General features: G+C 72.0%; 50 protein-coding genes (2 of these 50 running past the window's edge). 31 read left to right on the forward strand and 19 right to left on the reverse strand.

Translation table 11 applies throughout. The annotated features are described in order from the left end of the window. A protein-coding gene (locus ADL29_RS15070; RefSeq protein ID WP_053924171.1) for an SUKH-4 family immunity protein crosses the window boundary here: on the forward strand, positions 1 to 211 show its 3' end. 1,076 nt of this gene lie to the left of the window's left edge; 211 of the gene's 1,287 nt are visible here — the last part of the coding sequence; its start codon lies beyond the left edge, outside the window; it ends in the stop codon at positions 209 to 211. 117 nt (positions 212 to 328) lie between these two features. Here the strand turns inward: ADL29_RS15070 and ADL29_RS15075 are convergent, their stop codons facing one another. Beyond that, positions 329 to 1,330, reverse strand: coding sequence for an RNA polymerase sigma factor SigF (locus ADL29_RS15075; protein ID WP_053924172.1), 1,002 nt, complete (start codon positions 1,328 to 1,330; stop codon positions 329 to 331). Between the two features lie 260 nt (positions 1,331 to 1,590). Between ADL29_RS15075 and ADL29_RS15080 the strand changes: the two genes are divergently transcribed. From ADL29_RS15080 to ADL29_RS15105, 6 genes are all read left to right on the forward strand, one after another. Next, on the forward strand, positions 1,591 to 1,959 hold the full coding sequence (locus tag ADL29_RS15080; protein ID WP_046927713.1) for an STAS domain-containing protein: 369 nt from the start codon (positions 1,591 to 1,593) through the stop codon (positions 1,957 to 1,959). 172 nt (positions 1,960 to 2,131) lie between these two features. After that, entirely contained in the window at positions 2,132 to 2,626 is a 495-nt protein-coding gene (locus tag ADL29_RS15085; protein WP_053924173.1) for an ATP-binding protein, read from the forward strand. A 269-nt stretch (positions 2,627 to 2,895) separates the two neighbouring features. Next, entirely contained in the window at positions 2,896 to 3,603 is a 708-nt protein-coding gene (locus ADL29_RS15090; RefSeq protein ID WP_053924174.1) for an LPXTG cell wall anchor domain-containing protein, read from the forward strand. A 178-nt stretch (positions 3,604 to 3,781) separates the two neighbouring features. Continuing rightward, entirely contained in the window at positions 3,782 to 4,804 is a 1,023-nt protein-coding gene (locus ADL29_RS15095; protein WP_053924175.1) for a COG1470 family protein, read from the forward strand. After that, a complete protein-coding gene (locus tag ADL29_RS15100) occupies positions 4,801 to 5,934 on the forward strand; it encodes a hypothetical protein (protein ID WP_425424243.1) in 1,134 nt (377 codons plus the stop codon). The genes ADL29_RS15095 and ADL29_RS15100 overlap by 4 nt, the downstream gene beginning before the upstream one ends. Then, positions 5,934 to 7,379 carry a hypothetical protein gene (locus tag ADL29_RS15105; RefSeq protein WP_053924176.1) on the forward strand — a complete coding sequence of 482 codons (1,446 nt, stop codon included), beginning with the start codon at positions 5,934 to 5,936 and terminating at the stop codon, positions 7,377 to 7,379. Before ADL29_RS15100 ends, ADL29_RS15105 begins: the two co-directional genes overlap by 1 nt. Before the next feature lie 87 nt (positions 7,380 to 7,466). Here the strand turns inward: ADL29_RS15105 and ADL29_RS15110 are convergent, their stop codons facing one another. Beyond that, a complete protein-coding gene (locus tag ADL29_RS15110; protein ID WP_053924177.1) occupies positions 7,467 to 8,996 on the reverse strand; it encodes a peptide MFS transporter in 1,530 nt (509 codons plus the stop codon). Between the two features lie 485 nt (positions 8,997 to 9,481). Here ADL29_RS15110 and ADL29_RS15115 point away from each other — a divergent pair, with 485 nt between their 5' ends. Together ADL29_RS15115 and ADL29_RS15120 are read left to right on the forward strand one after the other, a co-directional pair. Then, complete coding sequence (locus ADL29_RS15115; RefSeq protein WP_046927718.1) at positions 9,482 to 10,162, forward strand: response regulator transcription factor; 681 nt, start codon at positions 9,482 to 9,484, stop codon at positions 10,160 to 10,162. Between the two features lie 16 nt (positions 10,163 to 10,178). Then, complete coding sequence (locus tag ADL29_RS15120; RefSeq protein WP_046927719.1) at positions 10,179 to 11,429, forward strand: ATP-binding protein; 1,251 nt, start codon at positions 10,179 to 10,181, stop codon at positions 11,427 to 11,429. Between the two features lie 16 nt (positions 11,430 to 11,445). Here the strand turns inward: ADL29_RS15120 and ADL29_RS15125 are convergent, their stop codons facing one another. Together ADL29_RS15125 and ADL29_RS15130 are read right to left on the reverse strand one after the other, a co-directional pair. After that, on the reverse strand, positions 11,446 to 11,973 hold the full coding sequence (locus tag ADL29_RS15125) for a GtrA family protein (protein WP_053924178.1): 528 nt from the start codon (positions 11,971 to 11,973) through the stop codon (positions 11,446 to 11,448). A 153-nt stretch (positions 11,974 to 12,126) separates the two neighbouring features. After that, positions 12,127 to 12,558 carry a protease inhibitor I42 family protein gene (locus tag ADL29_RS15130; RefSeq protein ID WP_245689418.1) on the reverse strand — a complete coding sequence of 144 codons (432 nt, stop codon included), beginning with the start codon at positions 12,556 to 12,558 and terminating at the stop codon, positions 12,127 to 12,129. A gap of 122 nt (positions 12,559 to 12,680) precedes the next feature. On the opposite strand from ADL29_RS15130, the gene ADL29_RS15135 reads away from it, so the two are divergent. The 4 genes from ADL29_RS15135 (at position 12,681) to ADL29_RS15150 (ending at position 17,043) form a co-directional block, all read left to right on the forward strand. Continuing rightward, complete coding sequence (locus ADL29_RS15135; RefSeq protein ID WP_046927722.1) at positions 12,681 to 13,832, forward strand: 5-(carboxyamino)imidazole ribonucleotide synthase; 1,152 nt, start codon at positions 12,681 to 12,683, stop codon at positions 13,830 to 13,832. Beyond that, positions 13,829 to 14,422 carry a 5-(carboxyamino)imidazole ribonucleotide mutase gene (gene purE, locus ADL29_RS15140; RefSeq protein WP_053924180.1) on the forward strand — a complete coding sequence of 198 codons (594 nt, stop codon included), beginning with the start codon at positions 13,829 to 13,831 and terminating at the stop codon, positions 14,420 to 14,422. Before ADL29_RS15135 ends, purE begins: the two co-directional genes overlap by 4 nt. Positions 14,423 to 14,495: 73 nt before the next feature. Beyond that, positions 14,496 to 15,683 carry a dipeptidase gene (locus tag ADL29_RS15145; RefSeq protein WP_053924181.1) on the forward strand — a complete coding sequence of 396 codons (1,188 nt, stop codon included), beginning with the start codon at positions 14,496 to 14,498 and terminating at the stop codon, positions 15,681 to 15,683. Between the two features lie 163 nt (positions 15,684 to 15,846). Next, positions 15,847 to 17,043, forward strand: coding sequence for a dipeptidase (locus tag ADL29_RS15150; protein WP_078971016.1), 1,197 nt, complete (start codon positions 15,847 to 15,849; stop codon positions 17,041 to 17,043). Positions 17,044 to 17,085: 42 nt separating this feature from the next. Here ADL29_RS15150 and ADL29_RS15155 read toward each other — a convergent pair whose 3' ends face one another. Beyond that, complete coding sequence (locus tag ADL29_RS15155; protein WP_053924182.1) at positions 17,086 to 17,469, reverse strand: VOC family protein; 384 nt, start codon at positions 17,467 to 17,469, stop codon at positions 17,086 to 17,088. Between the two features lie 95 nt (positions 17,470 to 17,564). Further along, complete coding sequence (locus ADL29_RS15160; protein WP_053924183.1) at positions 17,565 to 18,905, reverse strand: UDP-glucose dehydrogenase family protein; 1,341 nt, start codon at positions 18,903 to 18,905, stop codon at positions 17,565 to 17,567. A 224-nt stretch (positions 18,906 to 19,129) separates the two neighbouring features. Between ADL29_RS15160 and ADL29_RS15165 the strand changes: the two genes are divergently transcribed. After that, positions 19,130 to 20,305 carry an acyl-CoA dehydrogenase family protein gene (locus tag ADL29_RS15165; RefSeq protein WP_046927727.1) on the forward strand — a complete coding sequence of 392 codons (1,176 nt, stop codon included), beginning with the start codon at positions 19,130 to 19,132 and terminating at the stop codon, positions 20,303 to 20,305. A 128-nt stretch (positions 20,306 to 20,433) separates the two neighbouring features. Here ADL29_RS15165 and ADL29_RS15170 read toward each other — a convergent pair whose 3' ends face one another. After that, the gene (locus ADL29_RS15170; protein ID WP_053924184.1) at positions 20,434 to 21,711 is read right to left on the reverse strand and encodes an LCP family protein; all 1,278 of its coding nucleotides are present in this window, start codon (positions 21,709 to 21,711) and stop codon (positions 20,434 to 20,436) included. A 273-nt stretch (positions 21,712 to 21,984) separates the two neighbouring features. Here ADL29_RS15170 and ADL29_RS15175 point away from each other — a divergent pair, with 273 nt between their 5' ends. From ADL29_RS15175 to ADL29_RS15185, 3 genes are all read left to right on the forward strand, one after another. Further along, the gene (locus ADL29_RS15175; protein ID WP_046927729.1) at positions 21,985 to 22,539 is read left to right on the forward strand and encodes an acyl-CoA thioesterase; all 555 of its coding nucleotides are present in this window, start codon (positions 21,985 to 21,987) and stop codon (positions 22,537 to 22,539) included. A gap of 84 nt (positions 22,540 to 22,623) precedes the next feature. Next, entirely contained in the window at positions 22,624 to 23,409 is a 786-nt protein-coding gene (locus ADL29_RS15180; protein WP_053924185.1) for an alpha/beta fold hydrolase, read from the forward strand. Next, positions 23,406 to 24,716, forward strand: a complete 1,311-nt coding sequence (locus ADL29_RS15185; protein WP_053924186.1) for a cytochrome P450 — start codon at positions 23,406 to 23,408, stop codon at positions 24,714 to 24,716. Before ADL29_RS15180 ends, ADL29_RS15185 begins: the two co-directional genes overlap by 4 nt. On the opposite strand, the gene ADL29_RS15190 is transcribed toward ADL29_RS15185, so the two are convergent. From ADL29_RS15190 to ADL29_RS15200, 3 genes are all read right to left on the reverse strand, one after another. Next, the gene (locus ADL29_RS15190; protein ID WP_053924187.1) at positions 24,649 to 25,275 is read right to left on the reverse strand and encodes a VanZ family protein; all 627 of its coding nucleotides are present in this window, start codon (positions 25,273 to 25,275) and stop codon (positions 24,649 to 24,651) included. The genes ADL29_RS15185 and ADL29_RS15190 overlap by 68 nt on opposite strands. A gap of 66 nt (positions 25,276 to 25,341) precedes the next feature. Further along, positions 25,342 to 25,806 carry a hypothetical protein gene (locus ADL29_RS15195; RefSeq protein WP_053924215.1) on the reverse strand — a complete coding sequence of 155 codons (465 nt, stop codon included), beginning with the start codon at positions 25,804 to 25,806 and terminating at the stop codon, positions 25,342 to 25,344. Next, positions 25,803 to 27,278, reverse strand: coding sequence for an LCP family protein (locus tag ADL29_RS15200; RefSeq protein WP_053924188.1), 1,476 nt, complete (start codon positions 27,276 to 27,278; stop codon positions 25,803 to 25,805). Before ADL29_RS15200 ends, ADL29_RS15195 begins: the two co-directional genes overlap by 4 nt. A 270-nt stretch (positions 27,279 to 27,548) precedes the next feature. Between ADL29_RS15200 and ADL29_RS15205 the strand changes: the two genes are divergently transcribed. Then, a complete protein-coding gene (locus tag ADL29_RS15205) occupies positions 27,549 to 28,574 on the forward strand; it encodes a glycosyltransferase family 2 protein (protein WP_053924189.1) in 1,026 nt (341 codons plus the stop codon). A 281-nt stretch (positions 28,575 to 28,855) separates the two neighbouring features. On the opposite strand, the gene ADL29_RS15210 is transcribed toward ADL29_RS15205, so the two are convergent. The 4 genes from ADL29_RS15210 to ADL29_RS15225 form a co-directional block, all read right to left on the reverse strand. Then, a complete protein-coding gene (locus ADL29_RS15210) occupies positions 28,856 to 30,559 on the reverse strand; it encodes an LCP family protein (protein WP_053924190.1) in 1,704 nt (567 codons plus the stop codon). Between the two features lie 70 nt (positions 30,560 to 30,629). Further along, a complete protein-coding gene (locus tag ADL29_RS15215; protein WP_053924191.1) occupies positions 30,630 to 32,393 on the reverse strand; it encodes an LCP family protein in 1,764 nt (587 codons plus the stop codon). Between the two features lie 241 nt (positions 32,394 to 32,634). Then, a complete protein-coding gene (locus ADL29_RS15220; protein WP_053924192.1) occupies positions 32,635 to 33,930 on the reverse strand; it encodes an LCP family protein in 1,296 nt (431 codons plus the stop codon). Positions 33,931 to 34,121: 191 nt separating this feature from the next. Continuing rightward, positions 34,122 to 34,886: a TIGR03089 family protein gene (locus ADL29_RS15225; protein ID WP_053924193.1), complete on the reverse strand. Its 765-nt coding sequence runs from the start codon at positions 34,884 to 34,886 to the stop codon at positions 34,122 to 34,124. 151 nt (positions 34,887 to 35,037) lie between these two features. Between ADL29_RS15225 and ADL29_RS15230 the strand changes: the two genes are divergently transcribed. From ADL29_RS15230 to ADL29_RS15240, 3 genes are all read left to right on the forward strand, one after another. Beyond that, positions 35,038 to 36,300 (forward strand): peptidoglycan recognition protein family protein, encoded by a 1,263-nt coding sequence (locus tag ADL29_RS15230; RefSeq protein ID WP_046931167.1) that lies wholly within the window; start codon positions 35,038 to 35,040, stop codon positions 36,298 to 36,300. 207 nt (positions 36,301 to 36,507) lie between these two features. Next, a complete protein-coding gene (manB, locus tag ADL29_RS15235; protein ID WP_053924194.1) occupies positions 36,508 to 37,590 on the forward strand; it encodes a mannose-1-phosphate guanylyltransferase in 1,083 nt (360 codons plus the stop codon). 74 nt (positions 37,591 to 37,664) lie between these two features. Then, the gene (locus ADL29_RS15240) at positions 37,665 to 38,570 is read left to right on the forward strand and encodes a DNA-3-methyladenine glycosylase family protein (protein ID WP_046927739.1); all 906 of its coding nucleotides are present in this window, start codon (positions 37,665 to 37,667) and stop codon (positions 38,568 to 38,570) included. A gap of 28 nt (positions 38,571 to 38,598) precedes the next feature. Here ADL29_RS15240 and ADL29_RS15245 read toward each other — a convergent pair whose 3' ends face one another. From ADL29_RS15245 to ADL29_RS15255, 3 genes are read right to left on the reverse strand one after another with little or no spacing between them, the layout of a single operon-like run. Further along, positions 38,599 to 39,924, reverse strand: coding sequence for a coenzyme F420-0:L-glutamate ligase (locus ADL29_RS15245; RefSeq protein WP_053924195.1), 1,326 nt, complete (start codon positions 39,922 to 39,924; stop codon positions 38,599 to 38,601). Continuing rightward, positions 39,921 to 40,901 (reverse strand): 2-phospho-L-lactate transferase, encoded by a 981-nt coding sequence (gene cofD, locus ADL29_RS15250; RefSeq protein WP_053924196.1) that lies wholly within the window; start codon positions 40,899 to 40,901, stop codon positions 39,921 to 39,923. The genes ADL29_RS15245 and cofD overlap by 4 nt, the downstream gene beginning before the upstream one ends. 26 nt (positions 40,902 to 40,927) lie before the next feature. Beyond that, positions 40,928 to 41,470 (reverse strand): cysteine dioxygenase, encoded by a 543-nt coding sequence (locus ADL29_RS15255; protein WP_053924197.1) that lies wholly within the window; start codon positions 41,468 to 41,470, stop codon positions 40,928 to 40,930. 692 nt (positions 41,471 to 42,162) lie between these two features. Here ADL29_RS15255 and ADL29_RS15260 point away from each other — a divergent pair. The 3 genes from ADL29_RS15260 (at position 42,163) to ADL29_RS15270 (ending at position 48,112) form a co-directional block, all read left to right on the forward strand. Then, positions 42,163 to 42,426: a WhiB family transcriptional regulator gene (locus ADL29_RS15260; protein WP_003983763.1), complete on the forward strand. Its 264-nt coding sequence runs from the start codon at positions 42,163 to 42,165 to the stop codon at positions 42,424 to 42,426. Positions 42,427 to 42,752: 326 nt separating this feature from the next. After that, on the forward strand, positions 42,753 to 46,514 hold the full coding sequence (locus ADL29_RS15265) for a glycosyltransferase family 2 protein (RefSeq protein ID WP_053924198.1): 3,762 nt from the start codon (positions 42,753 to 42,755) through the stop codon (positions 46,512 to 46,514). Further along, entirely contained in the window at positions 46,511 to 48,112 is a 1,602-nt protein-coding gene (locus ADL29_RS15270) for a DUF5719 family protein (RefSeq protein WP_053924199.1), read from the forward strand. The genes ADL29_RS15265 and ADL29_RS15270 overlap by 4 nt, the downstream gene beginning before the upstream one ends. A gap of 36 nt (positions 48,113 to 48,148) precedes the next feature. Here ADL29_RS15270 and ADL29_RS15275 read toward each other — a convergent pair whose 3' ends face one another. Then, the gene (locus ADL29_RS15275) at positions 48,149 to 48,607 is read right to left on the reverse strand and encodes a metallopeptidase family protein (protein WP_211274322.1); all 459 of its coding nucleotides are present in this window, start codon (positions 48,605 to 48,607) and stop codon (positions 48,149 to 48,151) included. 305 nt (positions 48,608 to 48,912) lie between these two features. On the opposite strand from ADL29_RS15275, the gene ADL29_RS15280 reads away from it, so the two are divergent. The 7 genes from ADL29_RS15280 to ADL29_RS15305 all read left to right on the forward strand — a co-directional run bounded on the left by ADL29_RS15280 (position 48,913) and on the right by ADL29_RS15305 (position 55,238). Further along, on the forward strand, positions 48,913 to 49,356 hold the full coding sequence (locus tag ADL29_RS15280) for a DUF3499 domain-containing protein (RefSeq protein ID WP_078971017.1): 444 nt from the start codon (positions 48,913 to 48,915) through the stop codon (positions 49,354 to 49,356). Between the two features lie 28 nt (positions 49,357 to 49,384). Next, on the forward strand, positions 49,385 to 49,777 hold the full coding sequence (locus ADL29_RS46590) for a helix-turn-helix domain-containing protein (RefSeq protein ID WP_107094981.1): 393 nt from the start codon (positions 49,385 to 49,387) through the stop codon (positions 49,775 to 49,777). 44 nt (positions 49,778 to 49,821) lie between these two features. After that, entirely contained in the window at positions 49,822 to 51,180 is a 1,359-nt protein-coding gene (locus ADL29_RS15285) for a phosphomannomutase/phosphoglucomutase (protein WP_053924200.1), read from the forward strand. A gap of 163 nt (positions 51,181 to 51,343) precedes the next feature. Next, positions 51,344 to 51,526: a Trm112 family protein gene (locus tag ADL29_RS15290; protein ID WP_046927747.1), complete on the forward strand. Its 183-nt coding sequence runs from the start codon at positions 51,344 to 51,346 to the stop codon at positions 51,524 to 51,526. Positions 51,527 to 51,602: 76 nt separating this feature from the next. After that, positions 51,603 to 52,742 carry an SIS domain-containing protein gene (locus ADL29_RS15295; protein WP_053924201.1) on the forward strand — a complete coding sequence of 380 codons (1,140 nt, stop codon included), beginning with the start codon at positions 51,603 to 51,605 and terminating at the stop codon, positions 52,740 to 52,742. A gap of 169 nt (positions 52,743 to 52,911) precedes the next feature. After that, on the forward strand, positions 52,912 to 54,108 hold the full coding sequence (gene manA / locus ADL29_RS15300) for a mannose-6-phosphate isomerase, class I (protein WP_053924202.1): 1,197 nt from the start codon (positions 52,912 to 52,914) through the stop codon (positions 54,106 to 54,108). A 170-nt stretch (positions 54,109 to 54,278) separates the two neighbouring features. Continuing rightward, complete coding sequence (locus ADL29_RS15305) at positions 54,279 to 55,238, forward strand: cation diffusion facilitator family transporter (RefSeq protein WP_053924203.1); 960 nt, start codon at positions 54,279 to 54,281, stop codon at positions 55,236 to 55,238. A 328-nt stretch (positions 55,239 to 55,566) separates the two neighbouring features. Here the strand turns inward: ADL29_RS15305 and ADL29_RS15310 are convergent, their stop codons facing one another. Then, positions 55,567 to 57,021, reverse strand: partial view of a fructose-specific PTS transporter subunit EIIC gene (locus tag ADL29_RS15310; protein WP_245689424.1) — the 3' portion only. 612 nt of this gene lie beyond the right edge of the window; the window shows 1,455 of its 2,067 coding nt (coding positions 613-2,067); its start codon lies off the right edge, out of view; it ends in the stop codon at positions 55,567 to 55,569.

The following is a 57,021-nucleotide window of genomic DNA, read 5'->3' on the forward strand; positions in this document are numbered from 1 at the left end:
GGACCTCGACCACTTCACCCGGGTCCTTGAGGGTGTACGTCGCTATATGAGCGCCTGTTGGTACCCGTATCCGGACGAGGACGCGTCGGGAAACTTCTTCACGGAGATGGATGCCCTCGCGCCGGGCACGGTCGATTCCGACGGACCCAGCGGGCAGGTGTGGCTGCAGTTCGTCGTCGGCATCACCGGCCTGAACGAGGACGGCTACTAGCCCCGCAAAGAGGAACAGGCCCAGCAGAGGAGGGCCCGTCCCGAGAAACCCTCGGGGCAGGCCCTCCTCTGCGCGGGCGGCTGCCGGCCGTGACGACCGGCGGCGTGACCGCGGCGGTCACTCCTCTACCATCAGCCCCTTGCGGAGCCTGCCGAGCGTGCGCGAGAGCAGCCGGGAGACATGCATCTGAGAGATGTTCAGCTCCTCGCCGATCTCGGACTGCGTCATATTGGCGACGAAACGCAGCGAGAGGATCTTGCGGTCGCGCGGCGGGAGTTCGGCGATCAGCGGCTTGAGCGATTCGACGTACTCGATGCCTTCGAGGCCGTTGTCCTCGTAGCCGATGCGGTCCGCCAGCGCGCCTTCGCTGTCGTCCTCCTCGGGCTGGGCGTCCAGCGAGCTCGCGGTGTAGGCGTTGCTCGCGGCCATCCCTTCGACGACCTCGTCCTTGGTGATGCCGAGGCGTTCGGCGAGCTCGCTCACCGTGGGGGCGCGGTCGAGCTTCTGGGCCAGTTCATCGCCTGCCTTGGCGAGATCCAGCCGCAGTTCCTGCAGACGCCTCGGTACCCGTACCGACCAGCTGGTGTCGCGGAAGAAGCGCTTGATCTCGCCGACGATGGTCGGCATCGCGAACGTCGGGAACTCCACGCCGCGGCTCAGCTCGAAGCGGTCTATCGCCTTGATCAGGCCGATCGTGCCGACCTGGACGATGTCCTCCATGGGTTCGCTGCGGGAGCGGAACCGGGAGGCCGCGAACTTCACCAGGGCGAGGTTGAGCTCGACCAGGGTGTTACGGACGTAGGCGAATTCATGCGTGCCTTCCTCGAGCGTTTCCAGCCGCTCGAAGAGGGTCTTGGACAGGGCCCGCGCGTCCACCGGGCCCACCTCGTCGAAGGGCGGGATCTCGGGCAGACCGTCGATCTCGGGCATCTCCGGCATTTCTGCGAGATCCGATGCCGCGGAGTCTGCATGGCCGGAAAGGGACTGGGCAGACGGCGACGGGGAAGGGGTCGCCTGGGAAGGGATGTGACCCGTCGCGTCGGGCAGGGGTGACGGGGGTGTCGACGAGGTGTGCTGCCGGGTGTCGTCGGTGCGCATTTCGTCGAGCCGGGGTGACATGTGTCCTCCATCGTTCTCGGCATATGGCTGCCGAAGCCTCTACGTGAAGCTGCGGTGTGCGGCGCCTCCAAAGCCGGCCGTTGCGGATGTGTCTCCATCTACGCCTACCTGGCTTTGCATGAAGATGGCAAGTACGTGTTGTCCATATCTCGGGCTATATGCCGATTGTTCGGCTACCCTCGCGCGAGGTTACGGCGTAGTGTTCGACAAGCGCAGTCATAAGCAATCAGACGCCGAGACAGCAAGAGGGGTGCGCGCGCATGGACCGCGGGACGGTCGGCAGTGCAAGCCGGGGCCGGCTGCATGTCGCGATCCGGCATCACGGCGCCAGCGCGGTGGTGACCGCGGCCGGTGAGCTCGATCACCACACAGCGGATCTGTTGCGTGAGTCACTGGAGGGGTGCGTGGATGACGGATATGCACGCCTGGTGGTGGACTGCTCACCCCTTGAATTCATGGATTCCACCGGACTCAATGTGCTGCTCGGCGCCCGCCTGAAGGCCGAGGCCGCGGGGGGCGGGGTCCATCTGGCCGGGATGCAGCCGGTGGTGGCCCGGGTCTTCGAGATCACCGGCGCGGAAGCGGTTTTCACCGTGCATGACTCGCTTGACGCGGCGCTGGCCGACTGACGTGACGACGGCGCCCGGATGCAGGCAATCCGGGCACGTAGTACGAGTCACAACTTCCGTACCCAAGAAGTGGGTGTTCTCACGGCCCGGTCGGGCAGGAGACATCTGAATCCGTTGCAATCAGTCAGTTATCTGTTTCCGTGAACAGGCGAATCGGTGAGGTGAAGCGCTGATGAGCACCACCCGGCCGTACCCGCCGGGCGTTGGCCCGGAGTCGGGTGGCCCGGGTGCTTCCGCCCCCCAGGCCGCCGTTCCGGCGGGCCAGGTCCGCCGGCTGCGCCTGGCGGGCACCCGGGGCGCCGTGGCACGCGGCCGTGACTTCGCCCGGCAGGCTCTGCACGACTGGGGCTGGCTGCCGGCCGCCAATGCCGATCAGCGCGCCGCGGCCGAGGATGTGCTGCTGGTCGTCTCCGAGCTGGTCACCAACGCCTGTCTGCACGCCGAGGGGCCGGAGGAGCTGCGGCTGCGGTGCACCGCCAAGGTGCTGCACCTGGAGGTCAGCGACCTGGGCGCCGGGTCGCCCGCGCCGCGCACCCCGCACCGTCCGGGCCGCCCCGGTGGCCACGGCATGTTCATCGTGCAGCGCCTGTGCCTGGACTGGGGAGTGGTACGCAACTCCGACGGTGCGGGCAAGACCGTCTGGGCGGAGCTCGCCGCGCCGTCCTGAAGGCCGGGCGGACGGAAGGTGATCAGCGCGGGCCCGCGGGGCCCGCGCTTTGTCGTCTCCGCCGTCTCCGCACACTCCGGTGGCCCTCTCGGGCGGCCTCTCCGGCGGTCTTTTCGGCCGTCTCTCGTTGTCCACGGCCCCGCGCCCGCTGCGATTCGGGGCTGTGATGTGTCTTCCTTCGGCAAGGCCCCGGGCGTACCTTGACGGCGAATCTGATGTGCCGTCAGTAATACCCGGCGGTGCGCTACCCGGGAGAAGGGGAGATCGAGGTGGCCCGCTTCTGTGAACCACACGGCAGCCGCCCGCGCCGTACGGCCGCGCTGGCCGCGGCCGTGGCAATGACGGCGGGATCCGCGGTGCTGCTCACCGCGCCGGCCGCACACGCCGAGGTCGTCGACGTCAATTACCAGTGCAAGACGCCGATCGGCAACAAGGGCGCGGTATCGCCCATCGACATCAAGTCCACCCCCGGCGGCGGTGCGTACAAGCTCGTCATGTCCTTCCAGAAGGGCGTCTCCTCCAGCCCCGTCGAACTGGGCAAGGGCGCCATGAAACCCAGTGCGCTGATCAAGCTGGGCGGCGCGGACAGCGGTACGGTGCCGGTCGCCGGGCCGCCCAACGACAAGGCGATACCGGCCAATACGCCCATCAAGATCAGTGACCTCAGCGGTACATACACCCCCAAGGCGAGCGGCAAGGTCACCTTCACCGCCTCCACCCTCACCATCAAGGCCCTGGGCACCACGACCACCTGCACTCCCAGCAACAACCCCGGGCCCTCGCTCACTCTGGACGTCAAGGGCTCGGGCGGCTCGGGCGGCTCCGGCGGGTCGGCCGCGGGCGGTTCCTCCGGCGGGCAGCTGCCGCAGACCGGGCCCGCGGACTCCGCGATCGCGCTCGGCACCCTCGGCGGCACGGTCCTGCTGGCCGGGGCGGCCGGCGGGCTCTGGCTGACCCGCCGCAGCCGGCACGCCTGACGCGGGGCGCGCCCGCCGCGTCCGTACGAGCACGACAGACGCTACGAGCGCGGCAACACACGCAACCAGCCCGGCAGCAGAGGCAACCGGCGCGGCAACAGACGCAACGAGCGCGCAACAGGCACGACGAGCGCACAGCAGGCACGACGAGCACGAGTCCGAGCACCAGGAGCCGCCGATGCCGTTCCGTACTCGCGCAGCGGTCAGTGGTGCGGTCCTTGCGGCCGCCGCCGTACTGCTGTGCCCCGCCCCCGCCGGGGCCCGGCCCGCCGCACCGGGCTGGTCCGCCGCGCCCGCGCCCGGCGGCGGCGCCCGCCCCAGCCCGCAGGACCGCCCGTACTTCTATCTGGAGGGCGCGCCCGGAACCGTGCTGCGCGACCGGCTGTTCCTGAGCAACCCCTCCGGCCGGGCCGTCACCCTGCGGCTGCGCGGCTCCGGCACCGGCTCGTGGCTCGCGCTCGCCGCGAAGGAGGTGACGGTCCCGCCGCGCACGCGGGCCGGGGTGCCGTTCACGGTGACCGTGCCGCGGAACGTCACCCCCGGCAACCACCCCGGCGCCCTCATCGCGACCGGCCGGGGCGGGCAGGCCCGGGTGCCGGTGTATCTCCGGGTGACCGGGCCGGCGCTGTCGGCGCTGACCGTCGAGGACGTGTCCGTGGGCGGGGGAGGGGGCGGCGCCGCGGGCGGGGGCGGTCCGGCGGTGATCCGGTATGCCCTGGTCAACAGAGGAAACACCGCGCTGCGGCCGAAGGTTGCACTGCGCGCCGAGGGGATCTTCGGCGAGGTGCTGCGGCGGGCCGCCCGCGCCCTGCCGGGTGAACTGCGGCCCGGTCAGCGCATGGAGCGCACCGAGAAATGGCCGGATCCGCCCGGCCTGGACGCGGTGGAGATACGGGTGACCGCGACGGCGGAGGGCGGGGCCCGCGGTGCCGCCTCGGCGACGTATACGGCGGTCCCGTGGGGCGGGGCCGCGGGCGTGGCGGCCGTCCTGGCGGCGGGGGCGGGCGGCTGGACCGTCGTACGGAGGCGGCGTACGGCACGGGAGACGGGCCCGACGGTTCCGCGTGACGGGAGTGGTACCGCTCAAGTGGCTCCCGGTGGAAGGGAATTGGCGATTACGGGATCGAGGGCGGGCGCGGGGCGGCGGGCGGAAACGGCCACGGGATCGGGATCGGTACCGGGATCAGGAGCGCGATCGTGAACGGCGAGACGGCTACGACGACGGCCCCCACCACAACCACCCTCACCACAGCCACAGCCACTAGACCCACCACACCCACCACACCCACCACACCCACCTCCGCGAGATGGGCCGCCGCCCTCGCGCTCTGTCTCGCCGCCCTCGTACCGGCCCTGCTCCCCGCCGCCTCCGCGTACGCCACCGCCGGCGGCCGCCCCTCCGTACAGGTCTCCGAGAAGGAGGCCGGCAAGGGCGGCACCATCACCGTGACCGGCCGCGGCTGGCGGGCCGGAGCCCTGCTCACGCTGCTGATCTGCGGACAGAACATGATCGGCGGCACCAATGCCTGCGCCAACGGTGACGGACGCGCCGTCACCACCGACGCGCACGGCGCCTTCCGCAAGCGCCTCCCGGTCGCCGAACCGCCCAAGCCCTGCCCCTGTGTGGTGCATGTGGCGACGGTGACTGGTGCGCCGAAAGCCGCCGATGCCGCGTTCAAGGTGGCGGGCCACCCCGTGGCACCGCTGCCCAAGGAGAGCACCGGCGGACGGCTGACCGTCCTCGCGGCGCCCCGGCTGGCGGGCAGCAGCGGACTGCTGACCTGGTTCGGCGCGCCGCCGCAGCGCGAGCTGACCCTCACCGTCGGCAACGTCGGCGCGGCGCCGGCCCGGAACCCGGTCTTCCGGGTGGGCACCTCGCATGGGGTCTTCGCACCCGAGTGGGAGGACCAGCAGTGGCGCGGAACCCTTCCCGCCGGACAGAAAGCCGAGGTCAGGCTGCCGGTGGAGCTGGCCGCCGGGGCACACGGGGACTATCTGGTCTCGCTCGAGTACGGCGGCAAGATCCTGGTCGAGCAGCCGTGGGGGGTGGGCCGCCCGTGGGGCGTGACGCTGTTCTGGGTGCTGCTGTGCCTGGTGGTCCCGACGGCGGTGTTCCGTATCGGGATGGCGATCGTGGACCGGATCCGCCCGCGCCGCCCGGCCCCCGCCCCCGGCCGCCGACACGCCGCCCGGCCCGGCACACGACGTACCGCAGCACCAAGCGTGACCAGGAGCGCCGGCGACAGCGCCGGGCTGCCGTGGTTCACCCCGGACACCGCACCGTCCACCACCACATCAACCGAACGACCCACGTCGAAAGGTTCCGCGTGATGACGCTGATGAGGCTGAGGAGACAACGCAGGAGGGCGGGTGTGGCCTCGGCGGCCGCGCTGGCGCTCGCGGGTGCGGGTGTCCTGGCCGTGGCCGGGTCCGCCCAGGCGGCGGACGTGTCGTACAAGACGGAGTGTCTGCCGCCGCCGATATCCGGGCTGCCGCCGATCGAGGGCACCACGAAGGTGGCGGTCAGCGCGCCCGCGACCGCGAAGGTCGGGGACGAGATCACGGTGGTCTGGAAGACGGTCGAGGCGGCCTCCAAGAACCCCGACGTCCTCGATCTGGGGGAGAACACCGTCCAGCCGACCGGCACGGTCAAGGTGGCCGGGGCACAGACCGGCGAGCTGCCCGTGGAGGGGCCGCGGCAGAATCCGCCGATCCCCAAGGGCGCTCCGATGAAGCTGTCCGACATGACGGGCAAGCTGAAGCTGGAGAAGCCGGGGGAGGTCACGCTGACGCCGGGCTTCTACAACATCAACGTCAACAAGCCGATCTCCACGGACACCAAGTGCTCGCCCAAGGAGACGGTGCAGCCCGCGGTCACCATCAAGGTGACGGACGGCGGGGGCGACTCCGGCGGCACCACGAGCGGCGGTACGACCAGTGGCGGGACAACCGGCGGCGGTACGACGAGTAGCGGTACGACCGGAGGTGATTCCACCAGCGGCGGCACGACCAGCGGCGGCACGACCTCCGGTACGGACACCGGCGGCACCACCGGCGGCGGCTCGACCGGCGGTAGCGGCGGCGACCCCGACGGCACCGCGTACCAGGGCAAGGAGATCAAGGTCCCGTACGCCTGCAAGACCCCCATCGGGGACAAGAAGGCGACCTCGCCGGTGCAGATCGACGCCGTGAAGAAGGGCGGCAGCTACGACCTGACGGTGCAGTTCAAGAAGTCCGTCATGGACAGCCCGGCGGACATCCCCAAGGACTCGGTCAAGCCGTCGATGGACGTCAAGGTGGGCGGCGCGGACAAGGGAACGGTCAAGGTGGAGGGCCCGACCAACGCCGAACCCATCAAGTCGGGTGACCCGATCGAGATCCCCGATCTCAAGGGCACGTACAAGCCGGGCGCCACGGGCAGGACGACGCTGACGCCGGGCGTGCTCACCGTCAACGCGCTGGGGACGACCACGACCTGCACCCCGGAGAAGGACCCCGGCCCCTCGCTCACGCTGGACACCTCGGCGCAGCCGGGCGGCACGTCGGGCGGTACGTCCGGTGGGGCGTCGGGTGGGTCGTCGGCCGGTTCGACGGGCGGCGCATCCGGGGGAACGGCCGGTGGCGCCGCCGGCAGCACCGGTGGCACCGGCGGCCTCGCCGACACCGGCGCCGGTGACCGCGGCGCCCTGACCGCCCTCGGGCTCCTCGCCGGCACCGCCGTCCTGCTCGGCGGGGCGGTCTTCAGCTTCACGCCGCGGCGGCACCTGCGCCGCTGACCTCCGCCACGACGAAGGCCCCGCCGCACCAACCCGGTGCGGCGGGGCCCTGTGCCTCGGCGGAGACGCCTCAGCTGCGCAGATGTGTCAGTGCACATCCCCCATGAGCGCCTCGATCTTCTTGCGGGACGTGTACACCGCGATTCCGGCGAGCAGCGCGATGGCGGCCTCGGCCGCCACCACAGGCGGACCGCTGAGGTCCGCGCCCGCGGTGGAGAGCAGCGAGGTGACACAGTCGCCGGCCGTGACGGCCAGGAACCAGACGCCGAGCATCTGGCTGGCGTACTTCTGCGGTGCCATCTTCGTGGTGAGCGACAGGCCGACCGGGGAGAGGCAGAGCTCACCCATCGTCTGGACCATGTAGATGCCGATCAGCCAGGCCGGGCTGGCCTTGCTGCCGTCCGCGGTCAGGTTCATCGCGTAGGCGAAGACGATGAACGAGAAGCCGATCAGGACCATCGCCATGGCGAACTTGACCGTGGTGCTCGGCTCGCGGTGACGTCGGGCCAGCTTCAGCCACAGCGTGGCGAAGACCGGGGCGAGGGCCATGACCCACAGCGGGTTCACCGACTGGAAGAAGGAGGACGGGAAGCCCATCCCGAAGACATGGTCCGTGGTCTTCTTCTCGGCGAAGGTGGACATCGTCGAACCGGCCTGGTCGAAGATCATCCAGAACACGGCGGCGGCGACGAAGAACCAGATGTAGCCACTGACCTTGGTCTGTTCCGGTTCAGTGAGCTCCTTGTCGCGCTTGATGCGGACCAGCACGGTGATCGGGATGGCCAGGCCCAGCAACGTCAGCGGGAGGACCACCCAGTTCATGGTGAAGCTGCCGGTGCCGAGGACGATGCCGTAGAAGACCACCGCGACGGCCAGCCAGATCAGGCCCTTGCGCAGCAGAGCGCCGCGCTCCTCGGCTGCCAGCGGGGACGGCACCGTGCTGCTGACCGGCGACAGGTTGCGGCTGCCCAGGAGGAAGAACGCCAGGCCGATGCCCATGCCGGCGGCGGCCATCGCGAAGCCGAGGTGCCAGTTGACGTTCTGGCCGACATAGCCGATGGCCAGCGGGGCGGCGAAGGCGCCGATGTTGACGCCCATGTAGAAGATCGTGAAGCCGCCGTCCCGGCGCGGGTCCTGCGGCCCGTCGTAGAGATGGCCCACCATCGTGGAGATGTTGGACTTCAGCAGTCCGGAGCCGATCGCGACCAGGGCGAGACCGGCGAAGAAGGTCGCCTGGCCCGGCATGGCCAGCACCAGGTGGCCGGCCATGATCACGCCACCGGCGATGGCGACGGTCTTGCGCGGGCCCCAGATACGGTCGCCGATCCAACCACCGGGCATGGCGAGCAGGTACACCATCGCCACGTACACGGAGTAGATGGCCACCGCGTTGGCCTCGGGGAAGGCGAGGCCGCCGCCCTGGCTGCCGGGCTTCGCGTCGGGGCCGCCGGCGATCAGGTACAGGACGAGCAGGGCGCGCATGCCGTAATAGCTGAAGCGCTCCCACATCTCGGTCATGAAGAGAGGGGCCAGTCCGCGGGGGTGGCCGAAGAAGGTTTTGCCGCCGTTGGCAGGGTTCCCCTGCTGGGCTGCGCCCTTCGTCAGGCTGGACGCCATGGTGAGTCCTTGGTCTGCTCGGGACGCGTTCGATGAGTCGTTACGCGCCCGGGTGGGGGATGACCGGCACCGGCGTGGACATGCCCGCCCCCACGTCCGGGGGGTCGACACCGCACGAGACGGCGCCGGCAGGCGGTCCAACACCGGGATCCACGCCCCCCGTGCTGCTCGCGCGGCGGACCCGGTCGACAGGTCAGTCACTGTGTACCGGGACTGGTGGTTCCAGCCCCGCACACAACAGGGACCGATGACACCAGTTGAGCGTCAGCGGTCCGCGGGTTGTGCGATGGACGTCCCGACACCATACGTCTGCTTCCACCACCAATGGCCACCATGAGACAACGCTCACACTGTTGCCGGGAACCGTTTACTCCGCCCTGCCGAGCGTGTGCAGTCCGGGCCGTGCCCCGGGCCGGCGCATCCGCTCGTAGCCGGCCCCCGCCGGTCCGCCCCTCTGCCCCGCCGCCTCGGACTACCATCGGCGCATGACCCGTGTACTGCTCGCCGAGGATGACGCGTCCATCTCGGAGCCGCTCGCCCGCGCACTGCGCCGCGAGGGTTACGAAGTCGAGGTGCGCGAGGACGGCCCCACGGCGCTCGACGCCGGTCTCCAGGGCAATATCGACCTGCTCGTGCTCGACCTGGGGCTGCCGGGCATGGACGGCCTGGAGGTCGCCCGCCGGCTGCGCAACGAAGGCCACTCCTTCCCGATCCTGGTGCTCACCGCCCGCGCCGACGAGGTGGACACCGTCGTCGGCCTGGACGCCGGCGCCGACGACTACGTCACCAAGCCCTTCCGGCTCGCCGAACTCCTGGCCCGGGTACGGGCCCTGCTGCGCCGCGGTTCCACCGCCGAGCCCCAGCAGCCGCCCGCCACCCATGGCGTACGGATCGACGTCGAGTCGCACCGGGCATGGATGGGCGATGACGAACTCCAGCTGACCGCAAAGGAGTTCGACCTGCTGCGCGTGCTGGTACGGGACGCCGGCCGGGTCGTCACCCGCGACCAGCTGATGCGCGAGGTCTGGGACACCACCTGGTGGTCGTCCACCAAGACGCTCGACATGCACATCTCCTGGCTGCGCAAGAAGCTCGGTGACGACGCCGCCAACCCCCGCTACATCGCCACCGTCCGCGGTGTCGGCTTCCGCTTCGAAAAAAGCTGAAAAGAGCCAGTAGCCCGTGCGCCGCCGCCTGATCAACTCCACGCTCGCCGTGGTGCTCGTCGTCATCGCCGTCTTCGGCATCTCCCTGGTCATCGTCGAAACCCGCACGATCGAGGCGGGTGCGCAGGAGAGCGTGGCGTCCGAGGCGGTGCGGCTGGTGGGGATCGTGGAGAGCCGGCTGGGCAGCGGCGAGAAGATCACTCCGGAGATCCTCTCCGAGCAGATCACCGCCAAGCGGTACGCCCAGATCCGGGTGCCGGGCAGGCCCGGCACGATCGAGATCGGGCGGCGTCCGGCGGGGGACGTCATGGAAAAGCGGGTCCGCGGAGACCGGGGCGAATCCGTCGTGGTCCAGGAGTCCCGCTCCACGGTCAGCGCGGAGATCGGCCGGACGCTGCTGGTCATCCTGGCCGTCGCACTGCTCGCGATCGTCGCCGCCGTCATCCTTGCGGTACGCCAGGCCCGTCGGCTGACCGCACCGCTCACCGACCTCGCCGAGACCGCCGAACGGCTGGGCTCCGGCGACCCCCGCCCGCGCCACCGCCGCTACGGCGTCCAGGAACTCGACCGGGTCGCGGATGTGCTCGACGCCAGCGCCGAACGGATCGCCCGGATGCTGACCGCCGAGCGCCGGCTCGCCGCCGACGCCTCCCACCAGCTGCGCACCCCGCTGACCGCGCTGTCGATGCGGCTGGAGGAGATCACCGTCACCGACGACCCGGACACCGTCAAGGAAGAGGCCACCATCGCGCTGGCCCAGGTGGAGCGGCTGACCGATGTCGTGCAGCGGTTGCTGACCAACTCGCGCGATCCGCGCACCGGCTCGGCGGTCGCCTTCGATCTGGACGAGGTGGTCAAGCAGCAGGTCGAGGAGTGGCGCCCGGCCTACCGCAGCGCCGGACGGGCCATCGTCCGCTCCGGGAAGAAGGGGCTGCGGGCCGTGGGCACCCCGGGCGCGGTTGCCCAGGTGCTGGCCACGCTGATCGAGAACTCCCTGATGCACGGCGCCGGAACGGTCGCCCTGCGCACCCGCGTCACCGGCAACCAGGCCGTTGTCGAGGTCACGGACGCAGGCCCCGGCGTCCCGCCGGACCTCGGCTCACGGGTCTTCGAACGGACCGTCTCCGGCCGCAACTCCACCGGGCTGGGGCTGGCCGTCGCCCGCGACCTGGCCGAGGCGGACGGCGGCCGTCTGGAGCTGCTGCAGCAGCATCCGCCGGTGTTCGCGCTGTTCCTGGCGCGCGAAGCCGAGTCCGTCGAGGAGTGAGCCCGCTGCCGGCCCGCTACTTCCGGGAGCCGCTGCGGGCCCGCGCCGGGCCCGGCACGCCCTCGGGGCGGTCGGTCAGGAAGGACTCGGCGGTCTCCACGGCCTCCCGGGCGGGCAGCGCCCGGAACACCCAGGTGCGGTACGACCAGAAGCGGAAGAGCGTCGCGATGCCGATGCCGACGAACTTGAAGACATTGCTCTGCAGCCGGCCGTCCCAGCCGAACCCGTACGTCGCGGTGTAGAGCACGCCGTTCTCGATGATCAGGCCGATCACGCTGAACAGCAGGAAGAGCGTGAGCTCCTTGGTGCGGCCCTGCTTGTCCCGGTCGCGGTAGGCGAAGTAGCGGTAGCCGATGTAGTTGGTGCCGGTGGCCACGACCGTCGCCACGATGCTGGCCCGGACGACGGGAATCTCGGTCAGCTGCCGTACGAGGTTGAACACCGCGAAGTTCACGACGACGCCCGCGCCGCCGACCGCGCCGAACTTCACCACTTCCCGGGTGAGCGCCTCCAGCCTCGACCGCAGCGCGCTCCGTTCACTCATGGTGATCGTTCAGCTCCCGTCGTGGGCAGATGTCGCGGGCGAACGCCCTGAGCGGATGTCGTGGGGTGGTCATCGCGGCCGTCAACCGTGGTCCGCTCTCTCATGCTAACCACCGGTATCAGCCGGTGCCCGTCCCCTGTCGAGTTCGGCTCCTCATCCCACGGTGACGCGGAATTCGAGGCTCTGCGTGCCCTCTGCGACGCCCGCACCGTCCGTACACCGCCGGCAGCGCAGCAGCCGCAGGTCCGTACGGCCCGCGCCGACCGCCACGAAGTCCAGGTAGCGGGAGCCGCCCGCACCGGAGGACGGCGGCTCGTCGGGGTCCACATGGCTTCCGGACGCCCTCAGAACGGCCGGATCCGGACGCGGGGCGGCGATGATCCAGCGGAATCCGTCGGCGCGGCCGTCGGCCACCTGTATCTCGAAGTGCTCGCCCGGTCCGACCGCTATCTCGGTGCTGTCCGCGTCGTACACCGCCGGCTCCGACAGCCGGCTGATGACGGTATGCACCGCGATCAGCAGCGCGGCGATCGCCACGGCGATCACCAGAAGCCGGGATTTCCTCGCTATGCCACCGGTCCCCATCCGGTCTCTCCTTCGCTTGCCGCTCGTCACCGGCGATCCTCTGACATCTGCGGACGCCCGTATTCAGAGGATCATCCAAGCAGGGGTCGGGGCAGCGCTGCGGTGCGGATACCCTGGGGAGCGTGACGTTCCCGGTAGTCGGCATGGTCGGCGGCGGTCAGCTCGCCCGTATGACCCACGAGGCGGGTATCCCCCTCGGCATCAAGTTCAAGCTCCTCAGCGACACCCCGCAGGACTCGGCGGCCCAGGTGGTCAGCGAGGTCGTCATCGGCGACTACCGCGACCTGGAGACGCTGCGCGCCTTCGCCCGTGGCTGCGATGTGCTCACCTTCGATCATGAGCACGTCCCCACCGAGCACTTGCGGGCGCTGGAGGCGGACGGCATCCCCATCAGGCCCGGCCCCGAGGCCCTGATGCACGCCCAGGACAAGGGGGTGATGCGCGCGAAGCTGGACGCGATCGGCGTGCCCTGTCCGCGGCACCGCATCGTCTCCGATCCGGCCGATGTGGAGCGGTTCGCGGCCGAGGGGGAAGGTTTCCCCGTCGTCCTCAAGACCGTCCGCGGGGGCTATGACGGCAAGGGAGTCTGGGTCGTGCGATCCTCCGAAGAGGCCGCCGAACCGTTCCGCGCCGGAGTGCCGGTTCTGGCCGAGGAGAAGGTCGAATTCGTCCGAGAACTGGCGGCCAACATCGTCCGCTCCCCGCACGGCCAGGCCGTCGCCTACCCGGTCGTGGAGTCGATACAGGTCGACGGCGTCTGCGACACGGTGATCGCCCCGGCACCCGGCCTCGACCCGCAGCTCGCGGGCCACGCCCAGGAGCTGGCGCTGCGCATCGGCAAGGAGCTGGACGTCGTGGGCCACCTCGCGGTCGAGCTCTTCGAGACGGCCGGACCCGACGGGAAACCCGGCATCCTGGTCAACGAGCTCGCCATGCGCCCGCACAACTCCGGCCACTGGACCCAGGACGGCGCGATCACCTCGCAGTTCGCCAACCACGTCCGTGCCGTGCTCGACCTCCCGCTCGGTGACCCGCGCCCTCGCGCCACCTGGACGGTGATGGCCAATGTCCTCGGCGGCGACTACCCCGACATGTATGCGGCGTATCTGCATTGCATGGCGCGGGACCCGCAGCTGAAGATCCATATGTACGGAAAGGACGTGAAGCCCGGCCGCAAGGTCGGCCACGTCAACACCTACGGCGACGATCTGGCCGACGTGCGCGAGCGCGCCGCGCACGCCGCCGGCTATCTGCGAGGAACAATCACCGAATGACCGCCCACCCGTCGCCCGGCCACCGCCCCTCAACGAGCGCTGACGCGCGCCCCTCCGATGCCTCCGCCCCCCTCGTCGGCGTCGTCATGGGCTCCGACTCCGACTGGCCCGTCATGGAGGCCGCCGCGCAGGTGCTCGCCGAGTTCGAGATCCCCTACGAGGTCGATGTCGTCTCGGCGCACCGGATGCCGCGCGAAATGATCGCCTACGGCGAGGACGCCGCCGGGCGCGGCCTCAAGGCGATCATCGCGGGCGCCGGGGGAGCCGCGCACCTTCCCGGGATGCTCGCCTCGGTCACCCCGCTCCCCGTCATCGGCGTGCCGGTGCCGCTGAAGTACCTGGACGGCATGGACTCCCTCCTGTCCATCGTGCAGATGCCCGCCGGGGTGCCGGTCGCCACCGTCTCGGTGGGCGGCGCCCGTAACGCCGGGCTGCTCGCCGCCCGGATCCTCGCCGCGTACGATCCCGAACTCCTCTCCCGTATGCGGGAGTTCCAGCAGGAGCTGAACGACCAGGCCACCGAGAAGGGCAAGCGGCTGCGCAACAAGGTCGCCGCCCCCAGCGGCTTCGGCTTCGGCGGCGGCAAGTGAGCGAGCGCAGCGAGCGAACAGTCGAGAGGTGCGCGCCGCGCGAATGCAAGGCCGAGCGCAGCGAGGTGTCGGCATGAGTGCCTCTCTGGACGCCGCGAAGGAGCTGCTCGCCCGCTGGCCCGTCGTCGACGGCCACAACGACCTGCCCTGGGCGCTGCGCGAGCAGGTCCGCTACGACCTCGACCGGCGCGATATCGCCGGCGACCAGTCCGCGCATCTGCACACCGACCTCCCCCGGCTGCGGGCCGGCGGCGTCGGCGCGCAGTTCTGGTCCGTCTATGTACGGGCCGAATACGCGGGCGACCACGCGGTCAGCGCCACCCTCGAACAGATCGACGTGGTGCGGCAGTTGGTCGGCCGCTACCCCGGAGATCTGCGCCTGGCGCTCACCTCCGGCGATATGGAGGCCGCCCGCGCGGAGCGCCGTATCGCCTCTCTGATGGGTGCCGAGGGCGGCCACTCCATCAACAACTCCCTCGCCACCCTGCGCGCACTGCACCGGCTCGGCGTCCGCTATATGACGCTGACCCACAACAACTCGCTCGACTGGGCCGACTCGGCGACCGACGAGCCGAAGGCGGGCGGGCTGTCGCGGTTCGGCGAGGAGGTCGTCCGCGAGATGAACCGCCTCGGCATGCTCGTCGATCTCTCGCATGTCGCCGCGGAAACGATGCGCGACGCGCTCCGCGTCACCCGCGCCCCGGTGATCTTCTCCCACTCCTCCGCCCGCGCCGTCTGCGACCATCCGCGCAACATCCCCGACGACGTCCTGGAGCGGCTGCCCGCCAACGGCGGCATCGCGATGGCCACCTTCGTGCCGAAGTTCGTGCTGCCCGCCGCGGTGGAATGGACGCAGCGTGCCGACGAGAACATGCGCGCGCACGGCCTGCACCACCTCGACACCAGCGAGGGCGGGATGACCGTCCAGCGGGCCTTCGAAGCCGCCCACCCGCGCCCGGTGGCCACCGCGGCCACCGTCGCCGACCACCTCGACCATATGCGTGACGTCGCGGGCATCGACCACCTCGGCATCGGCGGCGACTTCGACGGCACCGCCTTCACCCCGTCGGACCTGGCCGATGTGGCGGGCTACCCGCAGCTGATCGCCGAGCTGCTGGACCGCAAGTGGTCCACGGCCGACCTCGCCAAGCTCACCTGGCAGAACGCGGTCCGTACGCTGCGCATCGCCGAGGACGTGGCACGCGAGGAACAGGCCCGGCGCGGCCCGTCCAACGCCACCCTCGAGGAGCTGGACGGCTGAGGCACCGTACGACGGGACGGCGTCAGGGCCGGTCCGGCGGATCATGGCCGGGCCCGCCCCCTGATCCGCCGGACCGGCCCTAACCCGTACGCATCGCTCACCGCGAACCGTACGGATCCGCGTGCGACGGTGGCGTCACCTGTAGTCGACCGGGGAGTGCGCCATGGCCGATCTCGCCCCCGCAGAGCTGACCGACCCCGCCGGTGCCTCGGAGATATCCGGCGCCGCCCCCGGCGACGGATCCGCAGGCCCGCTGCCGCTCGGTCTCCGCGGCCCGCTGGCCCGCGCCCGCGCCCTGCTCGCCACGCACCCCGTCGTCGACGGCTGCAACGGCCTGCCCTGGTCGCTGCGCCGGCGCACCGGCCACGATCCGACCCCCGGCCACCGCTTCGACCTCGACCACGGCGAGACGGGCGTGCGCACCGACATCCCGCGGCTGCGGGCCGGCGGTATCGGCGGCCAGTTCTGGTCCCTCCAGGTGCCGGCCGAGCTGACCGGCGAGGCGGCCGTCACCGCGACGCTCGAGCAGATCGACTTCGTCCATGCGCTGATCCGCACCTACCCCGGGGCGCTGCATCTCGCCCTCTCCGCCGACGACCTGACCGAGGCCCGCGACCACGGCCGGATAGCCTCCCTCCTCGGCTCCGCCGCCGGCCACGCCATCGACAGCTCGCTCGGCGTACTGCGCTCCTTCTACCGGCTGGGAGTGCGTTCCCTCTCCCTCACCGCCGGCCGCAGCACCCCGTGGGCCGACTCCGCCACCGACGAGCCCAGGGCGGGCGGGCTGACGGTGTTCGGCGAGGAGGTGGTCCGCGAGATGAACCGCCTCGGCATGCTCATCGATCTGACCTGGTGCTCCGCCGACACCATGCGGCACACCCTCGAGATCACCAGGTCCCCGGTGCTCTGGTGCCACACGGCGGCCCGGGCGGTCTGTGCCCACCCCCGCAACGTCCCCGACGAGGTGCTCTCGCTGCTGCCCCGCAACGGCGGGGTCTGCATGGTCACCTTCACCCCGGAACACCTCACCCGCGGCAGCGGCCCTGCCTCCGTACAGGACATCGCCGACCACCTCGACCACATCCGCGCGGTGGCAGGCCCCGACCACGTCGGCCTCGGCGCCGGCTTCGACACCGACCCGGCCACCGCGCACCGCAGCCCCGTGCCGGATGTGGCGGGCTATCCGCTGCTGCTCGCCGAACTCATCGACCGCGGCTGGTCATTCCGCGATCTGGCCGGTCTGACCTGGGGCAATGCGCTACGGGCAGTCCGCGGCGCGGAGTGTGCCGCCCGCGCCGCCCGGGGCCGCCGGGCACCGTCCACGGCGACGATCGAGCGGCTGGACGGAGAGCGGGCGTAACCGGCCGACCGCACCCTTCGGGCCCGAGCTTCGGGCCCGGGCTCACTTCATGCACAGGCAGAACGGATGCCCCGCCGGATCCAGATAGACCCGGAAGTCACGCTTGCCGTCATCGGGCTGGACCAGCGTCGCGCCCAGCCTGATGACCTTGGCCTCGGCCTCGTCGATATCGGCGGTGCGTACGTCGAAGTCGAGATGCAGCTGCTGCGGCTGGTCCTGGCCGGGCCAGTCCGGCCGCCGGTAGTCGCCGGCCACCTGCTGGAAGGCGAGCGTCCGGCCGCCCGGCCCCACGACCTCGACCCAGTCGTCGTCGCTCGCGTCGTCCCCGCCCTCAACGTGCCACCCGAGCATCTCGGCATAGAAGCCGGCGAGCGCCCACGGGTCGGGACAGTCCAGCACCGTGACGCCGAGCTCGATCAGTGCCATGGCATTACCTCCGCATCGCAGGAACCGGTCACTTCGCGTCGCATGTGCATGATGGCGGGTACGGGCCGGCCGGCGGCCGAGGCGGATCCGGCGGGTTACGCCTGCGGGCGGCCCAGCGCCCGGTAGCTCCAGCCGGCCTTGCGCCACAGCTCCGGGTCGAGGGCGTTGCGCCCGTCCAGGATCCGCCGCTCGGCGACCACCTCACCCAGCGCCGCCGGATCCAGCTCCCGGAATTCGCTCCACTCCGTCAGATGCAGCACCACGTCCGCGCCCCGCACCGCCTCCGGAGCGCTGTCCGCGTACGCCAGGGTGGGGAACAGCCGTCGTGCGTTCTCCATCCCCTTCGGGTCGTAGACCGTCACCTGCCCGCCCTGGAGGTGAATCTGTCCCGCGACGTTGAGCGCCGGCGAATCGCGTACGTCGTCCGAGTCCGGCTTGAAGGTCGCGCCCAGTACGGCGACCCGCTTGCCCAGGAAGCCGCCGCCCACCGCGTCGCGGGCCAGCTCGACCATGTGGCCGCGGCGCCGCATGTTGATGGAGTCGACCTCGCGCAGGAACGTCAGCGCCTGGTCCGCGCCCAGCTCACCGGCGCGCGCCATGAACGCCCGGATGTCCTTGGGCAGGCAGCCGCCCCCGAAGCCGATCCCGGCCCGCAGGAACTTCTTGCCGATCCGCTCGTCGTGGCCGATGGCCTCGGCCAGCTTCACCACATCGCCGTCGGCGGCCTCGCACACCTCCGCCATGGCGTTGATGAACGAGATCTTCGTCGCCAGGAACGAATTCGCGGAGGTCTTCACCAGCTCGGCGGTCGGGTAGTCCATCACCACGAACGGCGACCCCTCCTTGAGGGGCGTGGCGTACACCTCCCGCAGCATCTCCTCGGCCCGCTCGCTCGCCACACCCGCCACGATCCGGTCGGGGTGCAGGGTGTCCTGTACGGCGAAGCCCTCGCGCAGGAACTCCGGGTTCCAGGCGAGCTCGGCGGCCCTGCCGGCCGGGGCGGTGGCCGCCAGCCGCTCGGCGAGCCGGGCCGCGCTGCCCACCGGCACCGTCGACTTGCCGACGACGAGCGCGGGCCGGTCCAGATGCGGCGCCAGCGCGTCGAAGGCGGTCTCCACGTACGACATGTCGCAGGCGTACTCGCCGTGCTTCTGCGGCGTGTTCACACACACGAAGTGCACATCGCCGAAGGCCGCGACCTCTTCGTACGAGGTGGTGAAGCGCAGCCGCCCGCTGGAGCCCTCGATCCCGGCGACATGGCGGCGCAGCAGCTCCTCCAGCCCCGGCTCGTACATCGGGACCTCGCCGCGCTGCAGCATCTCGATCTTCTCGGGCACCACGTCCAGGCCCAGCACCTCGAAACCCAGCTCGGCCATGGCGGCGGCGTGGGTGGCACCGAGGTAGCCGGTGCCGATCACGGTGATCTTGAGGGCCATGGACGCTGCTCCAGACGCTTCCGGGGAAAATGGTGCTGACCGAGCATAGTCGCGCGCCGTACGGCAGTCCCCGGCCGTGCGCCCGCTCTCCGCCGCCTGTCGGCAACCTCACGTATCCGTAACCGGCCCAGCGGCCTAGAATCCGAAGTCGTAGTTTGGTTACTTAACAGTAGTTAGCAGTAGTAGGCAGCAGTGAGCATCAGCTCATAGGGGAGTGAGAAACCTTGGCGGGAACCGCTGATTTCGATCTGTACCGGCCGTCGGAGGAGCACGACATGCTCCGCGAGTCGGTGCGTGCGCTCGCCGAGGCGAAGATCGCGCCGTTCGCCGCCGCGGTGGACGAGGAGGCGCGTTTCCCGCAGGAGGCGCTGGACGCGCTGGTCGCCAACGACCTGCACGCCGTCCACGTACCGGAGGCCTACGGCGGCGCCGGTGCCGACGCGCTGGCCACCGTCATCGTGATCGAGGAGGTCGCACGGGCCTGTGCCTCCTCCTCCCTCATCCCGGCCGTCAACAAGCTCGGCTCGCTCCCGGTGATCCTCTCCGGTTCCGAGGAGCTGAAGAAGAAGTACCTGGGCCCGCTCGCCAAGGGCGACGCGATGTTCTCGTACTGCCTGTCCGAGCCGGATGCCGGCTCCGACGCCGCCGGCATGAAGACCAAGGCCGTACGCGACGGCGACTACTGGGTGCTCAACGGCGTCAAGCGCTGGATCACCAACGCCGGCGTCTCCGAGTACTACACGGTGATGGCGGTCACCGACCCCGAGAAGCGCTCGAAGGGCATCTCCGCCTTCGTCGTCGAGAAGTCCGACGAGGGCGTCTCGTTCGGCGCCCCGGAGAAGAAGCTCGGCATCAAGGGCTCCCCGACCCGCGAGGTCTACCTCGACAACGTCCGCATCCCCGCCGACCGCATGATCGGCGCCGAGGGCACCGGCTTCGCCACCGCCATGAAGACCCTGGACCACACCCGCATCACCATCGCGGCCCAGGCCCTCGGCATCGCCCAGGGCGCCCTGGACTACGCCAAGGGCTACGTCCAGGAGCGCAAGCAGTTCGGCAAGCCGATCGGCGACTTCCAGGGCGTGCAGTTCATGCTCGCCGACATGGCCATGAAGGTGGAGGCGGCCCGCCAGCTGACCTACGCCGCCGCCGCCCGCTCCGAGCGCATCTCGGCCGGCGGCAAGGGCGAGGACCTCACCTTCTTCGGCGCCGCCGCCAAGTGCTACGCCTCGGACGCCGCCATGGAGATCACCACCGACGCCGTCCAGCTCCTGGGCGGCTACGGCTACACCCGTGACTACCCGGTCGAGCGGATGATGCGCGACGCCAAGATCACGCAGATCTACGAGGGCACGAACCAGGTGCAGCGGATCGTGATGGCGCGGAACCTGCCGCAGTAGGCGCACACGCACCCTCCGCGCAGCTTCACCACGGGCCCCCGGCGCTCCGCCGGGGGCCGTTCTTCGGGAAGTGAGTGAGGCCCCGCCGTTTCCGGCGGGGCCTCACTGGTGACGGTGACGGCGTCGGGTCAGTTCCCGCTGACCGTGACCTTCTCGTCGTTGTTCAGCTGCTGCACCAGCTGCTGCACCTTGGCCTTGTCCCAGACCAGGTTGCCGCCGGTGGAGCCGTTGATCGGCATGTTCATCGACTTGCCGTCGCCGCCCATGACGCCCTTCATCGCGAAGAACATCTGGCCCAGGTCCCACAGGCTCATGTCCTTGTCGACGATGAGGGTGTCCAGGCCGGCGCTCATCGTCGGGTAGAGCTTGAAGGGGTTGAGGACCGTACCCGGGGTGGCGACCTGACCGGCCAGCGTGCCCAGGAACTTCTGCTGGTTCTTCGTACGGTCCAGGTCGCTGCCCGCGAAGGCGTGCCGGGTGCGGACGAAGGCGAGGGCCTGCTGGCCGTTGAGGGTCTGCTTGCCCGCGGGGAAGTCGGCGCCCGACCACTTGTCCTTGAACGCCTTGGGGATGTCCATCTCGACGCCGCCGATGGCGTCCACGATGCCCGCGAAGCCGGCGAAGCCGATCTCGACGTAGTGGTCGATGTGCAGCTTGGTGTTGAACTCGACGGTGCGGACCAGGAGTTCCGGGCCGTCCTCGGCGTAGGCCGCGTTCAGCTTGGTGTGGCGGCCGGTGCCCGGGTACTTCTTGCCGGAGTCCGAGCCGACGAAGGTGGGTATCTCCACGTCCGAGTCACGGGGCAGCGAGATCAGCGTCGGGCCGTTGGAGCCGTCGTGCAGGATCATCATGGAGTCGGTGCGCTTGCCCTCGGCGGAGCCGGTGTGCAGCTTCTTCTTCTGCGCGTCCGTCATGCCCTCGCGGCTGTCCGAGCCCACGATCAGGTAGTTGGTGCCGTCCCCGGCCTCCGGCCGGTCGATGACCTTGCTCAGGTCCACCTTGCGGCGGAGCTTGCCGTCGGCCCAGAAGTACGTGGCGACGGAGGTGACGGCCAGCACCACGACCAGGGTCAGCACGGTCCACTTGATGCGGCGGCCCCAGTTGGGGCGCGGCCGGGCACCGCGCGGACCGTAGTCGTCATAGCCGTCGTCGCCGCCGCGGCCACCGCCGCCGCCGTAGACCTGACCGGTGTTGTAGCCGCTGTCGTAGTCGTCGTAGCCCTGCGACTGCTGCGGCGGTACGGAGCCGCGGCGCGGGGACATCTGCGGGGGCAGCGGGGGCTCGCTGCGGGGGTACCCCGCGTCGCGCCGCACCTGCGGCATGGCGCGCGCACCCTCCGGATCGACGCCGCCGCTGCCGCGTCCATACCGGTAGCCGTTCTGGTCCCCGGACTCCCACTCATTCATGGAAGGCAGTGTGCATGCCGCAAGGGGCCGCCCCATAGGGCAGGTACATGATCGGACCAGGGCTGTTGCAGACCTGATGCAAAGCGACGGAGGCCTTCCCGCCCATACCGCAAGGGGCCGTGACCATTCCGGCGGGGCTTTCGGAAGCAGTCATTCCGGATAGTTTCCGGCGAGGGCGGGGAGACGAGCGTCACGCGGGGAGAGAGTTGTCACGAGACGGGGGTCACAGGGCGGCCGGGGCGGCTCCGGGAACGCCCCGCTTAGGCTGGCCCCATGACCGAACTCGTCACCAACAGCCAGGAGGGCGAGCTCGCGGGCAAGCCGACCTCCGTCTCCCGTACGACGCTGTCGCACATCATGACCGCGGCCGACACCAATCTCCTCGGGACGGTGCACGGTGGCGTGATCATGAAACTGGTCGACGATGCGGCGGGCGCGGTGGCCGGCCGGCACTCCGGCGGCCCGGCGGTGACGGCCTCGATGGACGAGATGGCCTTCCTGGAGCCGGTCCGGGTCGGCGACCTGGTCCATGTGAAGGCCCAGGTGAACTGGACCGGCCGCTCCTCCATGGAGGTCGGCGTACGGGTCCTGGCCGAGCGCTGGAACGAATCCACCCCGGCCCAGCAGGTCGGCTCCGCCTACCTCGTCTTCGCGGCCGTGGACGAACACGGCAAACCGCGCCGGGTGCCGCCGGTCCTCCCCGAGACGGAGCGCGACAAGCGCCGCTACCAGGAGGCGCAGATCCGCCGCACCCACCGTCTCGCCCGACGCCGCGCGATCATGGAACTGCGGGAGCGGCGGGCGGCGGAGGGGCTCGACGAGGTGTAGCAGCACCGGGCGGTGCCCTTGCGTGGCGAAGTCGTCACGGTCAGTGTGGGTCGGACGACGTCTCCCGACGCACCTGGAGTGAGCGTGGCTTCCTTCGTACTGCCCCATGGCCTGCACGGCAGCGGACCGCACAAGGTCATCGCCGTCCACGGCTGGCTCGCCGACCGGTCCGCCTACGCCCCCGTCCTGTCCGACCTCGACCGGGACGCGTTCCAGTACGCCCTGGTCGACCTGCGCGGCTACGGCGAGGCGAAGGGCGCGGACGGCACGTACACCACGGCCGAGGCGGCGGCAGATGTGCTGGCGCTCGCCGACCGGCTGGGCTGGGAGCGGTTCTCGGTGATCGGCCATTCGATGGGCGGCAGCGTCGCCCAGCGGGTGCTGGCCGCGGCGCCGCACCGCCTCCGCAGGATCGTCGGCGTCTCGCCGGTCCCCGCCGACGGGCTGCCCATGCCGCCCGAACAGTGGGAGCTGTTCTCCGCCGCGGACCGCACCCCGGAGAACCGGCGGATCATCATCGACCTCACCACCGGCGGGCAGCGCCCGGCCGCCTGGCTGGACCGGATGGTGCGCCGGTCGCTGGAGTGCAGCGATCCCAAGGCGTTCCGGGCGTGGCTGGACTCCTGGGCGGGGGAGGGGTTCGCCGCCGAGGTCGACGGGGCCGCGGTGCCGGCGCTGGCGGTGGCCGGGGCGCTGGATCCCGCGCTGGGCGCCGAGCTGATGCGCCGGACATGGCTGCAGTGGTACGTCAACGCCGAGCTGGTCGAGCTGCCAGGGGCCGGGCACTACGCGATGGACGAGACGCCGCTGGCGCTGATCCGGGTGGTGGAGGACTTCCTGCGGGCGGACGGCGACGGCGAAGCCGGATGACCGTGCCGGACGTCTTCGACCCCCGCCGCTACACCGACGGCCTCCCGCACGACGCGTACCGGCTGTTGCGCGACCGGTATCCGGTGGCCTGGCAGGAGGAGCCCGAAGTCCTCGGCTGGCCCGCCGGCCCCGGCTTCTGGGCGGTCACCCGGCATGCCGACGTCGTACGGGTCCTGAAGGACGCGCGTACCTTCTCCTCCCATTTGGGCGCCACCCAGATCCGCGACCCCGACCCGGCCGACCTGCCGTTCATCCGGCGCATGATGCTCAATCAGGATCCTTCCCCAAGCTCTCAACTCCGTTCGAGCAGGGGGGACCCCACTGATCACGGACGCCTGCGCCGCCTCGTCAGCCGGGCCTTCACCCCGCGCCGGGTCGACCGTTTCGAGGCCGTCGTGCGGCAACGGGCCCGTGACCTGCTGGCGGCGGCGGTCGGGACGGCGCGCACCGGGGACGGCGCCTGCGACATCGTCACCGCCGTCACGGACGACTACGCGCTGCTCAATCTCGCCGATCTGCTCGGGGTGCCGCCCGGCGAGCGCGGGCTGCTGCTGGACTGGACCCGGCGGGTGATCGGCTACCAGGACCCGGACGAAGCGGGTCCGGCCGCAACCGGGCCGGACGGGCGGCCCGCCGACCCCCGCTCCCCGGCCATGCTCCAGGACATGTTCGCCTTCGCCCGGGAGCTGGCCGCCCACAAACGCAGGCATCCGGCCGACGACGTCATGACCGTGCTCGCCTCGGACCCCGAACTGGCCACGCCCGAGCTGGAGATGTCCTTCTTCCTGCTGACCATCGCGGGCAACGACACCGTCCGCAGCGCGGCCCCCGGCGGCCTGCTGGTACTCGCCGAGCACCCGGAGGCGTACCGCGCGCTGCGCACCGGCGCGGTGGGGACGGCGTCCTGCGCGGAGGAGCTGCTGCGGTGGCACCCGCCGGTGCTCAGCTTCCGCCGGACCGCGGCGTACGACACGGAACTCGCCGGCCGCCCGATCCGCGCCGGTGACAAGGTGGTCGTCTTCCACGGTTCGGCCAACCACGACGAGCGGGTCTTCGCGGACCCGCACCGGCTGGACCCGGCCCGTACCCCCAATCCCCATGTCTCGTTCGGCGACGGCCCGCATGTCTGCCTGGGCGCGCATCTCGCCCGGCTGCAGCTGCGGGTGCTGTACGAGGAGACGCGCGGCCTGCTGCCCGCACTGGCGGTCGCCGCTCCGCCGCGGCGGCTGGTGTCGAACTTCAACCACGGTCTGAAGTCGCTGCGTCTGCGGCTGGTGGATGTCCCGGCGGACGGGCCGGCCGGGTAGCGGCGGTGCCCGGCACGGCCGCCCGGGTCACTGCCAGCCGCGCCAGCAGCGCCAGCCCCGCCCCGGTCACCGTCCCGGCCGCCGCGCACAGGACGTCGTCGATATCGGCGATCCGCCCGGCCCGCATCAGCAGCTGAGCGGTTTCGACGGCCACGCACAGGCCGACGCCCAGGAGGAAGGCCCCGGCGGCCGACCAGCGGGGGGCCGCGCAGCGCAGCAGCACCGGGCCGGGGACGTACAGGGCGGCAAGGGCGGCCATCTGCCGGATCAGCATCGACCGCTCCTGGGGCTGGAGCGGGGCACCAGGAGCGAAGAGGCTCTCGCCCGGCCGCCACCACAAGGTGGCGTCGGCCGAGCCGACCGGCTGGGTGGGGACCAGCGTCACGAGGACGAGCAGCAGGAGCCACCCGGCCAGGAGGGCGGCGGCGGTGGTGCGGGGAACGGGGCTCACGGGCGTGCGGGCGGTCCAGGCGGCGAGGGACAGGGCCAGGGCCACCATGGCGGTGAGGAAGAGCGCCACGGCGGTGGGGGAGAGGGCCGGTACTGCTGCCTGCCACATGGTGTCCTCCTGCGCTCCTGTGCTCCTGAGGAGCTGTGGACCTGGGCGTGGGTATCAGGTGCGGGATCAGGCGCAGCTCCACTTGGTGACGAAGACGGTCATGTCGCGCTCCATGACGCCTCGGATGCATTCGTCCGGCAGCATGTTCACCCGGCTGCCGAGGGTGACGGAGCCGTACCGCAGGCGGCGGGTGCCGAACCAGCCGGGGAACGCGGTGATCCTCGCGTTCTTGCGCTGATAGCCCAGGCGCACGGAGAAATGGGCAGCGGGCCCGGCCTCCCGGCGGCGGTAGGTCGTGGTGTACCGGCCGGCCGCGCCCACCGGGCCGTGCAGGCACAGCCGGCCGTTGGCCAGATCGCCGCAGCCGGTCGGCGCGGCGGGGGCGCGCGGGGCCGCACCGGCGGTGGCGGCGACCAGACACAGGGCGGCGAGGGTGACACCGGCGCGGGGGACACAGTGGTACCCGGCCGGGCGGTCGCCGGTGGGCGGGCGGGGCGGCCCCGTACGGCGCCGGGGGGCGGGAACGGTCACGGGCACACCGCCTCGTCGCCGGTGATCGCCCCGACGCTCCCGGGGGTCTGCGGCGGCTGCTCCGCCCGGACCGGCGTCACCGCCTTGAAGTCCGCGCCGACCGTCACCTGGAGCACCGGCCCGCGCCCGGCCACCGGCCGCAGCTGCGCCCCCGGCAGCGCGGCGGCCAGCGAGCGGGCCGAGCGGTCCCAGCGCGGGTCGTAGTCGATGACCGTACGGGCCGCCGCACCGCGCGCCGTGTTGCCGGGGACGCCGGCGGTCACGAAGCCGGTGGCGTGCAGGGCGTCGGCGACCGTGTCACCGAGGCCGGGCCGGGCGGTGCCGTTGTCGACATGCACTCTGACCTCCGACGGCGGTACGTCCACGACCGTCGCATGCGGCGGCTTCGCGCCCTTGGCGGGGTGTTCGGCGATGGGCCGGTCGTCGCGGACCGCCTGGAAGAGCTGCTGGGAGGCCACCGGGTCCCAGCGCACGGCCTGGCCGCCGCCCGGCAGCCGCAGATTCTCCTTGGTGAGGGGTACGGAGACGAACTCCGACGAGGACGGGGTGAAGCCGCGCATGGCCTGGCCCAGGTCGACCAGGTCGTTGGCGGCGAAGCCGGAGTCGGCGCGGACGGACTCGAGCATGGTCTCTGCAACGTCCTTGAACCGGATGGGGTTCATCAGAACACCGGAGGAGGTGATTTTGTGGATCAGCGAGGCGAGGAAGCGCTGCTGGCGGTGCATCCGGCCGAGGTCGGCGGAGGCGTCGATATGGCGGGAGCGGACGTACTGGAGGGCCTGGCCGCCGCCGAGCAGGGAACGGCCGGGCGGGAGATCGAGTCCGGTGAAGCTGTCCCTGAGCGGGCGCGGGGTGCAGATCTCCACCCCGCCGACCGCATCCACGCTGCGCATGAAGCTGGTGAAGTCGACCTCCAGATAGTGGTCGATATGCACCCCCGTCATGTGCTCGACGGTCCGGACGGTGAGGTTGGGGCCGCCCTCCGCATACGCCGAGTTCAGCTTGACCGGGTGCCTGGGGTGCCGCCGGCCGGTCGCGGCGTCCTGGTGGGCGGGGACCTCGGCGTACGAGTCACGCGGCAGGCTGATGATGCTGGCCCGGTCCCGTTCCGCGGAGAGGTGCACCAGCATCAGGGTGTCGGTGCAGTGACAGGGGGCGCCGCCCAGGTGATACGTCCGCTTCTCCTCCTTGGTGAGCTTGTCGCGGCCGTCCGTGCCGACGACCAGGAAGTTCAGGCCGCTGCCGCCGCCGGGCCGCTCGTCCGTCGGCATGCCCAGGAACGGGTCCACCCGGCCGATCCGGGTCTCCACACCCGTGACCATGGCGTGCCCCACCCCGCCCGCGGCCAGCAGCAGCCCGGCGGCCACTGCGCTGGTCCGCAGCCCCCAGCGGGTGCGCGGCGGGCGCCGCCGGCCCGCCGGCCGGGTGGTCCGGCGCTGCGCGGGGCCAGAGGAGCGGGACGGGGCGGTCACGGGGGACACCTCCGCGGCGGGACGGACGGCGGGCGTGGTCGGCAGCGGTACGGGTGGTGATTCGCCATGGAACGGGAGGAAACCAGCGGGAACACCGTAGGCCCATATGATCGACTGCAAAGCGTCACACGCCGGGCAGCGGCCGCCCGGCCACCCGTCCGACGTCCGACCCTGTCCCCCGTTCGCGGTAACGTGAGTCGCGATACCGCAGTCTCCCGGCGGGCGCTGCCGCCCATGGCGGCTCGCCGCGGGCCGTACCCCCGAGGAATCATGCCGCAGCAGCAGCCCCCGGCCGTCTCCGTGATCATGCCGGTGCTCAATGAGGAACGTCACCTGCGCAATTCCGTCCGGCACATCCTGGAGCAGGAGTACGCCGGCGAGATGGAGGTGGTGATCGCCCTCGGCCCGTCCACGGACCGTACGGACGAGATCGCCGCCGAGCTGGTCAAGGAGGACGCACGGGTACACACCGTGCCGAACCCGACGGGCCGTACCCCCGCCGCGCTCAACGCCGCGATCAAGGCGTCCCGGCACCCGGTCGTCGTCCGGGTCGACGGCCACGGCATGCTCTCGCCCGGCTACATCGCCACCGCCGTCCGCCTCCTGGAGGAGACCGGCGCGCAGAACGTCGGCGGCATCATGCACGCCGAGGGCGAGAACGCCTGGGAGGACGCGGTGGCCGCCGCGATGACCTCCAAGATCGGCGTGGGCAACGCGGCCTTCCACACGGGCGGCGAGGCCGGGCCCGCCGAGACCGTCTTCCTCGGGGTGTTCCGGCGCGAGGCGCTGGAGCAACAGGGCGGCTACAACGAGGAGTTCATCCGCGCACAGGACTGGGAGCTGAACTTCCGCATCCGCGAGGCGGGCGGGCAGATCTGGTTCTCACCGGAGCTGAAGGTCCGCTACCGGCCGCGGCCGAACCTCAAGGCGCTGGCCAAGCAGTACAAGGACTACGGCAAGTGGCGGCACGTCGTCGCGCGCTACCACGCGGGTTCGATCAACCTGCGCTACCTCGCCCCGCCGACCGCGGTGTGCGCCATCGCGGCCGGCCTCGTGGTCGGCGCCGCCGTCACCCCCTGGGGCTTCGTCGTCCCCGCCGGCTACCTGGCGGCCATCACGGCGGGCTCCCTCCCGGCCGGCAAGGGCCTCTCCCTCAAGGCCCGCGCCCAGATCCCCCTCGCGCTCGCCACGATGCACATGTCGTGGGGCTACGGCTTCCTCACGAGCCCGCGGTCGCTGGCGCGCCGGGTGATCGCCAGCCGGATTCCCCCCACGCTGCCGGGTGCCGCGTCGTAGTCGGTTCCGTTGTTCCGGCCCCGCCTTCGGCGGGATCGGGGGAGGCTGTGGGGCCGGTCGCGGGCGTGTGCCGGTGAAGGGAGGGTAAGCGGGCGTCCCGTTTGTACCTCCCCTCCCCCCCGGCCGCAGGCCGACCACGGACGGGAGGGGGCGCTCCGCACGGACGGAGTACCGGAGGAGAGCCCCCGCACCCCACCCCTACGCAAAGCCCGACCACAACGGCCAACCCCCACCCCGCCGGAGGCGAAACGGCGCCGCGGACAACAACGTGCGGAGAGACCTCAGAACGTGTAAGAGGGATTCACCTTCATGCACGCCTTCTTGTCCTCGCCATTGAGTGCATCCGCACTGTCCGGTGCCTTGTCCGCCGGCTTGTCTGCGGACCCCGGCTCCTTCGGGAACTCCGTCCCGGTACGCCAGTCGTTGCCGACCACCAGCCGCATCTCCGTGGCCGTGCTGGACTCCTTCACCGCGCTCTTGGACAGTCCGAGCGCCTTCGCCAGCGCCAGGGCGTCGCCGCGCTGGGCCTTGTCCTTGTACGTGATGGTGGTGTCGGCCTGGGTGGTGAGCGCGGAGTCGGTGCCGGCGGCGGTGTAGCCGAGCTGGGCGAGCCGCTGCTGGATGTCGGAGGCGCGGCCGGAGACCGGGCCCGTCACCGTGCTGTTGGTGCCGTTCTGGACGACAACTTTCAGCCGGCCCTTGGGAGTTGACGGCTTGGGGTCGGGAGCCGGCTTCTTCTTGGCACCCTTGCCGTCCAGCGCGGTGTCATTGCGCATCATCGCGAAGGTCTGCTCCGCATCGCCAGGCTTGGGCAGCACATACGCCTCGCCGGGGCCGTACACCCAGGGCATGGTGACCATCGTGATGCGCTTGGTGGGCACCCGGTTGAGGTCCCCGCCGAGGTCGTAGAGCTTCTTGACGGTGTCGAGCCCGTCGTCGACGGTCAGCGCCTTGGTCGCGGCCTCGGCCAGGTCGGTCAGCTCGCCGGGGTTGGTGAGCTTGGCGCCCTTCTTCAGCTGGCGGACCATCGAATTCATGTACATGTGCTGGGCCTTGGCCCGGCCGATGTCGGTGTTGTCCTCGAAGCCGTAGCGGGTGCGCAGCCACTGCAGCGCCTGGACGCCCTTGACGGGGTGGGTGCCCTTGGTGAGCTTCAGGCCGCTGCCGTGGCCCCTGCTGTCGTGCGAGTAGACGTTGTTGTCGACGCAGACCGGGACACCCCCGATGGCGTCCGCCATGTCCACCACGCCGGAGAAGTCGACCATCATGAAGTGGTCGATGTAGATGCCGGTCAGCTCCTGCCAGGTGGCGAGGGTGCAGCCCGGACCGCCGTGCTGGAGCGACTGGTTGATGGCGGCGGTGGTCTGCGGATAGTTCTCGTGCGTCTTGGGGTCGGTGCATTTGGGGATCGTCACCCGGGTGTCCCGGGGGATGGATATCACCGACATGTTGCTGCGGTCCGCGGAGACGTGCAGCAGCATCTGGACATCGGCCAGCGGTTTGCGGTCCGCGTCCTGGCGGGCGCCGCCCAGCCTGATGTTCTCCTTGCTGTTACGGCCGTCGGAGCCCAGCAGCAGGATGTTCATCGGGGTCTGCCCGAACGCGTTGGGCTCCGGCTTCTTCAGGCCGCCCTCGCCCGCGCTCCTGGGCGCCGTCCGCAGGTTGGCGTTGAGGTGCTCGTAGTACCAGTAACCGGCGCCCGCCCCGGCGACCAGAACGAAGCCGAGGCCGAGCGCGGTCCAGCGGAGCGCCTTGCGGCCCTTGCCGCCCTTGCCGGCCTGTCTGCGGCGGCGCCCGCCCCCTGTGCCGGAGCCGCCGTCGTCGGGTGCGGGCGTCGCCGCGCCGTCACCGTCCGGCGTCCAGCCGGGTGCGTCCGGCGGGAGCGCGACCTCGTCGTCCGCGTAGAGGCTGTCGTCGAATCCCAGCCGCTGTGCTCCGGTCTGCTGCCCGGGTGATCGCTCACCACGCACACTGCTCTGCCGCATTGGGCCCTCTCCCCGTTGTTCAGTTCTGTGGTGGGCCCGGCGCCCTCAGGGGCGCCGGATTCCGTTCACATCACTTCGCGCAGATGTTCTTGTCATCTGCATTGACGTTCTGGACACCGTCCGGGGTTTCGGTCGGTGCGTCGATCGGCGTGCCCGCCGCCTTGAAATCCTTGCCGAGGACCAGCTTCATCGGTACGCGGTCGCCCGCGTCCTGCGACGACTTCTTCAGCGCGCTCTTGGGCAGCCCCATCCAGTCGGCCAGCGTGGCGGCCTGGTCGGCCTGGTTGGGCGCGTACTCGAGCACGGTTCTGGCCACCTTCCGCGGGGCGTTGCCCGCGTTGGTGGACAGCCGGGCGGCCTTGGTGTTCTGCAGCCAGTCCACGGTCTCCTGGGCCGCGCCGAACGGCCCGCCGCCGTTGCTGACATCGACCCGTACGAGCTCCGGCGGGGCCTTCTTGACCGGCGCCTTCCTGCCCTTGGACTTCTTGCCCTTGGCCAGGGCGTGGTCGGCCTGCACCATCCGGAACAGCGGGTCGGCCGCGGTCTTGTTGAGTATCACCGTGGCCGGGTCCTTGGGGTTGTCCAGCACCGGCACCGTCGCGAAGGTGATCTTGTTGAGGTTCACCTGCTTGAGATCGTCACCGAAGGCCATCAGCTTCTTCGCGGTGCCGATACCGGTGTCCACGGTCAGCGCCTTGGTCGCCGCACTGGCGACCGTCAGCAGCTGGGTCGGACTGCTGAACGCGCTGGACTTCAGCTTGCGGATCAGCGAGCCCATGAACTGCTGCTGCATCTTGATCCGGTCCAGGTCGCTGCCGAATCCGATGGCGTGCCGGGTACGGACGAACGCCAGCGCCTGCTCGCCCTTGACGACGTGCCGGCCGGCCTTCAGCTTCAGATGCGACTTGGGGTCGTCGATGTCCTTGGCCGCGCACACCTCGACGCCGTCCACCGCTTCGGACAGCTCCTTGACCGCGTTGAAGTCGGCCATCATGAAGTGGCTGATCTTCAGCCCGGTCAGCTTCTGGACAGTTCGCCAGGTGCAGCCCGGGTCCCGTCCCTCCTGGCCGAGGCTGGTGTTGAAACGCACCTGCTGCTCGCCGCGGATGATCTTCCGCGAGCCGTCCTCCTGCTTCGTCGGGCAGTCGGGGATGTCGGTGATCAGGTCGCGCGGGATGCTCAGCGCGGTCGCGTTCGTCCGGTCCTTGGAGATGTGCATCAGGATCGTGGTGTCCGCGTGCCCGACGCTGCCGACGTCGCCGTAGCCCGCGTTGCCCTTACCCGCGCGCGAGTCCGTGCCGATGATGAGGAGGTTGACCGGACCGTCGGTGACCGCGTCGTTGTCGACGCCGACATCGACCTTCTTGATGTTGCCGTCCAGCTGCTGGTAGATGACGTACGCGGTGGTCGCGGCGGCCACCAGGACGAACCCCAGCACACCGGACGTCCAGTACAGCGCCTTCTTCTTGCCGGACTTCTTCGGCTTGGACCGGCGGCGGCCCGCGGGGCCCGACGCCGTCGCGGTCGTCGTCCCCCGGGCGGCGGCGCGGCGCTCCGCCCGGCCGCCGGCGGGCCGCCCGCCCGCATCGTCCCGCGCGTCGCCGCGCCGGTCGCGCTGCGTCGGCAGCGGCCGGGTGTCGGTGTCGCCGCCGCGCTCCGCCGGATTTCTCCGGGCACGTCTGGGGCCGGAGGTCTTACGGGCGGAGGGCCGGTCACCGGCTTGACCGGGAGGGTCAAGCCGCAGCTCGTAATTGCCGGTGTCCGGGTCGAACACCCACTGATCGGCGGGGTCGACGTTGTCGTCGCCCGCCCGCCCACGGCCTTGCGCGTCCACGGTGCCCTGAATCCTCCGTCGGTGGCGCGGCGCCTCCCCCTCAAGGCGCTCGGTCGGTCGATCGTGCAAATGGTGGTGAAACAGATGAACATGGTCATCGGCCCGCTGCTGAGGCGGACCGGGTCGCTCACACTATCCGCCCGGTTCCGTGCCGGGCGACGCCGGTGACAAATTCCACTTCCCTACACCCGGGCAATCCGCCCAATCCATTCGAGACGCCGGGTGTTCCTTTGCGGCATCTTTATTCGCAGGCCCTGCGTTCCGCCGTGGTCCCGGGAAAGGCCGGGGTCGAACCGGGGCGCGGCTCGGGTGCCTCATCGGGTTTCCCGTCCGAGCCGGCGGCGGACTCCTCGGACTCCTTCGCCGGGGTCACCACCGCCACCGGGCGGTCCTTGCGCAGCTCACCGAAGAGACGGCCGGCACCGGGCTGCACCAGCTCATCGCGATTGGGGTCGTAGCGGTACTCCTGGCGCGGCACCGTCAGGAACTGCACACGGCCGGTCGGAATGCTGCGCATGCTGCGCACCAATTCGTACAGACCGGTGAGCGACGCAAGATCCGCGTCGGTGGTCAGAGAACTCGTCGCGGCATCCAGCACCGGATACAGCCGCGTCGGATTGAGCAGCACACCGTTGCTTTGCACTTTCTTCACGAGCGCGCCAAGAAACTCCTGCTGGCGTTCCATACGCTGCGTGTCACTGCCGTTACCCAGGCTTTTCCTGGCCCGGACAAAACCCAGTGCGGCCTCTCCGTGGAGGGTCTGCCGGCCGGCGGGCAGCACCAGATGCGCCTTCTCGTCGTTGACGGGCCGGCGCAGGCACACCTCCACGCCGTCCACCGCGTCCACCATCTTCTTGAACCCGACGAAATCGATGATCATGTGGTGGGTGATCCGGATCCCGGTCATCTTCTCGACCGTACGGATCGAGCAGGCCGCGCCCGCGAACTGGAACGCCCAGTTGAACTGCGCCGTCTGCTCGGCGATCTCCCTGCCGTCGGAACGCTTGCAGTGCGGCACCTGCACCATCAGGTCCCGCGGGATGCTGACCGCGGTGGCGCTGTGCCGGTCCGCCGCCAGGTGCAGCAGGATCGTGGTGTCCGAGCGCTGGGTGCCGCTGTCGGTGCCGTACTCCTTGTTGCCGCCGCCGCGGGTGTCGGAGCCGATCAGCAGGATGTTCTCGGCGTTCGGCGGCCCCGGATCGGGCCGTTCGGACTCGTACTTCTCCAGCTCGTTCTGGGTGTCGCTGTCGAAGTGGATATTGCCGCTGAGCTTGGAGTACAGGCCCCAGCCGGCGCCGGCCGTGAACAGCACCGCGGCGGCGGTCCCCAGCGCGGCCCGGCGCATCCAGTGCAGCGGCGAGGGCGGGGTACGCGGCGGGCCGGGGCCGTCGCCCGCGGTGCCCGACCGCAGCGGACGCGCGCTCCAGCCGGGGAACCTCACTATGCGCGCCGCCCGCCGACCGGGCCCCCCGCCCGCCCGGCCGGTGCCCTCGGCGGGGCCCCGGCCGCCGGACGGTGTCTCGGGGTGCTCGGTCACGTGTGCGTCCCTCCCTCACGGAGTCGGCGTCGCGCCCGCGCGCGGTGCCCGGCCGGCGGTGCGGCGGACGGGTCCCGCGCCTGATTGTCCGGAGACGAAATCCCGGTGTACGTACGCAAAATCCTGGACCACATCGGACGGACCGGCCCGCCCTGCGCGCGGCCCGTTCCGCCGGACGGGGGAGGGCGGCGTCAGGAGAGGGGGAGCGGCGCCCTGAAGGTGATCTTCTCGGCGGCCTCGCGGGCGGCCGCCCCGTCCGCGTCCATCAGCTCCGGACGGGGGCAGAGCACCACGGAGCCCCCGGTCGCCAGCGGCGCGTAGAGCCCGTACGACAGGCCCTGCCAGGTGTCGTACGGCAGCCCGGACAGCACCCGCGGCGCCTCGGGCATCCCGGCCGCCGCCGCGTCGGCCAGCGCCCGCTCGCCGATCGCCGTGCCGGTCAGCTCCTCGCCGCCGACGGCCAGCGCCACCGCACCCGGGTCCACCGGCACGAACGGCGCGAACCGGTCGCCCTGGCCCGGCACCTCGACGGCATAGTCCGCGAAGCCCGCCGGCGGCTGCGGGAAGCGGCCGCCCATCGGGCGCAGCGCCAGCGCCACCCGCTCCCCGGGACAGGCGCGCGCCGCCTCCAGGGAGTCCGGACCGCTGACGACGAGATCGGCCGCGGCCGGATCTCCGCCCACCTCCGCGACCACGCCGACCGAGGAACAGGCCAGCAGCCAGACGGCGGTCTGCCAGTGGGCGGGCAGCAGCAGCGCGAGCCGGTCGCCGGGCCCGGCGGCCAGATCGCCCTGGAGGTAGTTGGCGGTCTTCGCCACCCAATTGGCGAAGGTGGCGACGGACAGTTCCACGCGCTCGCCGGTGGCGTCGTCGTAGAAGGTCACCAGCGGGCGGGCCGGATCCGCGGCGAGCGCGGAACGCAGCAGGTCGGCGGGGGCGTACTTGGTGGCGTTCATCGCGACAGGGTACGTGCGGGGGCGGCTGACGGCCGGTCGGGCGCGGGCGGTCCGGCCACCGGTTCGGCCGATGCGCCCGCCCGCCGTTCGGCCGATGCCCCGTCAGATCCGCGATGGCGCCGGGCGCCTGGGCATGCCGACGATGGTGTACATGCGCCCTTTTCGCCCTTCTTTCCGCACCGCGTCCCTCGGCGCCCTGACCGCGGCCGTGCTCGCCCTGCCGCTGCCGACTCCGGCGGGCGCCGCCCCCGACCCCGCCGATGACGCATCCGGCAGCACCCAGTCCGTCCCGCTCAACGACCTCGGCACGGCCGCCTCACGCGCCGGCGAGCCCGAATCCGCGCCGGTACCCGGCACCCGGGTCATGCCGGTCCGCGAGGTGCGCCCGTTCTCACTGCTGGGCGTCGTCTGGGACGACCCCGCCGTCCGGCTCCACGGCCAGGTCCAGGTCCGCACCCGCGCCACCGGCTCCGCCGTCTGGTCCGGCTGGCAGAACGTGCAGACCGACAACGACGACCTGCCCGACACGGAGTCGGCCGAACGCCGCCGCAGCGGGGTACGGGGCAGCACCGCGCCCCTGTGGGTCGGCGCCTCCGACGCCGTACAGCTGCGCATCGCCCCGGAGGCCAGCGACCGGGCCCCGGCCCCCTTCCCGGGCGGGCTGCGGCTGGAACTCGTCGACCCGGGAGCGGCGCCGCGGCCCGGACCGTCCGCCGAACTCTCGCCGCTCGGCCGGTCCGAGGCACGGGCCCAGGCCCATGCGGAAATGCAGGCGGCCGGGGCCAGGAGCACCGCCGGCACGCCCTACATCGGCCCCCGCCCGCGGATCGTCACCCGGGCCGGCTGGGGCGCCGACGAGACACTGCGCGAGCCCACCGACCCCACCTTCACCGGCCCCGTCCAGGCCGCCTTCGTCCACCACACCGCGACCGGCAACAACTACACCTGCGCCGAGGCCCCTTCGGCGATCCGCGCCATCTACCGCTACCACGTCAAGAGCAGCGGCTGGCGGGACATCGGCTACAACTTCCTCGTCGACAAATGCGGCGTCATCTACGAAGGACGTGCGGGCGGCGTCACCAAGGCGGTCATGGGCGCCCACACCCTCGGCTTCAACAACGACACCACCGGCATCGCCGTCCTGGGCACCTTCACCGACGACGACCCCGCGAAGGCCTCCCTCGAGGGCATCGCCGCCCTGACGGCCTGGAAGCTCGGCCTGAGCGGCGGCGATCCGCGCGCCACGGTGCGGCTGACCTCCGCCGGCAGCAACCTCTTCAAAAAGGGCGAAGTCGCCCAACTGAACGTCATTTCCGGCCACCGGGACGGCTACAAGTCCGCCTGCCCCGGCGACCGTCTCTACGACCGGCTCGCCGACACCCGCACCGCCGCGGCCAAACTCCAGGGGCGCTGACCGGGGTCCGCCGGTTACCTTCCGGTACCGTCCGGTTGTGCCACCAATGAACCGCCGCCGCGTACACCACGTCCTACCGGCCACAGCCGTGCACACATCCGTACCGCCACACGTACCCCCACACGTCCCACTGAGCACGGCCGCGAAACCTGTCTGCCTACACTGGTCGGCCGTTCGCCGACCCCAGCAGGAAGCAGAGACGACAAGGTGACTGAAGCGATCCTCCTGGTCGGCGGCAAGGGCACCAGACTGCGCCCGCTGACGGCGCACACGCCCAAGCCCATGGTCCCGGCGGCCGGCGTGCCCTTTCTCACCCACCAGCTGGCGCGGGCCCGCGCCGCGGGCGTGACCCACATCGTCATGGCCACCTCCTATCTCGCCGAGGTCTTCGAACCGCACTTCGGCGACGGGTCGGAACTCGGCCTGCACCTGGAGTACGTCACCGAGGACGAGCCCCTGGGCACCGGCGGCGCCATCCGCAACGTCGCCGGACGGCTGCACTCGGCCCCCGGCGACCCGGTGCTGATCTTCAACGGCGACATCCTCACCGGCCTCGACATCAAGGCCCTGGTGGCCACCCACCGCACCTCCGGGGCGGACGTCTCCCTCCACCTCACCCGGGTCGAGGACCCCCGCGCCTTCGGCCTGGTCCCCACCGACGGCACCGGCCGGGTCACCGCCTTCCTGGAGAAGCCGCAGACCCCCGAGGAGATCGTCACCGACCAGATCAACGCGGGCGCCTACGTCTTCAACCGCTCCGTCATCGACACCATCCCCACCGGCCGCCCGGTCTCCGTCGAACGCGAGACCTTCCCCGGACTGCTCGCCGCCGGCGCCCACCTCCAGGGCATGGTCGACTCCACCTACTGGCTCGACCTCGGCACCCCGCAGGCCTTCGTCCGCGGCTCCGCCGACCTGGTCCTGGGCCGCGCCCCGTCCCCGGCCGTGCCCGGCCGCTGCGGCGACCGCCTCGTCCTGGAGAGCGCCGAGGTCGCCCCGGACGCCAAGCTCACCGGCGGCACCGTCGTCGGCCCGCGCGCCGTCGTCGGCGCCGGCACCCGCATCGACGGCAGCGCCGTCCTCGAGGGCGCGGTGATCGAACCGGGCGCCAGGATCCGCGACTCCCTGATCGGCGCCGGGGCGCGCATCGGCGCCCGGACGGTCCTCGACGGCGCGGTCATCGGCGACGGCGCCGTGGTGGGCCCGGACAACGAGCTGCGCGACGGCATCCGCATCTGGTGCGGCGCCGAGATCCCGGCCGGGGCGGTGCGCTTCTCCTCGGACCAGTAGGGGCCGCCGGGGACCAGTAGGACCGCCGGCCGGCAGGGCCCGCCGCTGTCACCCCCATCGCCTAACCTGGCGGCATGCCCGCCCGCAGCTGGGTCCCGCCCGGCCCGTACGACCTGCACCGCACCCTGTGCGTACTGCAACGCGGCCCCGGCGACCCCGCCTTCGCGCTGCGCGGCGACGAGGTGTGGCGGGCCTGCCGTACGCCCGAGGGCCCCGGCACGCTGCGGATCGCCGCCCGCCCGGCCGCCGGCACCGTCGAGGCCGAGGCGTGGGGCCCCGGCGCCGACTGGCTGCTGGACCGGCTGCCCGAGCTGCTGGGGGAGTCCGATGAACCGGACCGCCTCACCGCCCGGCACCGCATCGTCCACGAGGCGCGCCGCCGCCACCCCGGCGTCCGGCTCGCCCGCACCGGTCTGGTCCTGGAGTCGCTGATCCCCTCGGTCCTGGAGCAGAAGGTCACCGCCGACGAGGCCTACCGCGCCTGGCGGCTCCTTCTCCAGCGGCACGGCGAGCCGGCCCCCGGCCCCTGGGAGCGGATGCGGGTGATGCCGGACGCCCGCGGCTGGGCCCTGATCCCCTCCTGGGAGTGGCACCGCGCCGGGGTCGACGCCAAGCGGTCGTCGGCCATCCTGCGCGCCGTACGGGCCGCCCGCCGCATGGAGGAGGCCGCGGGGATGGACCTCGCCGCCGCCACCCGCCGTCTGACGGCCGTCCCGGGCATCGGCCCCTGGACCGCCGCCGAGACGCTGCAGCGCACCCTCGGCGCCCCGGACGCCCTCACCGTCGGCGACCTCCATCTGCCGAAGATCATCGGCTATGCCCTGACGGGGCGGCGCGGCACCACCGACGAGCAGATGCTCGAACTCCTCGCCCCCTACGAGGGGCAGCGGCACCGCGCGGCCCGTCTGATCCTGCTGTCCGGCATCACCCCGCCGCGACGGGCACCCAGGTTCCCGGTGGGGGACATCGCGCGTCTGTGACCGGGCTGTTCCCTTCTGCGGGGGGGGCTCAGCGCACTACGACGAAGTCTGCGCCGTCCCGGGCGGGCCGCTCCTTCGGCGCCCCGGCCGGCCGCCCGATGGCCACCGCCCCCATGGGCTCCCAGTCGCCGGGCAGTCCCAGTACCTCCCGTACGACATCCCGGCAGAACATCGTCGACGAGATCCAGGCCGAGCCCAGCCGCTCGCCCGCCAGCGCCACCAGGAAGTTCTGGATCCCGGCGCCGTGCGCGACGACGAACATCTCCCGTTCCGCCGCACTGCGCCGCGCGTCCGGATACGTGTGCGAGCCGGTGGTCACCATGCACGGCACCGCCAGATACGGCGCATTGCGCAGCACATCGCCGCGCCGGACCCGCCTGGCGATGGACTCCTCCGAGGCGCCGTCGCCCCGGAGATCCCCGATCCAGGCGTCCCGCATCGCGTCCAGCAGGCGCGTCCGGGACCGAGCCGACTCCAGCAGCACGAACCGCCACGGTGTGGTGTGGTGCGGGGCGGGCGCGGTCAGCGCCGCGGCCACCGCGCGGCGCACCGCCCCGCCGTCCACCGGGTCGTCCGTGAAGGCGCGGACCGTACGCCGCGCCGTCACCGCCTCCCGCACGGCCTCCGAGGTGCCCAGCCGGAACATGTCGTCCGCGGGGTCACGCACCATCGCCCGCGCCCCGCCGCCGTCCTCGCCCGCCTCCTCGACGACATGGCCGAGCCCGCGCAGCACGGCGACCGGCAGCCCGGCGGCCTTGCCCTTCACCAGGTCCCCGGCGGCGGCCAGTTCGTCGGCGGTGGCCACCACCGTCACATTGAGCGGATTGCCGTGGCTGTCGGTGCCGCCGCGCAGGTCGTCCAGTACGCGCACCCCGGCCGCCCCGATGGCGACGTCGGTGAGGCCGTTGCGCCAGGGCCGCCCGAACGTGTCGCTGATGACGACGCCGACCTCGACGCCGAGCGTCTCGCGGATCCCGGCCCGCAGGGCGCGGGCGGAGGCGTCCGGGTCCTCCGGCAGCAACAGCACCGTCCCCGAGGGGGTGTTGGAGGCATCGACCCCGGCCGCCGCCATCACCAGGCCCTGCCGGTTCTGCACGATCCGCAGCGTCCCGCGGCGCGCCACCACCCGCACGGTCTCCCGGTCGATCGCCGCCTCGCGGTCGGTGGCCTCGACCACCCGGCCCTCCGCCTTGCTGACGATCTTCGAGGTCACCAACAGGACGTCCCCGTCGGCCAGTCGGGGGCCGCCCGAGACCGCCGCCGCGATCAGCTTGACGAGGTCGTCGCCGGGCCGCACCTCCGGGATCCCCGGCAGCGCCCACACCCGGTACGCGGGTGCCTCGGGGGCGGTCACGCCCGTACCTCCTCGGCCAGCGCCAGCGCCTCACGCACCATCGCGGCCGTGGCGTCCACGTCCGTCATCATCAGCGGTACCGCGCGGCAGCGGATCCCGGCCGCCTCGACCTCGGCCACCGCCGAGGCGTCGACGGAATCCACCAGCCAGCCGTCCAGCAGCCCCGAGCCGTAGTGCTGCGCGACCGCCGCGGCCGTCGCCTCGACGCCCACCGCCTCCAGCACCTTGTCGGCCATTCCGCGCACGGGCGCGTCCCCGACGATCGGGGAGAGGCCGACCACCGGCACCCCGGCGTCCGCGATGGCCTCCCGGATGCCCGGCACCGCCAGGATGGTGCCGATGCTCACGACCGGGTTGGACGGCGGGAAGAGGATCACCTCCGCCTGGGCGATGGCGTCCAGCACCCCGGGCGCGGGCTTGGCCTGGTCGGCGCCGACCGGCACCACGGCGTGCGCGGGCACCGAGGCGCGCAGCCGCACCCAGTACTCCTGGAAGTGGACCGCCTTGCGCTCACCGGACCCCGGGGCGGAGTCGCTGTCAGGCTCTGTGATGGCGACATGGGTCTCCACCCGGTCGTCGGACATCGGCAGCAGCCGCACACCGGGCTGCCAGCGGGCGCACAGCGCCTCGGTGACGGCGCTGAGCGGATAGCCGGCGCCCAGCATCTGGGTCCGGACGATATGGGTGGCGAAGTCCCGGTCGCCGAGCCCGAACCACTCGGGCCCGACGCCGTACGCGGCCAACTCCTCCTTGACCCGGAAGGTTTCGCCCGCCCGGCCCCAGCCCTGGTCCTCGTTGATGCCGCCGCCGAGCGTGTACATCACGGTGTCGAGGTCGGGACACACCTTCAGCCCGAACAGATGGATGTCGTCGCCGGTGTTCCCGATGACGGTGATCTCCGCGTCCGGAACCGCTGCCTTCAGTCCCCGCAGAAAGCGGGCGCCGCCGATACCGCCGGCCAGAACCACAATGCGCATGCCGACAGTCTGGCAGGGCCGGGGGCTCAGTGGGCCGCGGTCTCCCGGGGCTCCTGGGCCGAGGGGGCGCAGTTCGCGCCGTGCATCGGCATCTCCGTCAGTCCGGGGAAGTAGACATGCAGGCTGACCGCGGGGGCCAGCGAGTCGTTGACGACCTCGTGGATGTACCCCGGCGCGAAGACCCTCTGGGCGCCCGCGCCCAGGGTGCGCGGGCCGTCGGCGCCGCGCTCGGTCAACTCGCCCTCCAGGACGGTCAGCACGCCCGACGAGCGTCCGTGGTCGTGCCGGCCGCTGCCCTGGCCGGGCACCCAGCTCAGCAGCCACACCTCGTAGCCCAGTGGGGCCTCCCCTGCTCGAGCGGAGCCGAGAGCTTGGGGAACGGTGCGCAGCCGGTGGTACCAGCGGGTGGTGGCGTCGTAGCGGACGAGCGGGGCCCAGCTGTCGCGGTCGGCGGCGATGGCACGGGCCAGGCCCACGAAGCCCGCGACGGTGGCGGGGTGGGCGGGGACGGGCGGCAGCAGGTGGGGGATGGCGAGCGGGTCGCCGGCGATCTGGACGTCGCTGTTCATGGGGTTTCGGGGTTCCTCGGCGGAAGTGCTGGGGGGACACGCGAATGCGGGTGCGGCACGGCGCGGGCTTCCCCTGTGGGGGCAACGGCGCGGGCTCGCGGGGGCTCTGCAGGGTGGTGCGAGCGGGGAGGGCTGGAGCTCAGTGGCTACAACAGCTGGAACAGCGACAGCGCGCCTGCGCAGCGCAGAGCGACCCGTAGGAACGGGTCAGTCGGGGCGCGCGGGTCACTGGCATGCGCCCAAGGAGACCGGGTTCCGGGCGCGATGTCAACCGGACGCCGGGTTTGTCGTGGATGTTTCACCTCATCCGGTTGCGGTGTCCGGCGAAAGGTTTGTGCACTCGTTGGTCCGGAGAGGTCGCCCATCAACCGCGCATCCAAACGCCGTTGCGGTCTTGTGATCCGTCTGTGATCTTCCCCGCTTCGGCGCGCGGGGTGCAACGCGAATGCCGCCGGATCACGTCTCACGTAGCGAGAAGGAAGCACCGGGCGGCCGGCCCGGGGAAGTGTCCTGGTTTTTGGTGATTTGAACACTTTCCGCATACGCTTGGTTCCACAGAGTGAATAAGAGGCCCAATAGCAGATCTCGGCTTGACTGGCCCGGATCAGCACACTTGTAATTTCACTCGTGTCGTTCAGCCAAAAACGATCACGGCTGGATCACGGGGACGTAAAGACAGACGAGGGGCGCACATGACCGAGCTGTTCCAGGAATTGCTGGTCGAGGAGGCGGACGAGGAGCTCGGCTGGCAGGAGCGCGCACTGTGCGCCCAGACCGACCCCGAATCCTTCTTCCCGGAGAAGGGGGGCTCCACCCGCGAGGCCAAGAAGGTCTGCCTCGCGTGTGAGGTCCGCTCCGAGTGCCTTGAATACGCGCTCGCCAACGACGAGCGCTTCGGCATCTGGGGCGGTCTGTCCGAGCGCGAACGGCGCCGGCTGAAGAAGGCCGCCGTCTGACGATGTCACGGCAGCCCGTAACGCCCGCGGCGCGCGGCTTCGCACGGCCCGCCGCCGTACCCCGCCAACTCCCCATATCCCCCGATAGCGAACACTCCGCCTCCGGTGCCCAGACGGCCGGAGGCGGACTGTTTTTCCCAGCTGCGCACGGACCAGGCCGGGCCGACGGTGCGAACCATTAGTGTGGAGCACCGTCCGAGATGCGCCGTCGCCCTGCGGGGTGCGCGCGTCGCCTCGTAGTCCGTCGCAGTGTCTTCCGGGGGCGGGGGCCTTGAGCGACTTCGCCGCGGGCCCCGGACTCCCGGGTCCGGAGGGCCCGTACCTCGATGTCCGTGCACAGCCAGTCGGCGGCCCAGGCCGCCGCACACCCAGCTGACACCCCGCAGTTCCCCCGGCATGTCGTCACCGCCGTGATCGTCTCCCACGACGGTGCCCGCTGGCTGCCCGACGCGCTCGCCGGGCTGCTCGGCCAGGAGCGCCCGGTGCAGAACGTCATCGGCGCCGACACCGGCAGCGCGGACGAGTCCGCCCGGCTGCTCGCCGACGCGATCGGTGACGAACGGGTGCTGCATCTCGCCCGCCGCTCCGGATTCGGCACCGCGGTCGACGAGGCCGTCCGCACGGCCCCCGTGCTCACCCAGGACGACCTGGCCTATCTGAACCGCCCCAGCGGCTGGGATCCGGTCAGCCGCACCTGGCACGACGACGCCTACGACATGCCGGAACTCCCGCACGGCGAGCCGGTCCAGTGGCTGTGGCTGCTGCACGACGACTGCGCCCCCGCGCCCGATGCGCTGGCCGAACTGCTGCGGGTCGCCGACGCCAGCCCCTCCGCCGTCATCGTCGGCCCCAAGCTGCGCAGCTGGTACGACCGCCGCCAGCTGCTCGAAGCGGGCGTCAGCATCGCGCGCAGCGGCCGCCGTTGGACCGGCCTGGACCGCCGCGAACAGGACCAGGGCCAGCACGACCAGATCCGTCCCGTGCTGTCCGTCTCCACCGCCGGCATGCTCATCCGCCGCGATGTCTACGAGCAGCTGGGCGGCTTCGACCGGCGGCTGCCGCTGATGCGCGACGACGTCGATCTGTGCTGGCGCGCCCAGGCGGCCGGCCACCAGGTGCTCATCGCGCCGGACGCGGTCCTGCGGCACGCCGAGGCCGCCGCCCGCGAACGCCGCCCCATCGACTGCGTCGGCCGCTTCGTCGCCAACCCGCACCGCGTCGACAAGTCCGGCGCCGTCTACACCCTGCTCGCCAACACCCGTGGCGCGCTGCTCCCGTACGTCCTGCTGCGGCTGGTCCTCGGCACCTTCCTGCGGGTGCTGGCCTACCTCGTCGGCAAGGTCCCCGGCCAGGCGCTGGACGAACTCGCCGGGCTCTTCGGCACCCTGCTGCGGCCCGGCAAGATCCTCGCCGCGCGGAAACGCAGAGGCCGGCCCCAGGTGGACGCGAGCGAGCTGCGCTCCCTGTTCCCGCCGCCCGGTGCGACCGTGCGCGCCACCGTCGAACAGATCGCGGGCAACCTGGCGGGCCGCGCCGCGCCCGATGTCGCCTCGGCCGGCCGGCACGGCGCCGCGGAGTCCGGGCCCGGCGGCGACGACGCCGACTTCCTGGAGATCGAGCAGTTCGCGCGGCTCAAGCGGATCGCCCGCAAGCCGGGTCCGGTGCTCTTCCTGGTGCTGCTGCTGGTCTCGCTGATCGCCTGCCGCGGACTGCTCGGCACCGGCGCGCTGACCGGCGGCGCGATGCTGCCCGCGCCCGGCAGCGTCGGCGACCTGTGGTCGGCGTATCTCGACAGCTGGCATGCGGTCGGCACCGGCGGCTCCGCCTCCGCGCCGCCCTATCTGGCCGTCCTCGCCCTGGTCTCCACGCTCTTCCTCGGCAGCACCGGCTTCACCGTCACCCTGCTCCTGGTCTGCTCCGTCCCGCTCGCCGGGCTCACCGCCTACTTCGCCTCCCGCCCGCTGGTCACCTCCCGGCTGCTGCGGGCCTGGGGAAGCATCGCGTACGCCTTCCTGCCCGCGGCCACCGGCGCACTCGCGGGCGGCCGGCTGGGCACCGCCGTCCTGGCCATCCTGCTGCCCCTGATGGCCCGTGCCGCGGTCGCCGCGAGCGGACTGCGGCTGCCGCCGGGCACCCGGCCGAGCTGGCGCGCCACCTGGGCCCACACCCTCCTGGTCACTTTCACCACGGCCTTCACCCCGGTCGTCTGGCCGATCGCCGTACTCCTCGGCATCGGGCTGCTCGTACGGCGCGTGGTCGACGGCAGCCGTGAGCTGCTGCTCGGTTATGTGCTGCGCTTCCTGGCCGCGGCCGTCGTCCCGGTCGTGGTGCTCGCCCCCTGGTCGCTGTCGCTGTTCACCGCCCCCGCGCGCTTCTTCCAGGAGGCCGGGCTCGACTACGGCGCCGGATCGGCCTCCGCACTGGACCTGATCGGGCTGAGCCCCGGCGGCCCCAAGGCGGTCGGCGGGCTGCTGCTGATCGGCATCGTCCTGGCCGCGCTGGCGGCGACGCTGCGCGGCGAGCGGCAGACGGCGATCCGTACCGCCTGGGTCGTGGCCGTCGCGGGGCTGCTGTGCGCGGCACTGGGCAACGCCTCCGGCTGGACCGGCCCCGCCATGCTGGTCTACGGGCTGGCGCTGCTGTGCGCCGCGGCGATCGGCGCCGAGGGCATCCGCACCCGGATGGCCGCCCTGGGCTTCGGCTGGCAGCAGCCGGTCGCCGTGCTGATCGCGCTGGCGTCCCTCGTCGCCCCGCTCTGGGCCGCCGTCAGCTGGATGATCACCGGCGCGGCCGGTCCCCTGGAACGGCGCGACCCGGCGCAGGTCCCGGCGTTCGTCGCCGAGGAGTCCGGCAGCGACGACCGGCCCCGCACGCTGGTCCTCGACGGCAGCACCGGCCATGTGGACTACGCGCTCGTCCGCGGCGCCGGCGCGCAACTCGGCGACGCCGACCTGGCCGTCACGGCGGGCGAGGACAAGCGCCTGGGCGGCATCGTCGCCAACCTCGTGGCGGGCTCCGGTGCCGACCAGGCCAGCCAGCTCGGCGGCTACGCCGTCCGCTACGTCCTGGTCCGCGACGGCGCACCGCGGCAGATGGGCCGGGTGCTGGACACCACGCCCGGCCTGACCCGGCTCAGCCAGGACGACGGCAGCGCCCTGTGGCGCGTCGACCGCCGCGTCTCACGAGTCTCCGTCGTGCCGGGAGGGGCCACCGACGGCGCCACCGCGGGCCAGACCGCCGCGCCGGTCCCGGTACCGTCCGGCCCCGTCGAGGCGCACGGCGGCAAGGTGCCGGACGGCCCCGCGGGGCGGGTGCTGCGGATCGCGGACGCCGCCGACCCGGGCTGGCAGGCCACGCTCGACGGCAAGGCGCTCGAGCCCGTGACGGTCGACGGCTGGGCGCAGGGTTTCCGGCTGCCTGCGGGCGGCGGGCGGCTCGACCTCACCCACGAGAACCCCGTCGGCCACACCGTCTGGCTGTGGACGCAGGGTCTGCTCGCCGTCGTCCTGGTGGTGATGGCGCTGCCGGGCCGCCGCCGGGAGATCGACGACGACCTGCCCGAGGAGGCCGCAGCGGCCGCCGCCCAGGCGGCCACCGGGGACGGCCGCCGGGCGCGCAGGCTGCGGGCCGCCGCGGAGGCGGCCGGTCAGCAGACCGCGCCGGAGACCGGCATCCCGGCGGCGCGGAGCGGCGAGGAGGCACCGGCCGACCCCGCGCTGACCATGGACGGCGACCCGTACGCGGTGGTGCCCCAGCAGCAGCCCTACGAGCAGTGGCCGGACGCCCGGCAGCAGGACCACGCCGGTCGGCCCGCCGATCCGCAGTACGCGCCCGCCGACCCGTACCAGGCGGAGCAGGCCGGTCAGCCCGGCCAGTACGCGCAGCAGCCGCCGTACCCCCCGGCCGATCCGTACCAGGCGCCCGACCCGTTCGCGGCGGACCCCTACCAGGCGGGCGCCTACGACCCGTACGGCTACGCCCCGCAGCAACCCCAGCAGCCCCAGCAGCCCTACGACGACGGCGCCCCGCATCCCGGGTACCCCGGCTCCTTCCCCGAGCCGCGCCGTGACGGGAGCGACCAGCAGTGAAGCGCACGATGATGTCCCTGATCGGAGCGGCGGCGGGGCTCGCCGCCGTCACCGGTGTCGCCGTCGTCGCCGCCCCGGACGGCGCGGCGAAGGCGGCGCCCCAGGGCGGCACCCGGCTGCCCGTCCAGAGGTCCGCGCTGCTGTGCCCCGCCCCGTCGTCCTCCGAGGTCAGCGACACCACGTACACCTCGTTCGCCCCCAAGGGCGCGACGGAGGGGGCGGACGTCAAGAAGGGCACCGCGAAGCTGGTGCCGGCCGGGACGGTCAAGGACGGCGCAGGCGGCGACGAGGCGTCCGGCAAGTCCAAGAAGGACGGCAAGGGCAAGGGCAAGGACGGAGCCACGGACGGCGCCGGCGGCTCCGGCACCCTGACCGTCCCGCCCCGGGACACCAAGCCCGTGGCGCCCCTCCAGGAGGCCGGGAAGCCGGTCACCGCGACGACCGACGCCGCCGGTTCACCCGCGCTGGTGGGCGACGCGGACGGCACCTTCGCCCCCGGCTGGACCGTCCAGCAGACCACCTCCGTCGCCGCCGGCAGCGGCCGGGGGCTGTCCGGGCTGAGCTGCACCGCGCCGGACACCACGTTCTGGTTCCCCGGTGTGAGCACCGACCGGGACCGCCAGGACTACGTCCATCTGACCAACCCCGGCCCCACCGACGCCGAGGTCGATCTCGAACTGCGCGGCAAGGACGGGGCGTTGAGCGGCGCCACGGCCGAGGACATCACCGTTCCGGCGCGCACCACGGTCACCCGGCTGCTCTCCACCCTGACCAGCAGCCCGACGACCAATGCCGCGCTGCATGTCGTCGCGCGTCAGGGCCGGGTCGGCGCCGCCGTCCAGGTCTCCGACGCCCGGCTCGGCGGCGACTGGCTGCCGCCCGCCGCCGACCCGGCCGCCTCCGTGGTGCTGCCGGGAATCCCCAAGGACGCCACGTCCGCCCGTCTGGTGGCCGTGGCGCCCGGTGCGGCGGACGCGGACCTCAAGGTGCAGCTGGCCACCCCGACCGGTCCGATCACCCCGGCCGGGCTGGAGACGCTGCACGTCAAGAGCGGGATGACCACGGCGGTCGACCTCAAGTCCCTCACCCAGGGCGAGGCCGGTTCGCTGGTGCTCACGCCCGCCGACGGCGGCTCCGGCGCACCGGTCACGGCGGCGCTGCGGGTGACCCGGGGCAAGGGCGCGCACCAGGAGATGGCGTTCATCCCGGCGACCCGCCCCGTGGACAAGCGCGCCACCGTCGCCGACAACCGGGCCAAGGGCGGCACCCTCTCGCTCGTCGCGCCCGTGAAGGGCAAGGACGCACACGTCAAGGTCACCGCGTCGGCGGGGAGCGAGGGCGGTACGCCGGTGTCCAAGACGTACACGGTCAAGGGCGGCACCACCCTCGCCATCGACCCGCCCCGCCCGCAGGGCCTCAAGGGCTCCTACGCGCTGACGGTGGAGCCCCAGGCGGGCAGCGGACCGGTCCACGCCGCCCGCACGCTGACGGAGCAGATGGGCGGCATCCCCGCCTTCACCGTGCAGACCCTGCCCGACGACCGGGGCTCGGTCGTCGTCCCGACGACAGGCCAGGACCTGTCACTGCTGAACGACTGACGCACACAGGACCCGCGGCGGACCCGCGGTACGGCCTTAGTCCTGCCCGTACCGCGGGTCCACCGACTCCGGAGCCAGCCCCAGCAGCTCGGCGACCTGCTCGACGACCACCTCATGGACCAGCAGCGCGCGCTCATCGCGGCTCTTGGTGCGGATCTCCACCGGCCTGCGGTAGATCACGATCCGGTCGCGATGTCCGTCGCCGGCCGGCACCACCCGGCCCAGCGGCACAGTCTCGGCGTCCGTCTCCGTGTCCGGCCAGGAGTCGGGGCCGAATCCGGGCACCTCCAGGACCATGAAGTCGACCTCCGCGAGCTGCGGCCAGCGCCGCTCCAGGCGGTCCCGGGAGTCGTAGACCAGATCCACGAAGGCGTCGGCGCGGCTCACCGACAGCGGCACCTGCGGAGGCGCGATCGGGCCGCGCATGCCGCGGCCGTGGCGGTCGCGGCGCCGGAGCCGGGGCTCCGGCGGTCGGGGGGGTACGGGCCTGTCCATCAGCATCGAGCGTAACCGTCATGGGCCGGGCGGCACCGTGAAGCGCGACAAGACGCATCATGTCGCCGAGTGACCGGTCCGATCCGGCTTCCGTTCGTTTGCATCCCTCCATGAGATCGCGGATCGCCCGCGGAATGACATGAAATGCGCCGACTGGTGACGGGTTTCCGTGCGGCACGCCGTCCGCCCAGGACTGCCCGGAGCTGCGCGATGTCACAGCAGCGTGCAGCGCTCCCCCTCGGGGGCGGTGGGGGCGACGGGGGCGGGCGCAGGTCAGACGCATCGGACGAAGCGGGACGACACGGTTGGGTGAGCGGGGGGAGAGTCGTCGCGGCCCGCTCAAGAGTGCGGTACCGTCCAACGTCGTGAGCCCTGTACGTCGCTGTTCGCGCACTGCGTGCGGCCGCCCCGCCGTCGCAACGCTGACGTACGTCTATGCGGATTCGACCGCCGTGCTCGGACCGCTCGCCACCTACGCCGAGCCGCACTGCTACGACCTGTGCGCCGAGCACTCCGAGCGGCTGACCGCGCCCCGTGGCTGGGAGGTCGTCCGCCTCGCCATCGATGCCGGCCCCGCCCAGCCCAGCGGCGACGATCTCGAAGCGCTCGCCAACGCCGTACGCGAAGCCGCCCGGCCGCAGGAACGTGCCGCGGGCACCGACGGGGCGCAGGCCGGCGGGCGCGACGGCCGGCCCATGGAGGTCGCCCGGCGCGGCCATCTGCGGGTGCTGCGGTCTCCCGACTCCTGAGCCGGACGGGCCCTGCCGCGGCCGCGGCATGACCTCCGGCTGCGGGGTGCCGGTTTCCGTTCGGAGGGCGTTGCCGGTGGACCCGGACAGCGTGGCGGTCAGGCAGCTTCGTTTCCGGTACCGCGTCTACCCGACGCCCGGTCAGGCGCATCGTCCCCGGCGGGTGTTCGGGTGCGAGCGGGTGCTGGTCACCGCTGGGAAGAAGTCCGCTGAGCGAGCCTTCCTGCGAAGACCCGGCAGCAGTCAGCCGGCGCGCGCAACCCCGTCCCCTCGACGGGAGGAACCAGGAAACACCGTGGTCCCCGGCCCACCGCACGAGCCGAGGACGGATGGAGAATCCCAGGCTTCGGCTCGGGGAGGCGAGGTCAAGCACGGCCGGTTCACGGCCGGTTCACGGCCCCCGCACAGGACGGCCGGGTAGGTTGGGTGCTCCGTAGCGACTCAGCGACTCCAGGAGGGCTGGCAGTGACCGATCTGTCGCAGATCGTCAAGGCGTACGACGTGCGCGGTGTGGTCCCCGACCAGTGGGACGAGACCCTGGCCGAGCTGTTCGGCGCGGCCTTCGTCCAGGTCACCGGCGCGGACGCGATCGTGACCGGGCACGACATGCGGCCCTCCTCGCCCGGCCTGGCCCGCGCCTTCGCCCGCGGCGCGGCGGCCCGCGGCGCGGACGTCACCGAGATCGGGCTCTGCTCGACCGACCAGCTCTACTACGCCAGTGGGGCGCTGAACCTTCCCGGCGCGATGTTCACCGCCTCCCACAACCCGGCGCAGTACAACGGCATCAAGATGTGCCGCGCGGGCGCCGCCCCGGTCGGCCAGGACACCGGCCTCGCCGAGATCCGCACCCTGGTGGAGGACTGGTCCGACAACGGCGCCCCCGAGCCGGTGGCCGCCACCGGAGCCGTCACCCAGCGCGATGTCCTCGACGACTACGCCGCCCATCTGCGCGAGCTGGTGGACCTGACCGGCATCCGCCCCCTGAAGGTCGTCGTGGACGCGGGCAACGGCATGGGCGGCCACACCGTCCCGACGGTCTTCGAGGGCCTGCCCCTCGAACTCGACGCCCTCTACTTCGAGTTGGACGGCTCCTTCCCCAACCACGAGGCCAACCCCCTCGACCCCAAGAACATCACCGACCTCCAGGCCCGGGTCCGCGAGACCGGCGCCGACCTCGGCCTCGCCTTCGACGGCGACGCCGACCGCTGCTTCGTCGTGGACGGGAACGGCGACCCGGTCTCCCCGTCCGCGATCACCGCCCTGGTCGCCGCCCGCGAACTCGCCAAGCACCCCGGCGGAACGATCATCCACAACTGCATCACCTCCTGGTCGGTCCCCGAGGTCGTCAAGGAGAACGGCGGCAAGGCGGTCCGCACCCGCGTCGGCCACTCCTTCATCAAGCAGGAAATGGCACGCACCGGCGCCATCTTCGGCGGCGAGCACTCCGCCCACTACTACTTCCGCGACTTCTGGAACGCCGACACCGGCATGCTCGCCGCCCTGCACGTCCTGGCGGCCCTCGGCGGCCAGCAGGGACCGCTCTCGCAGCTGGTGGCCCAGTACGACCGCTACGCCGCCTCCGGCGAGATCAACAGCACCGTCGACGACCAGGCCGGCCGCCTCGCCGCCATCAGGACCGCGTACGAGAACCGTGAGGGCGTCACCCTCGACGAGCTCGACGGACTGACGGTCACCGCCGCCGACTGGTGGTTCAACGTCCGCCCCTCCAACACCGAACCCCTGATCCGCCTGAACGTCGAGGCCCGGGACGCGGCAACCGTCGCGCGGGTACGGGACGAGGCACTCTCCGTGATCAGGGGCTAGAGCCGGGCGGGCCGGGTGGCGGGCGCCGGCCGTCGGCGTCACAAGGCCCCCGCCCGGCCCCCGGCACCCCCTCCCACCTCCGTAAATCCCCTCCGAGCAGGACCCGTACCCCACTCCGGCGGTACGCTGGCCACGCCGCAATCACCCCGAAGGAGCAGTCTTCATGCCGGTCGAAGCCAGCCTGATCGAGATCCTCGCCTGCCCGGCGTGCCACGCGCCGCTCGAGGACCGCACCGGGGCCGACCCCGCCGAGCTGATCTGCACCTCCGCCGACTGCGGTCTCGCCTACCCCGTCCGGGACGGCATCCCCGTACTCCTCGTCGACGAGGCCCGCCGCCCCGCCTGACCGGGAAGCGCCGGGCCCGCCCCGGCGCCGCCCGGCATTCCCCCGCCCGAACCGGCGAACGGAGGCCGCGCCCACCATGCTCGACGAGTCGCTCCTTGACACTCCCGAGGCGCTGGCCGGCGCCGACCGTTACGGACTGCTGCGCGGCGTGGCCGAATCCGGCGCCCGGGTCCGTACGGCAGCCCGCAGCGCCGCCGAGGCCGGCATTCACGACCTGACGCCCGACGGACGGCCGCGCGCCGTCCTCGTCGCCGGACCGGGCCCGGCCGCCTCCACGGTCGCCGAACTCCTCAGCGCCCTCGGCGGCGGCAGCGCCCCGGTCACCCTCATCCCGCCCACCGGCGTCGCCCCCCGCCCCGGCGCCCTGCGCTGGACGCTGCCCGGCTGGACCGGCCCCCTGGACCTGCTGCTGCTCGCCGGCCCCGACGGCTCCGACTCCGGCCTCGCCGAGCTGGTCGAGCAGGCCTACCGCCGCGGCTGCGCCGTCGTCGCCGTCACCCCGGCCGGCAGCCCGCTCGCCGACGCCGTCACCCAGGCCCGCGGCCTCACCGTCCCGCTGGCCACCACCCCCTACGACACCGAATTCGACGTCGAGGGCGCGCCCCCGGCCGCCCCGGGCACCCTCTGGTCGCTGCTCATCCCGCTGCTGGCGCTCGCCGACCGGATCGGCCTGCTCACCGCGCCGCCCGAAGCGCTCGCCCGCCTCGCCGACCACCTCGACCAGCTCTCCCAGCGCTGCGGCCCGGCCATCGCCACGTACACCAACCCGGCCAAGACCCTGGCCGCCGACCTCGCCGAGGCGCTGCCGCTGATCTGGACCGAAGGCACCGTCGCCGGAGCCATCGGCAGGCACTTCGCGACCGTGCTCGCCGGACTGGCGGGCATCCCCGCGCTCGCCGCCGAGCTGCCCGAGGCGCTCACCACCCACCGCCCGCTGCTGGCCGGCGCGCTGGCCGCCGGCGCCGACCCGGAGGACTTCTTCCGCGACCGCGTCGAACAGCCCGGCGCCCTGCACGCCAGGATCCTGCTGCTGCGCGACCGGCGGGAGGCGGGACCGCTGTCGGCCACCCGCGCCGCCAACGAGCTCGCCGACGAATGCGAGACCGCCCTCAGCGAGCTCCAGCCGGAGAGCGGCAGCGAGCTGGAGAGCGCCACGGAACTGCTCGCCATCACGGATTTCGCCGCCGTTTACCTGGCGCTCGCCGACACCGAGTGATCATTGGGCGAACGCGCCCAGCGGCCGCCGTAGGACATCCGGCCGTACGGCAACCGGCACCCGGGCCGCAACCGGCACCGGGCCGGCCGTACGGACACCGCGCCACGACGCCCCACGGCACGCACGACGCCCAGCGGCAACGAACGACACACCAGGAAGCAGCAGCCCCATGGACCGCCTCGCCAACACCGTGCGCCCCTACGCCTGGGGCTCCACCACCGCCATCCCGGAGCTCCTCGGCGTCGAGCCGACCGGCGCACCACAGGCCGAGATGTGGATGGGCGCCCACCCCGGCGCCCCCTCCCGGATAGACCGCGGCGCGGGGCCCGTCTCCCTGGCCGAGGTGATCGACGCCGCTCCCGAGGCCGAACTGGGCGCCGAGACCGTCCGCGCCTTCGGCCCCCGGCTGCCCTTCCTGCTCAAGCTGCTCGCGGCCGGCTCGCCGCTCTCCCTTCAGGTCCATCCCGACCTGGCCCAGGCGAAGGAAGGTTTCGCCGACGAGGAGCGCCGCGGCATCCCGCTGGACGCCGGGCACCGCAATTACAAGGACGCCAACCACAAACCCGAGCTGATCTGCGCGCTCACCCCCTTCGACGGCCTCTGCGGCTTCCGCCACCCCGACCGGGCCGCCGACCTCCTGGAGGGCCTGGGAGTCGACGACCTCAAGCCGTACGTGGACATCCTGCGCGCCAGCCCCGAGGAGTCCGCGCTGCGCGAGGTGCTGACCGCCGTCCTGGCCGCCGAGCACGGCGCGATCGCCGACACCGTCGAACGCGCCGCCACCGCGGCCGGTCGCCTCGCCGCCGAGGGCGGCCCCCACGCCGCCGACTACGCCGCCTACGCCGCCATCGCCCACCACTACCCGGGCGACCCCGGCGTGCTCGCCGCCATGCTCCTCAACCACGTCCAACTCCAGCCCGGCGAGGCCCTGTTCCTCGGCGCCGGCATCCCGCACGCCTACCTCAGCGGCCTCGGCGTCGAGCTGATGGCCAACTCCGACAACGTCCTGCGCTGCGGCCTCACCCCCAAGCACGTCGACGTCCCCGAACTGCTGCGCATCGTCCGCTTCGAGGCCGGCGACCCGGCCGTCCTGCGCCCCGAGGCGATCAACGGCGAGGAGACCTACGAAACCCCCATCGACGAATTCCGCCTCTCCCGCTTCGTCCTCGCCCCCGGCGCCGCGCCCCGCCCGCTGGAGGCCCGTACGCCACAGGTCCTGCTGTGCACGGCAGGCACCGTCCGCCTGGCGAGCGCCACCTCACCGGACCTGACCCTCGCCCCCGGCGCATCCGCCTTCGTCCCCGCCGGTGAACGGATCACCCTCTCCGGGGACGGCATTCTCTTCCGGGCTACGGTGGTGGCCTAGCCGGGCAGCGTCTTGGCGATCACATGGTGTGCTCCGCCCCTCTGGGGGCTCCCCCACATGGCCGCATGCTGGCCTCATGGCGCCGCCGAGGTGCCGGGCTGCAACAATGACCGCCGCACGGCATTAAAGGGGCGGTAAAGCCCGGTCGACGGAAGGGACACGCGGCACACATGAGCGCATCAGGCGGGACAAAGGCGATCGTCGCGGCGCTGGGCGCCAACCTGGCGATCGCCGTAGCGAAGTTCGTGGCCTTCGCCTTCAGCGGCTCATCCTCGATGCTGGCCGAAGGCGTGCACTCCATCGCGGACTCCGGCAACCAGGGCCTGCTGCTGCTCGGCGGCAAGAGAGCAAAGCGGGAGGCCACCGACGAGCACCCCTTCGGCTACGGCCGCGAGCGCTACATCTACGGCTTCCTGGTCTCCATCGTCCTGTTCACCATCGGCGGCGTCTTCGCGCTCTACGAGGGCTACGAGAAGATCCACGACCCGCATCCGCTGGACAACTGGTTCTGGCCGGTCGGCGTCCTGGTCTTCGCCGTCCTCGCCGAGGGCTTCTCCTTCCGTACGGCCATCAAGGAGTCCAACGAGCTGCGCGGCAAGCAGACCTGGAGCCAGTTCATCCGCCGCGCCAAGGCCCCCGAGCTGCCCGTCGTCCTCCTGGAGGACTTCGGCGCGCTGGTCGGTCTGGTCCTCGCCCTCTTCGGAGTCGTCCTCACCCTCGTCACTGGCAACGGCGTCTGGGACGGCATCGGCACCATGTGCATCGGCGCCCTGCTGGTGCTGATCGCCCTGGTCCTGGCCGCCGAGACCAAGTCGCTGCTGCTGGGCGAGGCGGCCGGCCCCGAGCAGGTCGCCAGGATCCGCGAGGCGATCGTCGACGGCGATGTCGTCACCCGCGTCATCCACATGCGCACCCTCCACCTCGGCCCCGAGGAACTGCTGGTCGCTGCCAAGATCGCGGTCGAGCACGACGACACCGCCGCCGAGATCGCCAAGGCCATCGACGCCGCCGAGGTCCGGATCCGCGAGGCGGTGCCGATCGCCCGCGTCATCTACCTGGAGCCGGACATCTACAGCGAGGCCGCAGCCGCCGCGGGCCCCGACCCGGAGGCGACACCGGGCGGCCGCTGAGCCACCCGGTGACCACACGGGCCCCCGCACTCCTGGCGAGCGCGGGGGCCTTCGCCGTACGGGCCCGGGCGGCGCCTCGTCCCGGGCGGCGCCTCGTCTCCGGCTGCACCTTGTGGATCACCCGGCGAGCCGTGCCGACACGCGGTGAGCCGTGCCGTGCCGACGAGCCGTGCCGTGCCGATACGCGGCGAGCAACGGGAACACCGCCCGCGCCCGCCGCGTTGTGGCCTGCAAGGGGTGCTCGCATCCCCTAGGGGATCTGTTCGATCAATCCCTAGGGGATCCAGCGGTTCCAGCGGTTCCAGCGGATCTGACGGATCTGACGGAACTAGCGGATCTCACCCAGCACCCGCAGCACCGCCGCCTCGTCCTCCGCCCCCTGCAGCCGCGCCCGGAAGTCCGTATCCATCAGCTTCCGCGACAGCAGCGCCAGGATCCGCAGATGCTCGTCCCCGGCCGCCGCCTCCGGCACCGCGATCAGAAAGACCAGCCTGGCCAGGGTCCCGTCCAGCGCACCCCACTCGATCCCGTCCGCGGACCGCGCGAAAGCGACGACCGGTGCGGTCACCGCATCCGTCTTGGCATGCGGAATGGCGATCTCCTCACCGAGTCCGGTGGTGCCCTGCGCTTCCCGGGCCAGCGCGACCCGTACGAGTTCCGCGGCGTCCGCCACCTTGCCGGTCCCGGCCGCCAGCCCGGCCAGTTCGCGGATGGCCGCCTCCTTGTCGTCGGCGGTGAGCTGTGTCCTGACAGTCTGCGCGGTGAGGTAGCCGGACAGCACGTCGGGGGCGCCGCCCTTGCCGTCCTCTTCGTCGTCCGCTTCCGTGGCCGTACGAGGACCGGCTCCTGCGGCCGCAGGAGAACCGTCTTCCGTAGCCGTACGAGAACCGGTGGAGGCACCAGAAGCCGCACCACCAGCTGCTACCGCCGCTACGGCCCCGGCCCCCACCGTCGCCGGCTCCGACTCCGGCCGGTCCGCGGCCACGACGCCGGCCGCGCTCACCGCGCCCCGCCGCCCCTTCCGCCGCTCCGACACATCCACCAGCGCCACCGTCGCCAGCGCCGTGGCCACCGTCCCGGCCACCACCGCCACAAAGAACACCGGCACCCCGCCGACCGCGCCCAGCACCGCCACGATCGGCCCGCCGTGCGGCACCGCGTCCGACACCCCGGCCATTCCCGCGACCGCACCGGCCACCGCGCCGCCGAGCATGTTCGCCGGAATCACCTGTGCGGGCCGCGCCGCCGCGAACGGGATGGCGCCCTCGGAGATCCCGAACAGCCCCATGAACAGCGCGGCCATACCGGTCTCCCGCTCCTGCTCCGTATAGAGCCGCTTACGGACCAGCGTGGCCAGCCCCTGCCCCAGCGGCATCACCGGGATCGCGGCGGCGCACATGCCCATCACGGTCTGGTTGCCGGAGGCGATCAGCCCCGCTCCGAACAGGAACGCCGTCTTGTTGACCGGGCCGCCCATGTCGAACGCGATCATCAGGCCGAGGACGGCACCGAGCAGAATCGCACTCGACCCGGTCATCCCGCCGAGCCAGCCGGTGAGGTGCGTGAACACCCAGGAGATCGGCCGACCGATGACGTAGATGAAGAACAGCCCGAGCCCCGTCGTCGCCACGATCGGGATCACGATGATCGGCATGATCGGCTGGACGAACCTGGGGACCTTGACCTTCTTGATCCACCGCACCAGGAAGCCGGCCAGGAAGCCGGTGACGATAGCGCCGATGAAGCCGGCGCCCGCCTTGGAGTCGTACAGCGCACCGGTGTT

Source organism: Streptomyces chattanoogensis, from assembly GCF_001294335.1.
Taxonomy (GTDB): Bacteria; Actinomycetota; Actinomycetes; order Streptomycetales; family Streptomycetaceae; genus Streptomyces; species Streptomyces chattanoogensis.

Bases quoted from the DNA above. Each gene is read 5' to 3' on its own strand.
- ADL29_RS15075 (WP_053924172.1), bottom strand. From the start codon at position 1,330: ATGTCACCCCGGCTCGACGAAATGCGCACCGACGACACCCGGCAGCAC.
- ADL29_RS15080 (WP_046927713.1), top strand. From the start codon at position 1,591: ATGGACCGCGGGACGGTCGGCAGTGCAAGCCGGGGCCGGCTGCATGTC.
- ADL29_RS15085 (WP_053924173.1), top strand. From the start codon at position 2,132: ATGAGCACCACCCGGCCGTACCCGCCGGGCGTTGGCCCGGAGTCGGGT.
- ADL29_RS15095 (WP_053924175.1), top strand. From the start codon at position 3,782: ATGCCGTTCCGTACTCGCGCAGCGGTCAGTGGTGCGGTCCTTGCGGCC.
- ADL29_RS15105 (WP_053924176.1), top strand. From the start codon at position 5,934: ATGACGCTGATGAGGCTGAGGAGACAACGCAGGAGGGCGGGTGTGGCC.
- ADL29_RS15110 (WP_053924177.1), bottom strand. From the start codon at position 8,996: ATGGCGTCCAGCCTGACGAAGGGCGCAGCCCAGCAGGGGAACCCTGCC.
- ADL29_RS15115 (WP_046927718.1), top strand. From the start codon at position 9,482: ATGACCCGTGTACTGCTCGCCGAGGATGACGCGTCCATCTCGGAGCCG.
- ADL29_RS15125 (WP_053924178.1), bottom strand. From the start codon at position 11,973: ATGAGTGAACGGAGCGCGCTGCGGTCGAGGCTGGAGGCGCTCACCCGG.
- ADL29_RS15130 (WP_245689418.1), bottom strand. From the start codon at position 12,558: ATGGGGACCGGTGGCATAGCGAGGAAATCCCGGCTTCTGGTGATCGCC.
- purE (WP_053924180.1), top strand. From the start codon at position 13,829: ATGACCGCCCACCCGTCGCCCGGCCACCGCCCCTCAACGAGCGCTGAC.
- ADL29_RS15145 (WP_053924181.1), top strand. From the start codon at position 14,496: ATGAGTGCCTCTCTGGACGCCGCGAAGGAGCTGCTCGCCCGCTGGCCC.
- ADL29_RS15150 (WP_078971016.1), top strand. From the start codon at position 15,847: ATGGCCGATCTCGCCCCCGCAGAGCTGACCGACCCCGCCGGTGCCTCG.
- ADL29_RS15155 (WP_053924182.1), bottom strand. From the start codon at position 17,469: ATGGCACTGATCGAGCTCGGCGTCACGGTGCTGGACTGTCCCGACCCG.
- ADL29_RS15160 (WP_053924183.1), bottom strand. From the start codon at position 18,905: ATGGCCCTCAAGATCACCGTGATCGGCACCGGCTACCTCGGTGCCACC.
- ADL29_RS15170 (WP_053924184.1), bottom strand. From the start codon at position 21,711: ATGAATGAGTGGGAGTCCGGGGACCAGAACGGCTACCGGTATGGACGC.
- ADL29_RS15175 (WP_046927729.1), top strand. From the start codon at position 21,985: ATGACCGAACTCGTCACCAACAGCCAGGAGGGCGAGCTCGCGGGCAAG.
- ADL29_RS15185 (WP_053924186.1), top strand. From the start codon at position 23,406: ATGACCGTGCCGGACGTCTTCGACCCCCGCCGCTACACCGACGGCCTC.
- ADL29_RS15190 (WP_053924187.1), bottom strand. From the start codon at position 25,275: ATGTGGCAGGCAGCAGTACCGGCCCTCTCCCCCACCGCCGTGGCGCTC.
- ADL29_RS15205 (WP_053924189.1), top strand. From the start codon at position 27,549: ATGCCGCAGCAGCAGCCCCCGGCCGTCTCCGTGATCATGCCGGTGCTC.
- ADL29_RS15210 (WP_053924190.1), bottom strand. From the start codon at position 30,559: ATGCGGCAGAGCAGTGTGCGTGGTGAGCGATCACCCGGGCAGCAGACC.
- ADL29_RS15225 (WP_053924193.1), bottom strand. From the start codon at position 34,886: ATGAACGCCACCAAGTACGCCCCCGCCGACCTGCTGCGTTCCGCGCTC.
- ADL29_RS15230 (WP_046931167.1), top strand. From the start codon at position 35,038: ATGCGCCCTTTTCGCCCTTCTTTCCGCACCGCGTCCCTCGGCGCCCTG.
- ADL29_RS15240 (WP_046927739.1), top strand. From the start codon at position 37,665: ATGCCCGCCCGCAGCTGGGTCCCGCCCGGCCCGTACGACCTGCACCGC.
- cofD (WP_053924196.1), bottom strand. From the start codon at position 40,901: ATGCGCATTGTGGTTCTGGCCGGCGGTATCGGCGGCGCCCGCTTTCTG.
- ADL29_RS15255 (WP_053924197.1), bottom strand. From the start codon at position 41,470: ATGAACAGCGACGTCCAGATCGCCGGCGACCCGCTCGCCATCCCCCAC.
- ADL29_RS15260 (WP_003983763.1), top strand. From the start codon at position 42,163: ATGACCGAGCTGTTCCAGGAATTGCTGGTCGAGGAGGCGGACGAGGAG.
- ADL29_RS15265 (WP_053924198.1), top strand. From the start codon at position 42,753: ATGTCCGTGCACAGCCAGTCGGCGGCCCAGGCCGCCGCACACCCAGCT.
- ADL29_RS15275 (WP_211274322.1), bottom strand. From the start codon at position 48,607: ATGGACAGGCCCGTACCCCCCCGACCGCCGGAGCCCCGGCTCCGGCGC.
- ADL29_RS46590 (WP_107094981.1), top strand. From the start codon at position 49,385: ATGACCTCCGGCTGCGGGGTGCCGGTTTCCGTTCGGAGGGCGTTGCCG.
- ADL29_RS15290 (WP_046927747.1), top strand. From the start codon at position 51,344: ATGCCGGTCGAAGCCAGCCTGATCGAGATCCTCGCCTGCCCGGCGTGC.
- ADL29_RS15295 (WP_053924201.1), top strand. From the start codon at position 51,603: ATGCTCGACGAGTCGCTCCTTGACACTCCCGAGGCGCTGGCCGGCGCC.
- manA (WP_053924202.1), top strand. From the start codon at position 52,912: ATGGACCGCCTCGCCAACACCGTGCGCCCCTACGCCTGGGGCTCCACC.
- ADL29_RS15305 (WP_053924203.1), top strand. From the start codon at position 54,279: ATGAGCGCATCAGGCGGGACAAAGGCGATCGTCGCGGCGCTGGGCGCC.